This is a genomic window from Streptomyces sp. NPDC058457 (assembly GCF_042720695.1).
Taxonomy (GTDB): Bacteria; Actinomycetota; Actinomycetes; order Streptomycetales; family Streptomycetaceae; genus Streptomyces.
In genome coordinates this window covers 1-53,358 of sequence record NZ_JBHXLU010000083.1, presented here as the reverse complement: position 1 = coordinate 53,358, position 53,358 = coordinate 1, and the positions used below count along the sequence as shown (strand labels likewise).

At 70.5% G+C, this 53,358-nt stretch carries 43 protein-coding genes, 1 tRNA gene and 1 pseudogene; 22 read left to right on the top strand and 23 right to left on the bottom strand.

Annotated features, from left to right (window positions below):
* Nucleotides 1-194 precede the first annotated feature (194 nt).
* From ACFWPS_RS41860 to ACFWPS_RS41845, 4 genes and pseudogenes are all read left to right on the top strand, one after another.
* On the top strand, nt 195-629 hold the full coding sequence (locus ACFWPS_RS41860; RefSeq protein ID WP_383715962.1) for a hypothetical protein: 435 nt from the start codon (nt 195-197) through the stop codon (nt 627-629).
* A complete protein-coding gene (locus ACFWPS_RS41855; protein ID WP_383715959.1) occupies nt 626-3,193 on the top strand; it encodes a tetratricopeptide repeat protein in 2,568 nt (855 codons plus the stop codon). The genes ACFWPS_RS41860 and ACFWPS_RS41855 overlap by 4 nt, the downstream gene beginning before the upstream one ends.
* Before the next feature lie 1,128 nt (nt 3,194-4,321).
* Nucleotides 4,322-4,681 (top strand): annotated as a pseudogene (locus tag ACFWPS_RS41850) (recombinase family protein); the annotation flags it as partial.
* Between the two features lie 76 nt (nt 4,682-4,757).
* Nucleotides 4,758-5,423 carry a recombinase family protein gene (locus ACFWPS_RS41845; protein WP_383715968.1) on the top strand — a complete coding sequence of 222 codons (666 nt, stop codon included), beginning with the start codon at nt 4,758-4,760 and terminating at the stop codon, nt 5,421-5,423.
* A gap of 152 nt (nt 5,424-5,575) precedes the next feature.
* Here the strand turns inward: ACFWPS_RS41845 and ACFWPS_RS41840 are convergent.
* Nucleotides 5,576-5,660, bottom strand: a tRNA-Leu gene (locus ACFWPS_RS41840).
* Between the two features lie 137 nt (nt 5,661-5,797).
* Entirely contained in the window at nt 5,798-6,223 is a 426-nt protein-coding gene (locus ACFWPS_RS41835; protein WP_383715956.1) for a MarR family winged helix-turn-helix transcriptional regulator, read from the bottom strand.
* Between the two features lie 61 nt (nt 6,224-6,284).
* Between ACFWPS_RS41835 and ACFWPS_RS41830 the strand changes: the two genes are divergently transcribed.
* Nucleotides 6,285-7,202 (top strand): LLM class flavin-dependent oxidoreductase, encoded by a 918-nt coding sequence (locus tag ACFWPS_RS41830; RefSeq protein WP_383715954.1) that lies wholly within the window; start codon nt 6,285-6,287, stop codon nt 7,200-7,202.
* On the opposite strand, the gene ACFWPS_RS41825 is transcribed toward ACFWPS_RS41830, so the two are convergent.
* The 3 genes from ACFWPS_RS41825 to sucC are packed head-to-tail and all read right to left on the bottom strand — an operon-like array spanning nt 7,192 to nt 10,769.
* A complete protein-coding gene (locus ACFWPS_RS41825) occupies nt 7,192-8,727 on the bottom strand; it encodes an aldehyde dehydrogenase family protein (protein WP_383715951.1) in 1,536 nt (511 codons plus the stop codon). The genes ACFWPS_RS41830 and ACFWPS_RS41825 overlap by 11 nt on opposite strands.
* A gap of 3 nt (nt 8,728-8,730) precedes the next feature.
* Entirely contained in the window at nt 8,731-9,627 is an 897-nt protein-coding gene (gene sucD / locus ACFWPS_RS41820; RefSeq protein ID WP_383715948.1) for a succinate--CoA ligase subunit alpha, read from the bottom strand.
* A gap of 11 nt (nt 9,628-9,638) precedes the next feature.
* Nucleotides 9,639-10,769 carry an ADP-forming succinate--CoA ligase subunit beta gene (gene sucC / locus ACFWPS_RS41815; protein ID WP_383715945.1) on the bottom strand — a complete coding sequence of 377 codons (1,131 nt, stop codon included), beginning with the start codon at nt 10,767-10,769 and terminating at the stop codon, nt 9,639-9,641.
* 143 nt (nt 10,770-10,912) lie between these two features.
* Here sucC and ACFWPS_RS41810 point away from each other — a divergent pair, with 143 nt between their 5' ends.
* From ACFWPS_RS41810 to ACFWPS_RS41790, 5 genes are all read left to right on the top strand, one after another.
* Nucleotides 10,913-12,610, top strand: coding sequence for a thiamine pyrophosphate-binding protein (locus tag ACFWPS_RS41810; protein WP_383715943.1), 1,698 nt, complete (start codon nt 10,913-10,915; stop codon nt 12,608-12,610).
* Between the two features lie 12 nt (nt 12,611-12,622).
* Nucleotides 12,623-13,855, top strand: a complete 1,233-nt coding sequence (gene frc / locus ACFWPS_RS41805) for a formyl-CoA transferase (protein WP_383715940.1) — start codon at nt 12,623-12,625, stop codon at nt 13,853-13,855.
* 4 nt (nt 13,856-13,859) lie between these two features.
* Nucleotides 13,860-16,034 carry an acetate--CoA ligase family protein gene (locus ACFWPS_RS41800; RefSeq protein WP_383715937.1) on the top strand — a complete coding sequence of 725 codons (2,175 nt, stop codon included), beginning with the start codon at nt 13,860-13,862 and terminating at the stop codon, nt 16,032-16,034.
* Between the two features lie 126 nt (nt 16,035-16,160).
* On the top strand, nt 16,161-17,549 hold the full coding sequence (locus ACFWPS_RS41795; RefSeq protein WP_383715934.1) for an OFA family MFS transporter: 1,389 nt from the start codon (nt 16,161-16,163) through the stop codon (nt 17,547-17,549).
* Between the two features lies 1 nt (nt 17,550).
* Entirely contained in the window at nt 17,551-18,948 is a 1,398-nt protein-coding gene (locus ACFWPS_RS41790) for an OFA family MFS transporter (protein WP_383715931.1), read from the top strand.
* Here the strand turns inward: ACFWPS_RS41790 and ACFWPS_RS41785 are convergent.
* Together ACFWPS_RS41785 and ACFWPS_RS41780 are read right to left on the bottom strand one after the other, a co-directional pair.
* Complete coding sequence (locus ACFWPS_RS41785) at nt 18,941-20,083, bottom strand: sensor histidine kinase (RefSeq protein ID WP_383715928.1); 1,143 nt, start codon at nt 20,081-20,083, stop codon at nt 18,941-18,943. The two genes, ACFWPS_RS41790 and ACFWPS_RS41785, sit on opposite strands and share 8 nt — an antisense overlap.
* A complete protein-coding gene (locus ACFWPS_RS41780) occupies nt 20,080-20,742 on the bottom strand; it encodes a response regulator transcription factor (RefSeq protein WP_383715926.1) in 663 nt (220 codons plus the stop codon). The genes ACFWPS_RS41785 and ACFWPS_RS41780 overlap by 4 nt, the downstream gene beginning before the upstream one ends.
* Before the next feature lie 177 nt (nt 20,743-20,919).
* Here ACFWPS_RS41780 and ACFWPS_RS41775 point away from each other — a divergent pair, with 177 nt between their 5' ends.
* Genes ACFWPS_RS41775 through ACFWPS_RS41765 form a run of 3 tightly spaced genes read left to right on the top strand, consistent with a single transcriptional unit; the run spans nt 20,920 to nt 24,169 of the window.
* The gene (locus ACFWPS_RS41775; RefSeq protein WP_383715924.1) at nt 20,920-21,861 is read left to right on the top strand and encodes an ATP-binding cassette domain-containing protein; all 942 of its coding nucleotides are present in this window, start codon (nt 20,920-20,922) and stop codon (nt 21,859-21,861) included.
* Nucleotides 21,858-23,423: an ABC transporter permease subunit gene (locus ACFWPS_RS41770; protein ID WP_383715921.1), complete on the top strand. Its 1,566-nt coding sequence runs from the start codon at nt 21,858-21,860 to the stop codon at nt 23,421-23,423. The genes ACFWPS_RS41775 and ACFWPS_RS41770 overlap by 4 nt, the downstream gene beginning before the upstream one ends.
* Nucleotides 23,420-24,169, top strand: a complete 750-nt coding sequence (locus ACFWPS_RS41765; RefSeq protein ID WP_383715918.1) for an ABC transporter permease — start codon at nt 23,420-23,422, stop codon at nt 24,167-24,169. The genes ACFWPS_RS41770 and ACFWPS_RS41765 overlap by 4 nt, the downstream gene beginning before the upstream one ends.
* Before the next feature lie 65 nt (nt 24,170-24,234).
* Here ACFWPS_RS41765 and ACFWPS_RS41760 read toward each other — a convergent pair whose 3' ends face one another.
* The 4 genes from ACFWPS_RS41760 to ACFWPS_RS41745 all read right to left on the bottom strand — a co-directional run bounded on the left by ACFWPS_RS41760 (nt 24,235) and on the right by ACFWPS_RS41745 (nt 27,573).
* A complete protein-coding gene (locus ACFWPS_RS41760) occupies nt 24,235-24,912 on the bottom strand; it encodes a GntR family transcriptional regulator (RefSeq protein ID WP_383715916.1) in 678 nt (225 codons plus the stop codon).
* Nucleotides 24,913-25,040: 128 nt separating this feature from the next.
* The gene (locus ACFWPS_RS41755; RefSeq protein ID WP_383715913.1) at nt 25,041-25,988 is read right to left on the bottom strand and encodes a beta-ketoacyl-ACP synthase III; all 948 of its coding nucleotides are present in this window, start codon (nt 25,986-25,988) and stop codon (nt 25,041-25,043) included.
* A 147-nt stretch (nt 25,989-26,135) separates the two neighbouring features.
* Entirely contained in the window at nt 26,136-26,270 is a 135-nt protein-coding gene (locus ACFWPS_RS41750) for a hypothetical protein (protein ID WP_302832638.1), read from the bottom strand.
* On the bottom strand, nt 26,245-27,573 hold the full coding sequence (locus tag ACFWPS_RS41745; RefSeq protein WP_383715910.1) for an OFA family MFS transporter: 1,329 nt from the start codon (nt 27,571-27,573) through the stop codon (nt 26,245-26,247). The genes ACFWPS_RS41750 and ACFWPS_RS41745 overlap by 26 nt, the downstream gene beginning before the upstream one ends.
* Before the next feature lie 250 nt (nt 27,574-27,823).
* Between ACFWPS_RS41745 and ACFWPS_RS41740 the strand changes: the two genes are divergently transcribed.
* Genes ACFWPS_RS41740 through fdhD form a run of 5 tightly spaced genes read left to right on the top strand, consistent with a single transcriptional unit; the run spans nt 27,824 to nt 34,247 of the window.
* The gene (locus tag ACFWPS_RS41740) at nt 27,824-28,795 is read left to right on the top strand and encodes a 2-dehydropantoate 2-reductase (RefSeq protein WP_383715907.1); all 972 of its coding nucleotides are present in this window, start codon (nt 27,824-27,826) and stop codon (nt 28,793-28,795) included.
* On the top strand, nt 28,792-30,711 hold the full coding sequence (locus ACFWPS_RS41735) for a molybdopterin oxidoreductase family protein (protein ID WP_383715904.1): 1,920 nt from the start codon (nt 28,792-28,794) through the stop codon (nt 30,709-30,711). The genes ACFWPS_RS41740 and ACFWPS_RS41735 overlap by 4 nt, the downstream gene beginning before the upstream one ends.
* Before the next feature lie 5 nt (nt 30,712-30,716).
* Nucleotides 30,717-32,534 carry an NADH-ubiquinone oxidoreductase-F iron-sulfur binding region domain-containing protein gene (locus tag ACFWPS_RS41730; protein ID WP_383715965.1) on the top strand — a complete coding sequence of 606 codons (1,818 nt, stop codon included), beginning with the start codon at nt 30,717-30,719 and terminating at the stop codon, nt 32,532-32,534.
* Entirely contained in the window at nt 32,531-33,391 is an 861-nt protein-coding gene (locus ACFWPS_RS41725) for a 2Fe-2S iron-sulfur cluster-binding protein (RefSeq protein WP_383715901.1), read from the top strand. The genes ACFWPS_RS41730 and ACFWPS_RS41725 overlap by 4 nt, the downstream gene beginning before the upstream one ends.
* Nucleotides 33,392-33,398: 7 nt before the next feature.
* A complete protein-coding gene (gene fdhD / locus ACFWPS_RS41720) occupies nt 33,399-34,247 on the top strand; it encodes a formate dehydrogenase accessory sulfurtransferase FdhD (protein ID WP_383715899.1) in 849 nt (282 codons plus the stop codon).
* 71 nt (nt 34,248-34,318) lie between these two features.
* Here the strand turns inward: fdhD and ACFWPS_RS41715 are convergent, their stop codons facing one another.
* Nucleotides 34,319-35,149: a LysR family transcriptional regulator gene (locus ACFWPS_RS41715; RefSeq protein ID WP_383715896.1), complete on the bottom strand. Its 831-nt coding sequence runs from the start codon at nt 35,147-35,149 to the stop codon at nt 34,319-34,321.
* 138 nt (nt 35,150-35,287) lie between these two features.
* Here ACFWPS_RS41715 and ACFWPS_RS41710 point away from each other — a divergent pair, with 138 nt between their 5' ends.
* Complete coding sequence (locus ACFWPS_RS41710) at nt 35,288-36,007, top strand: SDR family oxidoreductase (RefSeq protein WP_383715894.1); 720 nt, start codon at nt 35,288-35,290, stop codon at nt 36,005-36,007.
* Between the two features lie 4 nt (nt 36,008-36,011).
* Here ACFWPS_RS41710 and ACFWPS_RS41705 read toward each other — a convergent pair whose 3' ends face one another.
* Together ACFWPS_RS41705 and ACFWPS_RS41700 are read right to left on the bottom strand one after the other, a co-directional pair.
* Entirely contained in the window at nt 36,012-36,539 is a 528-nt protein-coding gene (locus ACFWPS_RS41705; RefSeq protein ID WP_383715891.1) for an isochorismatase family protein, read from the bottom strand.
* 125 nt (nt 36,540-36,664) lie between these two features.
* The gene (locus ACFWPS_RS41700) at nt 36,665-37,771 is read right to left on the bottom strand and encodes a bile acid:sodium symporter family protein (protein WP_383715888.1); all 1,107 of its coding nucleotides are present in this window, start codon (nt 37,769-37,771) and stop codon (nt 36,665-36,667) included.
* Between the two features lie 159 nt (nt 37,772-37,930).
* Between ACFWPS_RS41700 and ACFWPS_RS41695 the strand changes: the two genes are divergently transcribed.
* Nucleotides 37,931-38,794, top strand: a complete 864-nt coding sequence (locus tag ACFWPS_RS41695; protein WP_383715885.1) for a LysR substrate-binding domain-containing protein — start codon at nt 37,931-37,933, stop codon at nt 38,792-38,794.
* 29 nt (nt 38,795-38,823) lie between these two features.
* Here the strand turns inward: ACFWPS_RS41695 and ACFWPS_RS41690 are convergent, their stop codons facing one another.
* Nucleotides 38,824-39,804, bottom strand: coding sequence for an Lrp/AsnC family transcriptional regulator (locus ACFWPS_RS41690; RefSeq protein WP_383715882.1), 981 nt, complete (start codon nt 39,802-39,804; stop codon nt 38,824-38,826).
* Between the two features lie 390 nt (nt 39,805-40,194).
* Here ACFWPS_RS41690 and ACFWPS_RS41685 point away from each other — a divergent pair, with 390 nt between their 5' ends.
* Entirely contained in the window at nt 40,195-42,021 is a 1,827-nt protein-coding gene (locus ACFWPS_RS41685) for an AMP-dependent synthetase/ligase (protein WP_383715879.1), read from the top strand.
* Nucleotides 42,022-42,028: 7 nt separating this feature from the next.
* Here ACFWPS_RS41685 and ACFWPS_RS41680 read toward each other — a convergent pair whose 3' ends face one another.
* The 8 genes from ACFWPS_RS41680 to ACFWPS_RS41645 are packed head-to-tail and all read right to left on the bottom strand — an operon-like array spanning nt 42,029 to nt 52,128.
* Nucleotides 42,029-44,059, bottom strand: coding sequence for a PQQ-dependent sugar dehydrogenase (locus ACFWPS_RS41680; protein WP_383715876.1), 2,031 nt, complete (start codon nt 44,057-44,059; stop codon nt 42,029-42,031).
* Between the two features lie 11 nt (nt 44,060-44,070).
* Nucleotides 44,071-45,414 (bottom strand): glycoside hydrolase family 27 protein, encoded by a 1,344-nt coding sequence (locus ACFWPS_RS41675; protein WP_383715873.1) that lies wholly within the window; start codon nt 45,412-45,414, stop codon nt 44,071-44,073.
* Nucleotides 45,411-48,650 carry a glycosyl hydrolase family 28 protein gene (locus tag ACFWPS_RS41670; protein WP_383715870.1) on the bottom strand — a complete coding sequence of 1,080 codons (3,240 nt, stop codon included), beginning with the start codon at nt 48,648-48,650 and terminating at the stop codon, nt 45,411-45,413. The genes ACFWPS_RS41675 and ACFWPS_RS41670 overlap by 4 nt, the downstream gene beginning before the upstream one ends.
* On the bottom strand, nt 48,647-49,846 hold the full coding sequence (locus ACFWPS_RS41665) for a glycoside hydrolase family 105 protein (protein WP_383715868.1): 1,200 nt from the start codon (nt 49,844-49,846) through the stop codon (nt 48,647-48,649). The genes ACFWPS_RS41670 and ACFWPS_RS41665 overlap by 4 nt, the downstream gene beginning before the upstream one ends.
* Complete coding sequence (pqqE, locus tag ACFWPS_RS41660; protein ID WP_383715865.1) at nt 49,843-50,946, bottom strand: pyrroloquinoline quinone biosynthesis protein PqqE; 1,104 nt, start codon at nt 50,944-50,946, stop codon at nt 49,843-49,845. Before pqqE ends, ACFWPS_RS41665 begins: the two co-directional genes overlap by 4 nt.
* Nucleotides 50,943-51,197 (bottom strand): pyrroloquinoline quinone biosynthesis peptide chaperone PqqD, encoded by a 255-nt coding sequence (pqqD, locus tag ACFWPS_RS41655; RefSeq protein WP_383715862.1) that lies wholly within the window; start codon nt 51,195-51,197, stop codon nt 50,943-50,945. Before pqqD ends, pqqE begins: the two co-directional genes overlap by 4 nt.
* Nucleotides 51,194-51,967: a pyrroloquinoline-quinone synthase PqqC gene (gene pqqC, locus ACFWPS_RS41650; RefSeq protein ID WP_383715859.1), complete on the bottom strand. Its 774-nt coding sequence runs from the start codon at nt 51,965-51,967 to the stop codon at nt 51,194-51,196. Before pqqC ends, pqqD begins: the two co-directional genes overlap by 4 nt.
* A gap of 20 nt (nt 51,968-51,987) precedes the next feature.
* The gene (locus ACFWPS_RS41645) at nt 51,988-52,128 is read right to left on the bottom strand and encodes a pyrroloquinoline quinone precursor peptide PqqA (RefSeq protein ID WP_383715856.1); all 141 of its coding nucleotides are present in this window, start codon (nt 52,126-52,128) and stop codon (nt 51,988-51,990) included.
* 333 nt (nt 52,129-52,461) lie between these two features.
* Between ACFWPS_RS41645 and ACFWPS_RS41640 the strand changes: the two genes are divergently transcribed.
* A complete protein-coding gene (locus ACFWPS_RS41640; protein ID WP_383715853.1) occupies nt 52,462-53,298 on the top strand; it encodes an aldo/keto reductase in 837 nt (278 codons plus the stop codon).
* Nucleotides 53,299-53,358: the final 60 nt, after the last annotated feature.

Sequence of the window (53,358 nt, the reverse complement as noted above, 5' to 3'; positions counted from 1 at the left end):
GGTGACAGGTTTGACCTGTCACCCAAACCTGCAGCAGACCCCGTTGTTGACCGTCGATGACGCCGTTGCAACCGTGAGCGTCGTGGGCGCCGTCATGGTAGGTGTCCGATCGCGGTATCCCGTCGTTACGACGTGTGTCCTGGCCTGAGTCGGCTATAGCGCGGCAACGGGGTGCGGAGTCCAGGGGGTGTGTGGTGGATCCGGTATCGGTAGGGCTGCTGGCGGCGTTGGCGGGCGGAGCGGGCGGGGAGATCGGCCGGCAGCTGTGGGCGGGGCTGAGCGCACTCGTACACCGGCCCTTCCGCCAACGGGACAGCGGGCAAGGCGACGCGATCAGTTCCGGAGAAACGGAGTTGGCGGCGCTGGTGCGCGCTCCGGGTGACGCGGCGCGCGCCCAGGCGCTGAGCACCGCGCTCGCTGTACGGGCAGCGCTGGATCCGGACTTCGGGACCGACCTGCAGGAGTGGCACGAGGAAGCGCAGTTGGTGCGCACCGGGGGCGAGGTCCACAACGAGATCAGCGGTGGCACCTTCCACGGCACCGTCCAGCAGGGCAGGGATTTCTCCGGCCTCACCCTCACCTCGCCCCCACCCGCGACCGGGCCGCGCACGCCGGAGCCACCGAGATGACCGGCATGGCCGACGCATCCGGACGGCACGGGGCACAGCAAGCGGTGCACAACGAGATCAGCGGCGGAGTCTTCTTCCATGAGGTGATCCAGGGCCAGGTCGTCAACGTCCACCTCCCAGAGAAGATCGTTCCTGCGCTGTCCGGGATGCCACCTGCCTCATCCACCTTCACCGGCCGCGAGAGAGAGGTTGCAGACCTGCTCCAGGCCCTGGACCCCGGCGCCCACCAGCAGCGGGGACTCGTCACCGCGGTGGCCGGCCTGGCCGGCATCGGCAAGACAGAACTCGTCGTACAGGCCGCCACGCGGGCACTGCAGGTCGACCGGTGGTTCCCCGGCGGGGTCCTGTTCGTCGACATGTTCGGGTACGACCCGGAACGCCGGCTCCCGCCCGAGCGAGCCCTCGACGGACTGTTACGGGCCTTGGGGATCCCGAGCGAACACATCCCCCCGGACCTGCAAGACCGCTCTCGCCTCTACCGCAGCGTACTCGCCGCCTTCGCCAAGGCGGGACGCCGGGTTCTGATGGTCATCGACAATGTGTCCACCGCCGAGCAGGCCCGTCCCCTACTGCCTTCCGACGGCATCACGGCATGCCTGATCACGTCCCGCCACACCCTCGACCTCGATGCACGCCTCCACGACCTCGGTGTCCTCGACGAGCACGCCTCTGTGGAACTACTCGGCCAAGCCCTCCAACACGCTCGCGGTCCCGACGACACCCGCGTGCAGGACACACCCGAGGACGCCGCCGCCGTCGCCGCGTTGTGCGCCGGCCTGCCGCTGGCCCTGCGCATCGCCGCCGCGCTGCTCGCGGACAGCCCCGCCCGGCCTTTGTCGTCCCTTCGCCAGGCCCTGGAAGCAGCCCACACGCGCCTGCAGCGCTTACGGCACGAGGACCGTGCCGTACGCGCCGCTTTCGACCTGTCCTACCAACGCCTGGACCACGAACACGCCCTCCTCCTGCGGCTGCTGCCGCTCAACCCCGGGCCCGACATCTCCACAGAGGCCACAGCCCGGCTGACGCAGGCTGACCTCCCCACGACGGAGGAACTCCTCCAGCATCTCGCCCGCGCTCACTTGATCGAACCCGGGAACACTTGGGGTCGCTGGCGTCTGCACGACCTGGTCCGGCTCTACGCCGACGAACTGGGGCGCGCCGATGGCGACGACGACCGGGATGCGGCGGTGAACCGGCTCCGCAGCCACTACCAGAACACGGCGGCTTCCGCCGACTCGCATCTGGACGCCGATGGCCGGGGCTCGCCGCGGTTCGCCGACGCCGTCCAGGCACTGGCCTGGTTGGATGCCGAACACCGCAACCTTGTCGCGATCGCCACCGACGCCGGCAGCGCAGGCGATCCTCTCCTCGGCATCGGCCTTGCGCTCAGCCTCGCCCGCTTCCTCGACCGACGCCGATACTTCGACGACTGGATCGGCGTCACGTGCTCCGCGCTCGAGCACGTGACACGGATCCAGCAGTTCATCGACAACCGTGCCCGCAGCGCCGACCACACACCCCAGCACGAAGCCGGTGCCATGTCTTCCGACGGTTTCGAGCACGCCCGGTCAATTGTGGAGCTCAATCGGGCAATGCTGCTCGGCAATCTGGGCACCGCGCTCAGCGGGGCCCGAAGATTCGAAGAAGCCGTCGAAACCTGCGGGCAGTGCCGAGCGGCCGCCCGACACCTTGGGGACCGGCGGCGTGAAGGCATGGCACTGGACACCCTCGGTACGGCGCTTGTGCAAACAGGCCGGTTCGATGAGGCCATCGACGCCCACACCAGCGCCCTCGACTGCTTCGAGCAAGCGGGTGCACCAGCAGGCCGAATACTCGCCTCCCTGGGCGCCGCGCTTGCTCAGGCAGGCCGGATCGAGGAGGCGCTCAACACCCTCCTCCGCGCCGGCGCGGCACTCCAGCAGGCTGGTGACCGCCAGGGCGAAGCCATGGCCCTCGGCCACGTGGGAGGGCTGTTCTCGGATCTTGGGATGTATGAGCAGGCAGTAGAAGCCCAGCAAGCAGACCTGGGGATCTGCCAGGAAATCGGTGACCGGTACGGCGAGTGCCAGGCCCTCGGCAACCTCGGTCGATCTCTGACCCGGCTCGGCAGGCCCGAACAGGCAATAGACGCGCATCGGCGAGAGCTGGCCCTCTCCCACGAGGTCGGCACCCCATATGACGAAGGCCAGGCCCTCTTCGGCCTCGGGGTCGCGCTGCTGGAGGCCGACCAGTTCGACGAAGCCGCCGATATCTACCGAACATGCATTCCTCTACTCGAAGAACACGGGAGCCGCGGCCAAGCGGGCGAGGCACTCAACAACCTTGGTGGAGCCCTCCAGGGCCTCAACAGCTTCGAGCCGGCCATCGACGCCCACACCCGGGCTGCCGAGATTCTGCGCGAGGTCGGCAACCAGGGCGAGGAGGGAAGAGCTCTGCACAACCTCGCTCGCGCGCTGGCCTGCGCTGGAAAGCAACAGCAGGCCCTTGGTGTCTACAGCAGAGCTGCTTCACTCCTGGCCAGCTCGGCAGGTTCTCGTACAGCTCGATGGTCCACACCGAAGTGACGGAGCTTCTCGAACACCCGGAAGTAAGGGCCACCCCAAGGAAATGACGCTGTCGGTGATCTTCACTCGGCGACGTGTGCGCCTTGGCGCGGTCTCAGCCCTGGAGAAACATGCCTTCGATGTGCCGACATGCCGCGGCTCGGTGCCGGTGCCGAGGGTGTGGCAGACGCCCTTGGGACGTAGCCGTGCGTGCTGCGGCGCTGGTCCATGGGCGCAACCCACACGTGCGCGGAACATCCTGCCTCCCGGGACAACAAGCGGCAGCGCGGCCCACCGGCCGATCCTTCGACCCCCGTACCCCAATCGGCTACTGAGTCTGCCCACAGCCGTGATTAACGACCGGACCCAAAACGGACGTGAGACCTGTCAGGATCGGGGAGTCCCGCCACTGCCAATCGCCGCATCGAAGACAGTCCCATTCACCCGTCGGTCCAAGGGCAGCGATAGGCGCCTGACGGGGTGTCACACACCGCCTGTCCCCAGGCCGTCCACCGACACGAGACCAAGTACGCAGGCCTGACCCGACACTCCCAGACGAGCAGAAGAGGGGGTGACAGTAGAGCAACAACGTCACGCTCCATCGATCCGAACCAGCTCAGAGGCGTCACCCGCCCTTCCGCTCCTGGGACTTTTCAGGGACTTTCAGCTCTGTCTGAGGGACATCCGAGGGACTTTCCGCCGCCTAACGCAGCAAGCCCTTGAAAGACCGGAAAGGGCCTCCGTCCCAGATCAGAAGCCCTTTCCCATGCAAAGCCGCAGGTAGCGGCAGACGAGTCGGGCTATACGCCGGGTTCTGTCCCCCACAGCTCCGACACGAAAGGTGCTTCCGCGGCGCCGACCGATGCGGCTCCTCCTGGACAGCGTGTTCCGACGCAGCTCTTGGCGCAGTCTGGGGCTCTCTCGCTCTATGCGCGGACCGCGTCGAAGCCTGAGCGCCTCGGGTCCATTCCGTGACTGCGGAGCGTCCCGATCTTCACTCCTTCGGGTCAACCGTCCCTAGCCCGACAGACGCCTGACCCGTCGGCGGGCCACGGGGTCCTGACCCGGTGGGCTCACGATTCCACCCTGCACGCTGTCCCCACCGTCCGTCCGAACTCGGTTGGCCTGCGGTTTGCGTTCTACGGACGGGTGTCCACCGAGGACCACCAGGACCCGGCCACATCACGAGCCTGGCAGCTGCTGGGCGCCCAGGCGCTGGCGTCCGGGCACGGGCGGATCGTCGCCGAGTACTTCGACGTCGGCCGCAGCCGGACCGTGCCCTGGGCCCGCCGTCCGCAAGCAGCCGCGCTGCTCGCCGCGATGGCCGATCCAGACCGGGACTTCGATGCGGTCATCGTCGGCGCCAGCGAACGCGCCTTCTACGGCAAACAGTTCGCCGCCATGGCCCCGCTCTTCGAGCATTACGGGGTTGAGGTGTGGGTGCCGGAACCGGGCGGCGCCATCGACCCGCAGATCGCCGGCCAGGAAGAACTCGTGATCCTCCTCGGCATCCTCTCCGAACGGGAGATCACCCGCGCCCGCATCCGGGTCCGCAGCGCGATGACGCGCCCTCAACGATGCCGGTATACCCAGCCCCTCCGCCGCCGACCCGGGCCGCAACCCCCACCCGACCAACCAGCGGTGGATCCTCACCACAGTGCGCACCATCCTGGCCAACCCCCGCTACACCGGCCACCAGGTCTGGAACCGGCAGCGCACCGACCACGACCTCATCGACCCCGCCAACACCAGCCTCGGCCACCGCGACGTGATGCGCTGGAACGCCCCCACCGACTGGATCATCTCAACGACACCAGCACACACGGCACTGGTCAGCGAGGCCGACTTCGTCACCGTCCAGCACACTCGCGCCGCCCGGCAGACGGCACCGGGACGGACGTACACCCTGGCGGGACTACTGCGCTGCGCAATGTGCGGGCGTCGCATGGATTCCCACTGGACCCACCGCCCCGCCTACCGCTGCCGGCACGGCCACTCCAGCGCCACCCCGCCGCTCCCCCACCGGACGCCCAACGCGTACATCCGCGAAGACCAGGTCCTGCCCCGCCTGCCCGCCCTGATCATCCGCCTCACCGACCACGCGGCCGAGCTGAACGAAACAGCAGCTCCACCGACACCGGCCGCCGCCGTCGAGTACCTCCGCGCCGAGTCGATATCCATGATCTTCGACCCGACCACCCGGACCCTGACAGCGGACACCCCACAAGGAGAAAGGATCGCCATCGACTGACCGGCACCGCAGCAGCACACGCAAGCGCCGCAAGCGCATAAAGGAGGAAGTCACAAGCCCGCCGAAACGACAGAACACCCGCGCCCGGCCGGAAGCCGGAGGCGGGTGCCGATCTGCCCTGCCCATGAAACGGGACCCAGGGGGCAATGGTGTGTCCGAGGGGGGACTTGAACCCCCACGCCCGATAAAGGGCACTAGCACCTCAAGCTAGCGCGTCTGCCATTCCGCCACCCGGACCAGGTGTCTGCCGCCTGGCCGGGGGTGTTCCCCGCGGCGACATGGACAACAATACCAAGCTTTCGGAGTGCCTTTCACCTGCGTTTCCGTCGGTATACCCGCAGGTCGGCGCCCCCTCACCGTGCGTATCCGGCGTGCTACCGCCCGGGCAGCAGCGCACGCAGGGCCCGGACCAGTGTCGCGGCCGTCGGATCGTCCAGCGGCGCCAGAAACCGCCGCTCGGCCGCCAGCCGCGCCTCCTCGGCCCGCCCCATCCGCTCACGCCCGGCATCGGTCAGCTCGACGATGTTGCGCCGCCGGTCCTGCGGGCTGCGCCGGCGCTCGACCAGCCCGCGCTGCTCCAGACCGTCGAGGAGCGCCACCATCGTCGTCCGGTCCACCCCCAGCCGCCCCGCCACCTCGATCTGCGACAGCCGCTCGGGCCCGGCGAGCACCACCAGCACCGCCAGTTCGTGCCCGTCCATGCCGTACGGCGCGAGCGCCTCGGCCGACGTCCGCGCCAGTTCGGCCTGGACGTGCTTGAGCAGGTAGCCCAGCCGGGCTTCAAGAGGATCACTGGTCACACCGTAGACGATATCCAAAACTGATCGTCATGATGACTGACGATCCCATATGCTGACGGTTATGACGACGACCGTTCGTTTCGGCATCAAGACCACGCCCATGCACGTCCCCTACGACGACATCCGCCGCGTCTGGCAGGAGGCCGACGCGATACCCGAGATCGCGGACGCCTGGCTCTGGGACCACCTGCTGCCCGTCGCCGGGCCGAAGAGCGGTGCCGTCCACGAGGGCTGGACGCTGCTCGCCGCGCTGGCCGCGCAGACCCGGCGGCTGCGGCTCGGTCTGCTGGTGACGAGCAACCGGATCCGGCCGCCCGCCCTGCTCGGCAAGATGGCCTCCACCGTGGACGTGATCTCCGGTGGGCGGCTGGTCCTGGGGCTGGGCGTCGGCGGGACGCATCAGCCGCCGGGGGCGGGCGGGATGGCCGGTGAGAATCCGGCGGTCGCGGAGTACGAGGCGTACGGCCTCACGCTCGTGTCGCCGGCCGAGGGCATCGCCCGGCTCGACGAGACCGTACGGATCCTGAAGCTGATGTGGACCCGGGAGGTCTTCGACTTCGAGGGGGCGTACTACCGGCTCAGCGGGACGCGCAACGAGCCCAGGCCCGTGCAGCGCCCGGGGCCCCCGCTGCTGATCGGCGGCTGGGGCACCCGGCTGCTGCGGCTGGCCGCCGAGCACGCGGACGTCTGGAACGTGCCGGGGCCGCCGCACAACACCGTGGAGTTCGTCGCCGAACGGGCCGGGGTGCTGGACGCGCACTGCGCCGAACTGGGCCGGGATCCGGCGGAGATCGTCCGCTCGGTCCAGGTCCTGGTGTCGTACGACGACCCGGCGGCGACCCGTGCCACGGTCACCGCCCTGGTGCGTGCCGGGATGAACCACGTCGTGCTGAGCCTGCCGCGCCCCTATCCGCAGGGGGTGGTCCACCGGCTCGCCGAGGAGGTCATCACCCCGGTGCTCACCGCCGTCACGGCATGAGCTGGTATTCCGGGAAGTTCCCGGGCAGCCGCTCCCCCGCCGGTCCCTGTGTCACCGCCCGCACCAGCAACTCCCCGCCGACGAAGGCCCCCCGCCAGGACGCGCCGAAGCCGCCGAACAGTTCGTCGCGGTCGCCGCGGGAGCGTGGCTTTCCGTGGCCGACCTTGAAGGCACGGATCTGCGGGGCCAGCCGCCCGAAGGTGGTCTCGTCGTCGGTGGAGAGCGTGGCGACCAGCGCGCCGTTGGACGCGTTCATGGCGGCGAGCAGTTCGGCCTCGGTGTCGACCAGGACGATCGTGTCGACCGGGCCGAAGGGTTCCGCGTGGTGGAGCGGGGAGGACGGGGGCGGGTTGAGGAGGGTGACCGGGTGGACGTACGACGCGGTGTCCTGGCCCGGCAGGAAGCGGGCGTCGGCCGGGCTGCCGCGGTGCAGCGGGACCGCGCCGCGGTCGACGGCCTCGGCGACCTGGTCGGTCAGGTCCTTGGCCTTGGCCGCGTTGATCACCGGCCCGAAGTCCAGTTCGGGGAGCGGGTCGTCGGGGTCGGCGACGGCGAGCGGGTGGCCGATCCGCAGGCCGCGGACCGCCGGGAGGTAGGCGGCGAGGAACTCGTCGAACAGCTCGCGCTGGACGACGAAGCGCGGGTAGGCGGTGCAGCGCTGTTTGCCGTAGTCGAAGAGCTTGGGGACGACGGCGGTGAACGCGGTCCAGTCGGTGAGGTTCCAGATGCCCCAGGTGTTGAGTCCCTCCTGTTCGAGTACGTGCCGCTTGCCGAGGTCGGTGACGGCCGTGGCCACCGCCGCCCCCGTGTCCCGGCCGCCGACGAAGGAGACGCAGCCGATCTCCGGCGCCCGCACCAGCGCCTCCGACAGCTCGCCCCCGCTGCCGCTGAGCAGTGTCACCGGCAGGCCCTCCCGGGCGGCCAGCGCGCAGGCCAGGGTGAGACAGGCGACCCCGCCGTCGGTCGGGGTCTTCGCCACCACCGCGTTGCCCGCCAGAGCCTGGACCAGTACCGCGTGAACGAGCACGCTCATCGGGTAGTTCCAGCTGGCGATGTTGGACACCGGCCCGTCCAGCGGGGCCCGCCCGGTGAGCATCGGCTCGATGCCGTCGACGTACCAGCGCACCCCGTCGATCGCCCGGTCGACGTCCGCCTGGGCGAGCCGCCAGGGCTTGCCGATCTCGCGGACGAGGAGGAGGGCGAGGAGTTCGCGGTGTTCGGTCAGGGCGTCCAGGGTGGCGGCCACCCTGGCCCGGCGCTCCGCCAGGGCCACGTGCCGCCAGGCGCGGTGCTGGTCGAGGCAGGCGCGGACGGCCCGGCGGGCGGTGTCCCGGTCCAGACGCGGAGCGCCTGCGATGGGGCTGCCGTCGACGGGGCTGGTCGCGGGCAGCGGGCGGCCGTCGGGCCGCCAGGCGGCGGCCCAGAGGTTGAGGACACGGTCGTCCCGGAAGGCCTCGGGGGCGACGGCGAGACAGCGCCGCCAGGCGTCGTCCCAGGCGGTGCCGGGTTTCTCGACAAGAGCCATGGTTCAGTTCCCTTCCGGCCGACGGGCGTCGAGCAGCTCCAGGACCAGCCGGGCGGTCTCGGTCGGCGTGCTCCCCACCCGCACCCCGACCGCCTGCAGCGCCTCCTGCTTGGCCCGCGCGGTGCCGGCCGAACCGGAGACGATGGCACCCGCGTGGCCCATGGTGCGGCCCTCGGGTGCGGTGAACCCGGCGATGTATCCGACGACGGGTTTGGTGACGTGCTCCCGGATGTAGGCGGCGGCCCGTTCCTCCGCGTCGCCGCCGATCTCCCCGATGAGGACGACGAGTTCGGTGTCCGGGTCGTCCTGGAAGGCGCCCAGGCAGTCGATGTGGCTCGTCCCGGCGACCGGGTCGCCGCCGATGCCCACGCAGGTGGAGAAGCCGATGTCCCGCAACTCGTACATGAGTTGATAGGTCAGCGTGCCCGACTTGGAGACGAGTCCGATCCGGCCGGGCTTGGTGATGTCGGCGGGGATGATGCCCGCGTTGGACTGGCCGGGGGTGATCAGCCCCGGGCAGTTGGGCCCGATGATCCGCGTGCCCCTGGCCCGGGCGTGCGAGGCGAAGGCCACCGAGTCGTGGACCGGTATGCCCTCGGTGATCACCACCGCCAGCCCGATGCCGGCGTCGGCCGCCTCCAGCACCGCCGCCTTGGCGAAGGCGGGCGGCACGAAGACGACGCTGACGTCGGCGCCGGTCGCCGCCATGCCCTCGGCGACGGTGCCGAAGACCGGGACGGCCCGGTGGTCGAAATCCACGGTCTGCCCGGCCTTGCGCGGGTTGACCCCGCCGACGACGTCCGTGCCGGCCGCGAGCATCCGCCGGGTGTGCTTCATGCCCTCGCCGCCGGTCATGCCCTGGACGAGGACCTTGCTCTCCTTGGTGAGGTAGATCGCCATGACAGAACTCCTCAGGCGGTGTGGGCGAGTTCGGCGGCGCGGCGGGCGGCGCCGTCCATGGTGGCGGCCTGTTCGACCAGCGGGTGCGCACGGCCGTCGAGGATCGCCCGGCCGCGTGCCGCGTTGTTGCCGTCGAGGCGGACCACCAGGGGCTTGGTCAGCCGGACGGTCTCCAGGGCCCGCACGATGCCGTCGGCGACCGCGTCGCATGCCGTGATCCCGCCGAAGACGTTGACGAAGACGGACTTCACGGCCGGGTCGGAGAGGATCACCGAGAGTCCGTCGGCCATGATCTGGGCGGACGCCCCGCCGCCGATGTCCAGGAAGTTGGCGGGCCGTGCGCCGCAGCCGGCCACCACGTCCAGGGTGGACATCACCAGGCCGGCGCCGTTGCCGATGATGCCGACCTCGCCGTCGAGCCTGACGTAGTTGAGCCCCTTCGCGGCGGCCGCCGCCTCCAGCGGGTCGGGGTGCCCGGCCTCGTCGGCGCCCCAACGGGCCTGCCGGAAGCGGGCGTTGTCGTCAAGGGTGACCTTGCCGTCGAGCGCCAGGATCCGGCCCTCTTGGGTGCGCACGAGCGGGTTCACCTCGACGAGAAGCGCGTCCTCGCGGACCAGCACCTGCCACAGCCGTACCAGGACGTCGACGGTCTGCGGCGGCAGTCCGGCGGCCGCGGCGATCTCCTGGGCCTTGGCGGAGGTGACGCCGAGCGCGGCGTCGACAGGGACCCGTGCCACCGCCTCCGGCCGGGTCGCGGCCACCTCCTCGATCTCCATGCCGCCCTCGGCGGAGGCGATCGCCAGGAAGCCGCCGGCCGCCCGGTCGAGGACGTAGGAGACGTAGAACTCGCTCTCGATGTCGACGGGTTGGGCCAGCATCACCTTGCCGACCCGGTGCCCCTTGATGTCCATGCCGAGAATCTGACGCGCCGTGAGTTCCGCCGCGGCCGGGTCGGCGGCGAGCTTCACACCGCCCGCCTTGCCTCGGCCACCGGTCTTGACCTGCGCCTTCACTACGACCCTGCCGCCGAGCCGGCGGGCGATCTCCCGGGCCTCCTTGGGCGAGTCGGTGACCTCCGCCCTCGGCACCACGATGCCGTGTTCCTCGAAGAGTTCCCTTGCCTGGTGTTCGTACAGGTCCATTTCGGCTCCTGTCTTAAAAGTGCCGCACGCCCCCTGGACACCACCCACCGGATGCGGGATAACAAGGTTCATACAGTATTCGTCGACTGTATGCAATATACGAAGACGACATCCCACCCCCTACGAAGGGACAGGACTTCGCCATGCCCGACGACACCCAGGACGTGATCTCCGGTGGTCATCTCGTTGCCAAGGCGCTGAAGGCAGAGGGGGTCGACCGCATCTACACCCTGTGCGGCGGCCACATCATCGACATCTACGACGGCTGCGTCGACGAGGGCATAGAAGTCGTCGACGTCCGCCACGAGCAGGTGGCCGCCCACGCCGCCGACGGCTACGCACGCATCACCGGCAGGCCCGGCTGCGCGGTCGTCACGGCCGGTCCCGGTACGACCGACGCCGTCACCGGGGTCGCCAACGCCTTCCGCGCGGAGTCCCCGATGCTGCTGATCGGCGGCCAGGGGGCGCTCAGCCAGCACAAGATGGGGTCCCTGCAGGACCTGCCGCACGTGGACATGATGACGCCGATCACCAAGTTCGCGGCGACCGTCCCGGACACCGCCCGCGCCGCCGACATGGTCTCCATGGCGTTCCGCGAGTGCTACCACGGCGCGCCCGGCCCGTCCTTCCTGGAGATACCCCGCGACGTCCTCGACGCCAAGGTCCCGGCGTCGAAGGCCCGTATCCCCAAGGCGGGCGCCTACCGGGCCGCCACCCGCTCGGCCGGCGACCCGGAGGCGATCGAGAAGCTCGCCGACCTCCTCGTGCACGCCGAGAAACCGGCCATCCTGCTCGGCAGCCAGGTCTGGACGACCCGCGGCACCGCAGACGCCATAGAACTGGTACGGACCCTCAACATCCCGGCGTACATGAACGGCGCGGGCCGCGGCACCCTGCCGCCCGGCGACCCGCACCACTTCCAGCTCTCCCGCCGGTACGCCTTCTCCAACGCCGACGTCATCGTGATCGTCGGCACCCCCTTCGACTTCCGCATGGGCTACGGCAAGCGCCTCTCCCCCACCGCGACCGTCGTCCAGATCGACCTCGACTACCGCACGGTCGGCAAGAACCGGGACATCGACCTCGGGATCGTCGGCGACGCGGGGCTGGTGCTGAAGTCGGTGACCGAGGCGGCCTCGGGGCACGCTTTTAACGGATACAGCAATGGCGGGGCCTCCAGGCGCAAGGAGTGGCTCGACGAGCTGCGCGCCGCCGAACAGACGGCGATCGAGAAGCGGTTGCCGCAGCTGAGGTCGGACGCCTCGCCCATCCACCCGTACCGCCTGGTCAGCGAGATCAACGACTTCCTCACCGAGGACTCGATCTACATCGGCGACGGCGGCGACATCGTCACCTTCTCGGGGCAAGTGGTACAGCCCAAGTCCCCTGGCCACTGGATGGACCCCGGCCCACTCGGCACCCTCGGCGTCGGCGTCCCCTTCGTGCTGGCCGCCAAGCAGGCCCGCCCCGACAAGGAGGTGGTCGCCCTCTTCGGCGACGGCGCCTTCTCCCTCACCGGCTGGGACTTCGAGACCCTGGTCCGCTACGACCTGCCCTTCGTCGGGATCGTCGGCAACAACTCCTCGATGAACCAGATCCGTTACGGCCAGGCCGCCAAGTACGGCAAGGAGCGCGAGCGGGTCGGCAACACCCTCGGGGACGTCCACTACGACAAGTTCGCCCAGATGCTTGGCGGTTACGGCGAGGAGGTCCGCGACCCCGCCGACATCGGCCCCGCCCTGCGCCGGGCCCGGGAGTCCGGCAAGCCGTCGCTGATCAACGTCTGGGTAGACCCGGACGCGTACGCCCCCGGAACCATGAACCAGACCATGTACAAGTGAGGTGGAACGCCCATGACCACCAAGGCACTTGAGGGCATACGCGTCCTCGACATGACCCACGTCCAGTCGGGCCCCTCCGCCACCCAGCTGCTCGCCTGGCTCGGTGCGGACGTGGTCAAGCTGGAGGCGCCGACCGGTGACATCACGCGCAAGCAGCTGCGCGACCTCCCGGACATCGACTCCCTCTACTTCACGATGCTCAACTGCAACAAGCGGAGCATCACCCTCAACACCAAGACCGAGCGCGGCAAGGAGATCCTCACCGAGCTGATCCGGCGCTCGGACGTCATGGTCGAGAACTTCGGCCCTGGCGCGGTCGACCGGATGGGGTTCACCTGGGACCGCATCAAGGAGATCAACCCCCGGATCGTGTACGCCTCCATCAAGGGGTTCGGGGACGGCCCGTACACCGACTTCAAGGCGTACGAGGTCGTCGCCCAGGCGATGGGCGGCTCGATGGCCACCACCGGCTTCGAGGACGGGCCGCCGCTGGCCACCGGCGCGCAGATCGGTGACTCGGGCACCGGGGTGCATGCAGTAGCCGGAATACTGGCGGCGCTCTTCCAGCGGGAGCGCACCGGCCGCGGCCAGCGCGTCAACGTCGCCATGCAGCACGCCGTACTGAACCTGTGCCGGGTCAAGCTCCGCGACCAGCAGCGGCTGACGCACGGCCGGCTCGCCGAGTACCCGAACGAGGACTTCGGCGACGAGGTGCCCCGCTCCGGCAACGCCTCCGGCGGCGGCCAGCCCGGCTGGGCGGTCAAGTGCGCGCCGGGCGGCCCGAACGACTACGTGTACGTCATCGTGCAGCCCGTCGGCTGGCAGCCGATCACCCGGCTGATCGGCCGGCCTGAGCTCGCGGACGACCCCGAGTGGGCCACCCCGGAGTCCCGTCTCCCCAAGCTCAACAAGATGTTCCAGCTGATCGAGGAGTGGTCCTCGACGCTCCCCAAGTGGGAGGTGCTGGAGCGGCTCAACGCCCACAACATCCCGTGCGGGCCGATCCTGTCCACCAAGGAGATCATCGAGGACGAGTCGCTGGTCGCCAACGAGATGGTGGTCACCGTCCCGCACCCCGAGCGCGGCGAGTTCGTCACCGTCGGCAGCCCGCTCAAGCTCTCCGACTCCCCTGTCGACGTCACCAGTTCGCCGCTGCTGGGCGAGCACAACGAGGCGGTCTACATCGGCGAACTCGGCCTCGGTGACGAGGAGTTGCGCCTGCTCAAGTCGAACGGAGTGATCTGACGTGATGGCAGAGGACCGGGAGCTGCGGGTCCGTGAACTCCTCGACTCGGTGCGGGCGGCGGGCCGTACCGCGCTCACCGCGCCGGAGGGCAAGGTGATCGCCGACGCGTACGGGATCGCCGTACCGGGCGAGGAACTGGCCACCGACGTCGACGAGGCGGTGGCGTACGCGGCACGCTTCGGCGGGCCGGTGGTGATGAAGATCGTCTCGCCGGACATCCTGCACAAGACCGACGCGGGCGGGGTCGTCGTCGGGGTGGAGGGCGCGGCGGACGTACGGGCGGCCTTCCACCGGATCGTCCAGAACGCGAAGGCCTACGACGCCGAGGCGAGGATCGAGGGCGTCCAGGTCCAGGAGCTGCTGCCGAAGGGCACGGAGGTCATCGTCGGCGCGGTCACCGACCCCACCTTCGGGAAGGTCGTCGCCTTCGGGCTGGGCGGGGTGCTGGTCGAGGTGCTGAAGGACGTGACCTTCCGGCTGGCGCCCGTCTCCGCCGACGAGGCGCTGTCGATGCTGGACTCCATCAAGGCGGCCGAGGTGCTGCGCGGGGTGCGCGGGCAGGCCGGCGTGGACCGGTGGGCGGTCGCCGAACAGATCCGCCGGGTCTCCCAACTGGTCGCGGACTTCCCGGAGATCGCCGAGGTGGACCTCAACCCGGTGATCGCCACGCCGGAAGGCGCGGTCGCCGCCGACATCCGGATCATCCTCGCGGAGAAGCAGCCGCCGGAGCGCAGGAAGTACACCCGCGACGAGATCCTCACCTCCATGCGCCGGCTGATGCAGCCCCGCTCCGTCGCCGTGATCGGCGCCTCCAACGAGCAGGGCAAGATCGGCAACTCGGTGATGCGCAACCTCGTGGACGGCGGCTTCGCCGGGGAGATCCATCCGGTGAACCCCAAGGCCGATGACATTCTGGGCCGCAAGGCGTACAAGAGTGTCACGGACGTTCCCGGAGAGGTGGACGTGGCAGTCTTCGCCATTCCCGCCAAGTTCGTGGCAGCGGCGCTGGAGGAGGTGGGCCGGAAGCGGATCCCCAACGCCGTCCTGATCCCCTCCGGCTTCGCGGAGACCGGCGAGCACGAGCTCCAGGAAGAGATCGTCGCCATCGGCGAGCGCTACGGCATCCGTCTCCTCGGCCCGAACATCTACGGCTACTACTCCACCTGGCAGGACCTGTGCGCCACGTTCTGCACGCCCTACGACGTGAAGGGCGGGGTGGCGCTGACGTCCCAGTCGGGCGGGATCGGCATGGCGATCCTGGGCTTCGCGCGCACCACCAAGACGGGTGTGTCGGCGATCGTCGGCCTCGGCAACAAGTCGGACCTGGACGAGGACGACCTGCTGACCTGGTTCGGCGAGGACCCGCACACCGAGTGCATCGCGATGCACCTGGAGGACCTGAAGGACGGCCGCGCCTTCGTGGAGGCGGCGCGGAACACCGTACCCAAGAAGCCTGTCGTGGTCCTCAAGGCGGGCCGTACGGCGGCCGGGGCCAAGGCGGCCGGTTCGCACACGGGCGCGCTCGCGGGCGACGACGCGGTGTACGACGACATCCTGCGGCAGGCGGGCGTCATCCGGGCACCGGGCCTGAACGACATGCTGGAGTACGCCCGCGGCCTGCCGGTGCTGCCGCCCCCGCAGGGCGACAACGTCGTGATCATCACCGGCGCGGGCGGCAGCGGTGTGCTGTTGTCCGACGCGGTGACCGACAACGGGCTCTCCCTGATGGAGATACCGCCCGACCTGGACGAGGCGTTCCGCCGCTTCATCCCGCCCTTCGGCGCCGCCGGCAACCCGGTGGACATCACGGGCGGCGAGCCGCCGTCGACGTACGAGGCGACGATCCGGCTCGGTCTTGAGGACCCGCGGATCCACGCGCTGGTCCTCGGCTACTGGCACACCATCGTCACCCCGCCGATGGTGTTCGCGGAGCTGACCGCGCGGGTGGTCGCGGAGTTCCGGGAGCGGGGCGTCGAGAAGCCGGTCGTCGCCTCGCTCGCGGGGGACGTCGAGGTCGAGGAGGCCTGCCAGTACCTGTACGAGCGGGGGGTCGTGGCGTACCCGTACACGACCGAACGGCCGGTGGCCGTGCTCGGCGCCAAGTACCGCTGGGCGCGGGCGGCCGGGCTGCTGGGGAGCGGACGGCCGGGGAGCGATCGGTTGGGGGGCGGGTCATGACGTAGCCGAGGAAGGGGCCGGCCGGCGGAGCGCGTCCCCGGCCGGCCCCGGGACCCGTGCGCGCACGAAAGGCATTGGACAGGGGGCGCTGGCCAGAGCTTTCGACGCAAGGGGTGCTGAGCGAACATGTCATCCATCGATCTAACGGCGTCCGTCCCCTTCAGGGAGGTGACGGACCGCAACGGCCGCAGGTACCGGATCGGCGAACGCGATGTCGATCTCATGGGCCGGACACGCAAATGGATGGTCATCCTGCCCTGGGTGGGCATGATGGGCATCAGCTCCGCCGAGTACGCGTTCACGTCGGCGGAGGACACGCTGCACGAGGCGTATCTGTGGAGCAGCGGGCACATCTTCTGGCTGATGGGCGTCTGGGTGTTCTTCCAGGCGGCCGTGGCCTTCCCGGCCGGACAGCTGCGGGAGGGCGGACGGCTCCCCGCCCGTACGGCCATGCTGATCGGCGCGGTGGGCACGCTGCTGGGCTATGTGTCGCTGGCGTTCGCGCCGAACGTGGTCGTCGCCTATCTCGGCTTCGGCATGTGCAGCGGCATCGGCGCCGGTCTCGTCTACGCGACCTGCGTGAACATGGTCGGCAAGTGGTATCCGGAGCGCAAGGGCGGCAAGACGGGCTTCGTGAACGGCGGTTTCGCCTACGGGTCGGTGCCGTTCGTGTTCCTGTTCACCTCGGTCCTCGACCTGGGCAACTACAAGGTCCTGCTGTCCTCGGTCGGCATCGGGCTGTGTCTGGTGGTGGCGTCGGCCGGCTGGTTCTTCAAGGACCCGCCGAAGAACTGGTGGCCTCCGCACGTGGATCCGCTGAAGGCCACTCAGGACCCGAAAATACGGCGGGCGTTGGAGAAGAACCCGCCGGCCGTCAAGCAGTACACCCCGAGGGAGGCGGCCCGTACACCCGTCCTGTGGATGATGTGGTTCTGTCTGCTCTGCACGGCCGGGATCAACATCTTCGGCATCGCCTTCCAGGTGCCGTTCGGCAAGGACATGGGGTTCGCGGGCGGGATCGTGGCCACCGCCATGTCCCTGAAGGCCATCGTCAACGGCACCGGGCGCGGTGTCATCGGCTGGATCTCCGACCGCTACGGCCGCCGCCACACCCTCATCATCGTCTGCATCGTGCTCGGTACGGCACAGTTCGGTGTCCTGGTCTCCGGCCAGATGCACAGCATGCCGTTCTTCCTCTTCTGCTCCATGGTCTCCGGGTTCGGCGGCGGGGCGATCTTCCCGCTCTTCGCGGCCATGACGGCGGACTACTTCGGTGAGAACAACAACGCCACCAACTACGGGATGGTCTACAGCTCCAAGCTGATCTCCGGCCTGGTGGGCTCCGGTCTGGGCGCGGTTGTCGTCGGTGAGTGGGACTACCACGGCGCGTTCGTGCTCGCGGGCTCCGTCGGCCTGGCCTCCGCAGTGCTGGCCCTCTTCCTCAAGGCACCGGGCAGGCCCAGCGCCCGGCGCATCGTCCCCAACCCGCAGCCGCTCGGCGAGGAGATGGCGTGACATGACGGCAGACCCTGTAGCCACGAACAGCACCGACGCCGGACGACGTCCGTACCGCGAGGTCACGGACGCGCGCGGCCGGGTGTACCGGATCGGGGAGACCGACCGGGACATCCTCGGCCACTCCCGCAACATCATGGTGTACCTGCCGTGGATCGCCATGATGGCCATCAGCGTCTTCGAGTACGCGTACGGCTCCGCGGAGGACACCCTGTCCCACGCGCACGGCTGGACGCAGTCCAACACCTTCTGGATCCTGAGTGTCTGGGTGTTCTTCCAGGCCGGCATCGCGTTCCCGGCGGGCTGGCTGCGCGAGAGGGGCATCCTCACGGCCCGCCGGGCGATGTACACCGGTTCCGGCATGTGCCTGATCGGCTTCCTGGCCCTCTCCCACATCAGCGAGATATGGCTGGCGATCCTAGGCTTCGGCGTGATCGGCGGGCTGGGCTCCGGCCTGGTCTACGCGACCTGCATCAACATGGTCGGCAAGTGGTTCCCCGAACGCCGGGGCGCCCGCACTGGTTTCGTGAACGGCGGCTTCGCGTACGGCTCGCTCCCGTTCATCTTCATCTTCAACTACGCCTTCGACACGGCGAACTACCACCGCGTCCTGGACCTCATCGGCGTCTACGTGATGGTCGTGGTCCTGGTCTCGGCGTTCTTCTTCAAGGACCCGCCGAAGAACTGGTGGCCGGCCGACGTCGACCCGCTCGCCCACGCGAGCGACACCAGGACCGCGACGGCCCTCGCCAAGAACCCGCCCGCGGTAAGGCAGTTCACGCCGAAGGAGGCGATCCGCACGGGCATGCTCCCCCTGATGTGGATCTCCATCGTCATGACGGCGGGCGTCTCGATCTTCGGTATCTCCTTCCAGGTGGACTTCGCGAAGGACGTCGGCTTCGGCCCCCTGGTCGCGGCCTCGTCCATGGGCGTGATGGCGGTCATCAACGGCGTCGGCCGCGGCGTGGTCGGCTGGCTCTCCGACCGCCTCGGCCGCAAACCGACCCTCGTCTTCGTCATCGTCGTCCTTGGCCTCGCCCAGTTCGGCGTGATCTGGGCCGGTGACGTCAAGAGCGAGTGGCTGTTCCTGTTCTTCGCCTTCCTCTCCGGCTTCGGCGGCGGCGCCTTCTACCCGCTCTTCGCCGCCCTCACCCCGGACTACTTCGGCGAGAACTACAACGCCACCAACTACGGCCTGGTCTACAGCGGCAAGCTCGTCAGCGGCCTCTTCGGCGGCGGCCTCGGCTCCATGGTGGTCGGCGCCTGGGGCTACAACGGCGCCTACGCCCTGGCCGGCGGTATCTCGATGCTGGCGGCGGGGGTGGCGCTGCTGCTGCGGCAGCCGGGGCGGGGGACGGCGGCGAAGGTGGGGGCGGTCCGGCCGCAGACGGCTACCTGACGGTTCCGCTTTCCACGGCCGGGTCCCGGATCGGCGTCCGGGACCCGGCCGTGAACCGTGCGGTGACCGCCAGGCCCCCTTCGGGGCGTGCGGTGGTCGTGACAGTGGCATGGTGGGCCTGTGCGACGGCCCTGACGATGGCGAGGCCGAGACCGTGGCCGTCGCCGCGGCCGCCCCGGTCCGCTGCCTTCTGGAAGGGCTGGAAGAGACGCTCGACCTGGTCCACCCGGATGACAGGCCCGCTGTTGGCGATCGTCAGGGCCGCCTGGGTGCCGTCGGTCCGCGTGGTGATCTCCACGTGCCCGCCGGGGTGGTTGTGCCGGATGGCGTTGTCGACGAGGTTGGCGACGAGGCTTTCGACGAGCCTCGGGTCCCCGGCCGTCGCCGCGGGCGCCAGGTGTTCGGCGAGGTCGATGCCGCTCCCCGTCGCTCGGTCACGGCGGGTGGCGAGCACCCCCTCGACGACCTGGACGAGGTCGATGCTGTCCCGGCGGGAGATTCCGCGCTCGCTGGTGGCGAGCACGAGCAGTGCCGTGACCAGCCGTTCCTGATGGCCGCCGAGGGCGAGGGCCTCCTGGCAGGCCGAGCGCAGCGCGTCGGCGTCGGCGTCGGGGTCTGCGAGGGCGACTTCGAGGAGGGTGCGCAGCCCCGCGAGGGGGGTGCGCAGCTCGTGGGAGGCGTTGGCGACGAAGTGGCGTTGGGCGTCGAAGGAGGCCTGGAGGCGGGCGAACAGGTCGTCGAGGGTGCGACCGAGCTCGGTCAGCTCGTCCGTGGGCTCACCGAGGTCGAGCCGCCGGTGCAGGTCGCCGGCGGAGATGATCCTGGCGGTGGCGGTGATGGCGCGCAGCGGTTGCAGGAACCGGCCGGCGACGAACCAGCCGAGAGCCAGCGCGACGGGAATCAGAACGACCAGGGCGACGGCGGCCCCCGTGAGGAGCTGGGGCAGGCTGATCCCGTTCCCGGTTCCGGTGATCGCATCCGATGAGGGGTGGCCCTTGGGTTTCGCCGACCGGACACCCGCGAGCGGGACGGCGACGCAGACGAGCACGAAGACCCCGGCGGCGTAGACGCCTGCCGCGTAGGCGAGCGCAAGCCGCGTCCGCAAGGACCTGCTGGCGGGCTGCGGGGCGGTCATGCCGGACCGAGTCGGTAGCCGCCCTCGCGGACGGTCTCGATCACGGGCGGGTCACCGAGCTTGGCCCGCAACCGGTGCATGGTGTGCTTGACGGCGCTGCTGAAGGGGTCGGCGGCCTCGTCCCAGACGCGTTCGAGCAGTTCCTCGGCGGAGACGACCAGACCGGGTGCGGCGAGCAGGCATTCGAGGAGGGCGAACTCCTTGGGGCTCAGACCGAGGCGCCGGCCGGCCCGGAACGCCGTGCGGCGGGCCGGATCGAGGGTGATGTCCCCGCAGGCCAGGGTGGGCGGCAACGGCGGAGTGGTGCGGCGGCCCAGCGCCCGGACGCGGGCGACCAGTTCGGCGAACGCGAACGGCTTGGGCAGGTAGTCGTCGGCGCCCAGACCGAGCCCGTGGACACGGTCCTCGATGGTGTCGGAGGCGGTGAGCATCAGAACGCGGGTCTCGCTGCGGCCGTAGGCGAGTTGCCGGCAGATCTCGTCCCCGTGGACGCCGGGCAGGTCCCGGTCGAGGATCACCACCTCGTAGCGGGTGCCGGCCAGCCGGTCGAGGGCGGCGGTTCCGTCCAGGACGACGTCGACGGCCATGCCCTCGCGGCGCAGTCCGGTCCCGAGGGAGCGGGCGAGGACTTCGAAGTCCTCCACCACGAGCACCCTCATCGCCGCTCACCGCGGGTCGTCGTGCGGGCAGGGCGGCCGCGCCTGCGGCCGGGTCGGGATGCCATGCCCCGACAATGCCAGATACCCGGTTGCAGCCGGGTCGCAGCCGCCGCGACCGGGCCGGAACCGGGTACTGCGTAAAACCCTCGGCATGAGTACACATCGCACCGTGAGCCCGTGCCTGTGAGCACCCCGGGAATCGTCGTCGCCGGACTGTGCAAGCGGTACGGGCGGACCGTGGCCCTCGACGGCATGTCCTTCACCGTCCGTCCGGGTGTGGTGACCGGCTTCGTGGGGCCGAACGGGGCCGGGAAGTCCACCACCATGCGAGTGATCCTCGGCCTCGACGCGGTCGAGGAGGGCACCGCGCTCATCGGGGGGAAGCCGTACCGGAGCCTTCGGCATCCGATGACCCATGTCGGTTCGCTGCTGGACGCGGCGGCACTGCATCCCGGCCGCAGCGGGCGAGGCCACCTGCTGTGGCTGGCGCACTCTCAGGGCCTGGCCGTGCGCCGGGTGGACCAGGTGATCGAGCAGGTGGGCCTGGCTCCGGCGGCCCGGCGCAAGGCTGGCGGTTACTCGCTCGGCATGCGGCAACGGCTCGGGATCGCCGCGGCCCTGCTGGGTGACCCACCGGTCGTCATGCTGGACGAGCCGTTCAACGGCATGGACCCCGACGGCATCATCTGGATGCGCGGCTTCCTGCGGTCGCTCGCCACCGAGGGCCGCGCGGTGCTGGTCTCCAGCCATCTGATGAGCGAGGTACAGGACACGGCGGACCGGTTGGTGGTGGTCGGGGGCGGCAGGGCCGTCGCCGACGCGGCCGTGGCCGACCTGATCGCGGCCGCGTCCGGGAACCGGGTGACCCTGCGGACCACGGCCGGGACGGACACGATCAGGGCGCTCACCCGGGCCGGTGCGACCGTGGTGGCCACCGGCCGCGACACCGTCACCTTCGCCGGTCTGCCCGCGGACCGGATCGTCCGGCTGCTCGGCGAGAGCGCCGTGCCGTTCTCCGAGGTGTCGGCACACCGCGCCACCCTTGAGGAGGTCTACCTGGAACTCACCCGCGACGCCGTCGAGTTCCGCGCCGCGACGCCCACGGAGGCCGCACGGTGACCGGCACCGTCACGATGTCCCGTTCCGGCCGGTGGGCCGGGCGACGGCTTGGACGGCCGGGCAAGGGGATCGGCTTCGCCCACGTGCTGCGCGCGGAGTGGACCAAGTTCCGAACGGTCCGTGGCTGGGTGTTCGCCATGGTGGTGGCGGCGCTGCTGCCGGTGCTGGTCGCCGTGCTCGCCGGGGTCAGCAGCGATCAGCTCGGCTCACCGCCCGTTCCGGTCGGACCGGGCGGTGAGCCGGTCACCGACAGCTTCTACTTCGTGCACCGGCCGCTGGCCGGAGACGGCGGCATCACCGTCTCCGTCTCCGCGCTCAGGAGCAGCATCCCGAGGAGCCCCGGGCACCTGCGGTCCGGCACCGTGCCATGGGCGAAGGCGGGGCTCGTCATCAAGGCGAGCACCCGACCGGGATCGCCGTACGCCGCGATCATGGTCACCGGCAGCCACGGCGTGCGGATGCAGAACGACTACGTCAACGACACGGCCGGTCACCCCGGTTCAGACGCCCACTCCGACTCCGCCGCGGCTGTGCACTGGCTGCGGCTGGACCGCTCGGGCGACGCGATCACCGGCTACGCCTCCGCCGACGGCACGCGCTGGACCAAGGTGGGCACCGTGCACATGCGTGAACTCGGACGGACCGCGCAGGGCGGGCTGTTCGTCGCGTCTCCACCCGCCGTGGACGGCCTGGGCACGCGCGGCAGTGTGTCCACTGCCGTCTTCGGCGATCTCCGGGTCCGGGGCGGATGGGCCGGTGGCAGCTGGGCGGGCGACCAGGTGGGCCCGGAATCCCCCACCTTCGCCGGCTACCCGCGCACCACGTCGGGTTCGTTCTCGGGATCCGGCGGCCGTTTCACGGTGACCGGCGCCGGCGACATGGCACCGGCGGTTCGCGAGACCCTGCCCACCGGCGGCACCCTCGGGGACATCCTCACCGGGACGTTCGCCGCGCTGGTCACGGTGGTCGTCGTGGGGACGCTGTTCATCACCACGGAGTACCGGGAGAACCTGATCCAGGTGACGCTTGCCGCCTGCCCGGGACGAAGCCGGGTGCTGGTGACCAAGGCGGCGGTGCTGGGGGGCGTCACCTTCGTCGCCGGGCTGGCGGGAGCGGTCCTCGCGGTCCCGCTCGGCGTACGGCTCGCCCGGGCCCACGGCGGGTACGTCTTCCCGGTGACGTCCTCGACCGAACTGCGGGTGGAGCTGGGGATCGCGGCGCTGCTCGCGGCCGCCTCGGTCCTGGCCCTCTCCGTCGGCACCGTCCTCCGGCGCAGTGCCGGCGCGGTGACCACCGCCGTCGTGGCCGTCGTGGTGCCCTACCTTCTGATCGCCAACCCGTTCATGCCCGCGAGAGTGTCGAACTGGCTGGCCCGGGTGACCCCGGCCGCGGGCTTCGCCGTCCAGCAGACACTCGTCCCGTATCACCAGGTGACGAGCATCTACACGCCGTACGACGGCTATTACCCGCTCACGCCGTGGGCCGGGTTCGCCGTCCTGGCCTGCTACGCGCTGGTGAGCCTGGCCGTGGCCGCCGTCCTGCTCCGCAGGAGGGACGCATGAGGCCGGCCCTGCACGCGGAGTGGACGAAGCTGCGGACCGTCCCCGGCCCTCGGTGGCTGCTGCTCGGCACGGTCGCGGCCACCGTGGCCCTGAGCGCCGGCGTGGCCTCGGTGGTGACCTGCGGGTCCGCCGGCTGCGGCGACCCGACCCGGCTCAGCCTCACCGGCATTCAGCTCGGCCAGGCGTTGGTCGTCGTCCTGGGGGTCCTGGTCGTCGCGGGCGAGTACGGCACGGGCATGATCCGCACCACCTTGGCGGCGGTGCCGTGCCCGGCCGCCGTCCTCGCGGCCAAAGCCGTCACACTCACCGGGGTCGTGGCCGCGGGCGGGACCGCCGCGGTTCTCGGATCGCTGGTTGCCGGGCGGCTCCTCCTGCCCGGCCACCCGGCCCTGTCCCCGGCCGACGGCCCCACGCTGCGTGCGGCCCTCGGATCGGTCCTCTACCTGGCCCTGATCGCCCTGCTCAGTCTCGGCGTCGGCACCGTCGTACGGGACTCCGCGGCCGGGACCGGGATCGTCCTCGGCCTGCTGTACCTGGTCCCCGCCCTCTCCCAGGCGACCGGGACCCCGCACTGGCAGCGTCTGCTCCAGCGGATCGCGCCGATGAGCGCCGGGCTCGCCGTCCAGGCCACCACGGACCTCGGGAGCCTGCCCATCGGCCCCTGGGCCGGTCTCGGCGTGACCGCCGGGTGGGCCGCCGCGGCGCTCCTGGCCGGCGGTCTGCTGCTGCGTATGCGCGACACCTAGCGGCTTCGCCGCCCGGCTTCTGACGGGGCGTCACCGGCGCCGGGGCGCCCCCCGGGACTGCGTGGTCAGGCCTTCGGCCGCTCGTGGTACGACCGCCGGGTGTGCTCCGTGTGTTCGCGCATCAGGCGGGTCGCCAGCTGCTCGTCCCGGACTGTGATCGCCGCGATGAGTCCGCGGTGCTCGATCCAGGACTGGTGGCCGCGCTGGCGGGCCACCGGGGTGTAGTACCAGCGGACCCGGCGGTCGACCTGGGCGGCGAGTTCGGCGAGGACCGCGTTGCCCGCCAGGTCCATGATCTTGGCGTGGAACACGGCGTTCAGGGCGACGGCCCCGTCCACGTCGTCCGCGGCGACCGCCTTCTCACCCTCGGCGCAGAGGGATTCGAGGGCGGCCACTCCCGCACTGCCCGCGTTGGCCGCCGCCAGCCGGGCCGCCTCCGCCTCCAACAGGGTGCGGACCGTGAGGAGTTGGTCGGCCTCGTCCTCCGTGGGCTCGTGGACGAACGCGCCCTGGGCGGGCCGGAGGTCGACCCAGCCCTCGGTGTTCAGCCGCTGCAGCGCCTCGCGCACCGGCTGCCGCGAGACACCGAGGTGGCCGGCGAGTTCGCTCTCCACGAGATGCTGGCCGGGCCGGAGGGAGCGGGTGGTGATGAGTTCCAGCAGCGCCTCGTAGACACGGTCGCGGAGCGGTCCGGGGCGTTCGAGCTTGGGCACCGCACCCTGCGGCAGTCCGGCTGACAACATCGGGTCCCCCTTCGGCAGACACCCGTTACGAGCGAACACTCAGTATCGATTGTCTTTCGTCTACAGTCTACGGCGCACAACTGCCAGGGGAAGCGGGAGTTGACCACGTCACACCGCAGAACGCGCTCTCACGGACAGCGCACGACCTGGCCCGCGTACGACAGGTTGCCGCCGAAGCCGAACAGCAGGACCGGGTCGCCGCCGGAGACGCGTCCCTGTTCGACCAGCTTGGAGAGGGCGAGGGGGATGCTGGCGGCGGAGGTGTTGCCCGATTCGGTGACGTCGCGGGCGACGACCGCGTTGACCGCGCCGATCTTCGCGGCAAGGGGTTCGATGATCCGCAGGTTGGCCTGGTGCAGGACGACCGCCGCGAGGTCCACGGGGTCCACCCCGGCCTTCTCGCAGGCGCGCCGGGCGATGGGCGGCAGCTGGGTGGTGGCCCAGCGGTAGACGCTCTGCCCCTCCTGCGCGAACCGGGGCGGGGTGCCCTCGATCCGTACGGCGTGGCCCATCTCGGGGACGGAGCCCCACAGCACCGGCCCGATCCCGGGCTCCTCGCCCGGCCCGCAGGCCTCGACCACGGCCGCGCCCGCCCCGTCGCCGACCAGGACACACGTCGTGCGGTCGGTCCAGTCCGTGACCTCGGACATCTTGTCGGCGCCGATGACGAGCGCGCGGGTGGCGGCGCCCGCCCGGACGGTGTGGTCGGCGGTGGCGAGCGCGTGGGTGAAGCCGGCGCACACGACGTTGACGTCTATGGCGGCGGGCTGCGGGATACCCAGCCGGGCGGCGACGCGCGCGGCGGTGTTCGGGGAGCGGTCGATCGCCGTGGAGGTGGCGACCAGGACCAGGTCGATGTCCGCGGGGGTGAGGCCGGCCGCGGCCAGGGCCTTCGCCGCGGCGTTCGCGGCCAGCTCGTCGACGGGTTCGTCGGGTCCGGCGATGTGCCGGGTGCTGATGCCCACCCGGCTGCGGATCCACTCGTCACTGGTGTCGACCATGCCCGCCAGGTCCTCGTTGGTGAGTACCCTGGCGGGCTGGTAGTGGCCGACGGCGGCGATGCGCGAGCCGTTCATGGGTGGTGGGTCCCCCTCGTTGCCTCGGTGTGGGCCCACCAGTCTGTTCAGTGACTCACGGGTACGAGGGCACGTAAGGCCACAGGAAACAGGCGGCCGAGTTGTCGGCTTCTTGCAGACCCCCGGACGCCCGAGCATTTCCCCGGCTCACCCGTTGAACAGCTGTGTCGCCTTCTGTACGAGTTCGTACACCCCGTAGGCGAACGGCGCGCCCACCCACAGCCAGGCGACGGCGATCAGCCAGCGGCGGTCCGGCTCAGGCCGGCTGCTCTCGTTCGACATCGACGGCCTCCCTCGGGGCGGGGATGTGGTGGCGGACATGGACGGGCCGGACCAGCTCGTTGGCGATGAATCCGACGACGAGCAGACCGATCATGATGCCGAAGGACAGGGTGTACAGGTCGGAGCCGTGCTTGCCCGCGTCCTTCTGGTGGTCGGCGATCCAGTTGACGATCAGCGGCCCGAGCACCCCGGCGAGGGACCAGGCGGTGAGCAGCCGGCCATGGATGGCGCCGACCTGGTAGGTGCCGAAGAGGTCCTTCAGATAGGCGGGGACGGTCGCGAAGCCGCCGCCGTAGAACGAGAGGATCACCAGCGCGCAGAGGATGAACAGCGGCTTGGACGAGTCGCCGAAGAGCGCGATGAGCAGGTACATCAGGGCGCCCACGCCGAGGTAGACGCGGTAGATGTTCTTGCGGCCGATCAGGTCGGAGGTGGACGACCAGCCGATGCGGCCCGCCATGTTGGCGGCGGACAGCAGAGCGACGAACCCGGCCGCCGCGGACACCGACACCGGGGTGGAACTGTCGGCGAAGAAGTCCGTGATCATCGGGGCGGCCTTCTCCAGGATGCCGATGCCGGCGGTCACGTTCATGCAGAGCACGACCCACAGGCACCAGAACTGCGGGGTGCGGATCGCGCTGTTCGCGGAGACCTGCACCCCCGCGAAGGCGCTGGGCGCGTCCACGACCGGCTTCTCCGTGCGCGGGACGCGGATCAGCAGCACGCCGAGGGTCATGAAGACGGCGTACGACAGCCCGTGCACCAGGAAGGCGAGCGCGATGCCATCGTTGTCACTGCCGAAGGAGGAGAGCATCTGCGCCGACCAGGGCGAGGCGATCAGCGCGCCGCCGCCGAAGCCCATGATGGCGATGCCGGTGGCCATGCCGGGCCGGTCCGGGAACCACTTGATCAGCGTGGAGACCGGCGAGATGTAACCGATACCGAGGCCGATGCCGCCGACGAAGCCGTAGCCGAGGACGATCAGCCAGAACTGCTTGGTCTCGGCGCCCAGTGCGGAGATCAGGAAGCCGGTGGAGAAGCAGACCAGGGCGACGGTCATGGCCCAGCGCGGTCCGTTGCGCTCGACGAGGGTGCCGCCGAACGCGGCCGACAGACCGAGCATCACGATCGCGAGCTGGAAGGGCAGCGCGCTCTGGGTGCCGCTCAGGTTCAGCGCGGATTCGAGCGGCGGCTTGAACACGCTCCAGGCGTAGGCCTGGCCGATGGAGAGATGGACGGAGAGGGCGGCGGGCGGGACGAGCCAGCGGCTCCAGCCCGGCGGTGCTACAGGGGGGCTGCTCATGAGTCCCGAACGGTAGGGCCACGTCAGGGTGGTTGAGAACCCGACGACTCGATCGTGTGCGTTGAGCGGTATCCAGAATGCGCCGAACGGTCGCTGTCCGAACCCTTGTCGCCCTCGACTCCATACTGTAGACAATATTTCGTCGACATGATTCGGCCGATGCTTCACACGATCCGGACCCGACCCGGACACGACCCGGTCTCCCCCGAGGCCACCTCCGCGGTATCCCTCAAACCGAACGGAGTGTTCCGTGAAAGTCGCAGTCCTCGGCGCCGGTGCGATCGGCGCCTACGTCGGTGCCGCGCTCCACCGCGCGGGCGCCGATGTGCATCTCATCGCCCGTGGACCCCATCTGGCGGCCATGAGGCAGTACGGAGTACGGGTGCTGAGCCCGCGCGGCGACTTCACCGCGCACGCCCACGCCACCGACGACCCGGCCGAGGTCGGCCCGGTCGACTATGTCTTCCTGGGTCTGAAGGCGAACTCGTACGCGGCGTGCGGGCCGCTGGTCGAGCCGCTGCTGCACGAGCGGACGGCGGTGGTCGCCGCCCAGAACGGCATCCCCTGGTGGTACTTCCACCGGCACGGCGGCCCCTACGACGGCCACCGCGTCGAGAGCGTCGACCCGGGCGGTGCCGTCAGCGCCGTACTCGCCCCCGAACGGGCCCTCGGCTGCGTGGTCTACGCGGCCACCGAACTCGAAGCCCCGGGCGTGGTACGGCATTTGGAGGGCACCAGGTTCTCGATCGGCGAGCCCGACCGCAGCGTGTCCAAGCGCTGCCTGCGGTTCAGCGAGGCCATGCAGACCGGCGGACTGAAGTGCCCGGTGGAGCAGGACCTGCGCAACGACATCTGGCTCAAGCTGCTCGGCAACATCTCCTTCAACCCGATCAGCGCGCTGGCCCGCGCCACCATGCGGCAGATGTGCCTGCACGGCGGTACCCGCCGGGTCATCGAGATCATGATGCGCGAGACGCTCGACGTCGCCGAGGCGCTCGGCTGCGAGGTCGGGATCTCCATAGAACGCCGGCTCGCGGGCGCCGAGAAGGTCGGCGACCACCGCACCTCCACGCTCCAGGACCTGGAACGCGGCAAGCCGCTGGAACTCGACGTGCTGCTCGCGGCCGTCGTCGAGCTGGCGGGGATCACCGGTGTGGAGGTACCCACCCTGCGCACCGTGCACGCCATCTCGGACCTGCTCGCGCTGAGGAGCGCCGCATGAGGAAGCGCGAACCGAAGACCTACACCCGCCTCACCCACCCGCTGGTCAGGGACTCACGCAACGAGCCCTTCCGGCAGGCGAGTTGGCAGGAGGCCCTGAACCGCGCGGCCCGCGGTCTGGAACGCAACCGGGACGCGTTCGGGATGTTCTCCTGCGCCCGCGCCACCAACGAGATGAACTACGTCGCCCAGAAGTTCGCCCGGGTGGTGATGGGCACCAACAACGTCGACTCCTGCAACCGGACTTGTCACGCGCCGAGCGTGGCCGGCCTGAGCGCCGCCTTCGGCTCCGGCGGCGGCACGTCGTCGTACGAGGAGATCGAGCACACCGACGTGATCGTGATGTGGGGCTCCAACGCCCGCTTCGCGCACCCGATCTTCTTCCAGCACGTGCTGAAGGGGATCAGGAGCGGCGCCCGGATGTACGCCGTGGACCCGCGCCGCACCTCCACCGCCGAGTGGGCGGAGAGCTGGCTCGGGCTGAACGTCGGCACGGACATCCCGATGGCGCACGCGATCGGCCGGGAGATCATCCACGCGGGGCTGGCCAACGAGGCGTTCATCCAGCGGGCGACCACCGGCTTCGCGGAGTACAAGGCGCTCGTGGAGCCCTGGACGCTCTCCCTCGCCGAGAAGGTGACCGGCGTACCGGCGCGTGCGATACGGGAGTTGGCACACGCCTACGCCCGCGCCGAGCGCGCCCAGCTGTGCTGGACCCTCGGCATCACCGAGCACCACAACGGCACCGACAACGTCCGCGCCCTGATCAACCTCTCCCTGCTCACCGGTCAGGTCGGCCGGTGGGGCGCCGGGCTGCAGCCGCTGCGCGGCCAGAACAACGTGCAGGGCGGCGGCGACATGGGCGCGATCCCCAACCGCCTGCCCGGCTTCCAGGACATCCTCGACCCGGACGCCCGGCTGAAGTTCGAGTCGGCCTGGGACACGGAGATCCAGCCGCACTACGGGCTGAACCTCACCGAGATGTTCGAGGCGATGGAGGAGGGCACGCTCAAGGCGGTCTACTGCATCGGCGAGAACCCGGCCCAGTCGGAGGCCGACAGCGAGCAGGCGGTACGGCGCCTGAGCGCCCTCGACTTCCTCGTCGTCCAGGACATCTTCCTCACGAAGACGGCGGAGCTGGCCGACGTGGTGCTGCCCGCGACCGCCGGCTGGGCGGAGACCGAGGGCACCACCACCAACAGCGAGCGCCGGGTCCAGCGGGTACGCCGTGCGGTCACCCCGCCCGGCGAGGCCCGTGCGGACATCGACATCCTCTGCGCGCTGGCGGCCCTGCTCGGCCACGACTGGAAGTACGCGGACGCGGAGGCCGTCTGGAACGAGCTCAGGTCGGTCTCCCCGGACCACTACGGGATGACGTACGACCGTCTCGTCGAGCACCAGGGCATCCAGTGGCCGTGCCCGAGCACCGAGCGCCTCGAACCGACGTACCTGCACGGCCGGTTGTGGGAGACGGACCCGGACAGGCGCGGGACGCCGGCGCCGTTCGGGCTGGTGCGGCACGATCCGCCGGTCGACCTCACCGACGAGGAGTATCCCGTCCGGCTCACCACCGGGCGCCGACTCGACTCCTACAACACCGGGGTGCAGAGCGGCGGTTACGCCTCCCCGCTGCGGCGCGGCGAGTACATCGAGCTGTGCCCGGAGGACGCCGAGCGGTACGGGGTGGTCGTCGGCGAGGAGGTCCGGGTGTCCTCGCGGCGGGGCGCGGTGGTGGCCCCGGTCTGGATCGACACGGCGCTGCGCCCCGGTCTCGCCTTCATGACCATGCACTTTCCCGACGAGGTGGACACCAACCAGCTGACGATCGAGGCCAACTGCCCGATCGCGGGGACGGCGGAGTTCAAGGCGTCGGCGATCCGTATCGAGAAGCTCCCGGTCGCGACCATCGTGAGGTGACGCAAGTGGACCTGCACTTCGGCGACAGCAAGCCGACGGACGACGAACGGGACGCCGTCGACGCCCTGTTGGGCCCTCCGGAGTCCTCCTGGGAGGGCGCCGACCGTTCCGACGCGGATCTGAGGTGGGCGCGCGGCGGCCGGGAGGCCCGGGACCGCCGCGACCTGCTGCTGCCGGGGCTGCACGCGATCAACGACCGGATCGGCTGGATCAGCGAGGGCGCCCTCGGCTACCTGTGCCGCCGCCTGACGGTCCCCCCGGCGGAGGCCTACGGGGTCGCCACCTTCTACGCGATGTTCTCCGTCAGGCCCCGCCCGGCGAGCGTCCTGCACGTCTGCACGGACCTGGCGTGCACGGCGGCCGGGGCGTCCGGACTGGCCGCCGCCGTGGAGGAGAGTGCCGGTCCCGGGGTGCACGTCGAGCGCAGCCCCTGTCTGGGTCTGTGCGAGCGGGCCCCGGCCGCCCTCGCGATCCGGGCCGGGGATCCGGTGCGTACGGCGGTGGCGGCGCCGGCGACCGTGCAGGCGGCCGTCCTCGCGGCCACCGCGCCCGACTCGGCGCCGCAGGAACCGCCGGCGGCGCTGGCCGTGCCCCAGGCCGGACAGGAAGGTCTGACCCTGTTGAGGCGGGTGGGCGTGGTCGACCCGTCCTCGCTCGACGACTACCGGGCGAACGGCGGCTACACGGCCCTGCGGCACGCCTTCGGGCTCGGCCCCGCCGGGGTCATCCGCGAGGTCACCGACGCGGGCCTGGTCGGGCGCGGTGGCGCCGCCTTCCCCACCGGCCGCAAGTGGCAGGCCACGGCGTCCCAGCCCGGCCATCCGCACTACCTGGTCTGCAATGCCGACGAGTCGGAGCCGGGCACCTTCAAGGACCGCGTGCTCATGGAGGGCGATCCGTACTCCCTCGTGGAGGCGATGACGATCGCGGCGTACGCGATCGGTGCGCACCGGGGCTTCGTCTACCTCCGCGGCGAGTATCCGCGGGCGATCCGCCGTGTCCGGCACGCGGTCGACCGGGCCCGTGCCCGCGGCCTGCTCGGCGACGACATCCTCGGCCAGGGCTTCGCCTTCGACATCGAGATCCGGCGCGGCGCCGGGGCGTACATCTGCGGCGAGGAGACCGCCCTGTTCAACTCCATCGAGGGGTACCGGGGCGAACCGCGCTCGAAGCCGCCGTTCCCGGTGGAGAAGGGGCTGTTCGGCAGGCCGACGGTCGAGAACAACGTGGAGACACTGGTCAACGTCCTGCCGATCCTGACCATGGGCGCCCCGGCGTACGCGGCGATCGGGACGGCGAAGTCCACCGGCCCGAAGCTGTTCTGCGTGTCGGGGAGCGTGGCCCGCCCCGGCGTCTACGAACTCCCCTTCGGCGCCACCCTCGGCGAGCTGCTCCAACTGGCAGGGGTGCGTGAGAACTTGCGCGCGGTCCTGCTCGGCGGCGCGGCCGGGGGTTTCGTACGGCCGGACGAACTCGGCATCCCGCTCACCTTCGAGGGCACCCGGGAGGCGGGTACCACGCTCGGCTCAGGTGTGGTCATGGCCTTCGACGACACCGTGCCCCTCCCGCAACTCCTGCTCCGGATAGCCCGGTTCTTCCGGGACGAGTCCTGCGGGCAGTGCGTGCCCTGCCGGGTCGGGACGGTCCGGCAGGAGGAGGCACTGCACCGGATCGTCGCACGCACCGGTGCCGACGCGGCCGGGGACGTCGCGCTGCTGCGCGACGTCGGCCGGGCGATGCGGGACGCCTCGATCTGCGGTCTCGGCCAGACCGCCTGGAACGCCGTGGAATCCGCGATCGACCGTCTGGGGGCGTACGAATGACCGTGACACCGCTGGGGATCCCGCGCCGGCTGCTGGAGTTCACGATCGACGGCCAGGAGGTACGGGTCCCGGAGGGCTCGACCGTCCTGGACGCCTGCCGGGCGGCCGGGAAGGACGTGCCGACCCTGTGCGAGGGCGACACCCTGCGCCCGAAGAACGCCTGCCGAGTGTGCGTGGTGGAGGTGGAGGGGTCGCGGACCCTGGTGCCCGCCTGCTCCCGGAAGGCCGAGCCGGGGATGGTGGTGCGGACCGGCGGCGAACGCGTCCGGCACAGCCGCAGGATCGTCCTGGAGCTGCTGGCCTCCTCGGTGGACCTGTCCACGACCCCGCGCGCCACCGAGTGGATCAAGGAGTACGCGGCGAAGCCGGACCGCTTCGGCCCCGACGCGGCCCGCGTCGACGAGGAACCCCGGGTCGACAACGACCTGTACGTACGCGACTACGGAAAGTGCATCCTCTGCTACAAGTGCGTGGACGCCTGTGGCGACCAGTGGCAGAACAGCTTCGCGATCTCCGTCTCCGGGCGCGGCTTCGACGCCCGGATCGCCGTCGAGCACGACGCCCCGCTGACCGACTCGGCATGCGTGTACTGCGGGAACTGTGTGGAGGTGTGTCCCACCGGGGCGCTGTCGTTCAAGTCGGAGTTCGACATGCGGGCCGCGGGCACCTGGGACGAGTCACGGCAGACGGAGACGACCACCGTGTGCGCGTACTGCGGTGTGGGCTGCAACCTCACGCTCCACGTGCAGGACAATGAGATAGTCAGGGTCACCTCGCCGCACGACAACCCGGTGACCCACGGCAATCTCTGCATCAAGGGCCGTTTCGGCTACCAGCACGTACAGAACCGGGGCTGATCAGACCATGGGACGAGTCACGGAACGACGCAAGGTCATCCGCATCCGCGACGGAGCGGTCTCCGCCCGGCCGGACACGCTCGTCGCCGAGGAACCGCTGGAGATCAGACTCAACGGGAAACCCCTCGCGATCACGATGCGCACCCCCGGCGACGACTTCGCGCTGGCGGCCGGGTTCCTGGTGAGCGAGGGCGTCCTGGCGGCCGCCGGCGACCTGCAGAACATCGTCTACTGCGCGGGCGCCACGGTCGACGGCTCCAACACATACAACGTGGTCGACGTGCGGACCTCGCCGGGCGTGAAGCTCCCCGACTTCACCCTGGAGCGGAACGTCTACACGTCCTCCTCCTGCGGGCTGTGCGGCAAGGCGAGTCTCGACGCGGTGCGTACGACGGCCCGCTGGCCGATAGCCGACACTCCCCCGGTCCGGGTCGGACCCGAGCTGCTCGCGAGCCTCCCCGACCGGCTCCGCGCGGCCCAGCGGGTGTTCGACCGGACCGGGGGGCTGCACGCGGCGGCCCTGTTCACGGAGGACGGCGAGCTGCTGGACATCCGCGAGGACGTGGGCCGGCACAACGCGGTGGACAAGCTGGTCGGCCGGGCCCTGCAGAACGGCGACCTGCCGCTGTCCCGGACGATCCTGCTGGTCTCCGGGCGGGCCTCTTTCGAGCTGGCGCAGAAGGCCGTGATGGCGGGCATCCCGGTGCTCGCGGCGGTCTCCGCGCCGTCCTCGCTGGCGGTGGACCTGGCGGCGGAGACCGGGCTGACCCTGGTCGGTTTCCTGCGGGGCAGCAACATGAACGTGTACGCGGGCGAGGACCGCATCGCTCTGCGGGCCGCGGCCGCCCAGGGCTGACCGGTTCCCCGCGTCACGGCGGCGGGGCCCCGACCGGCGGGGAGCGCCCCCTGCGCCGCAGGGGCCCCGCCTCAGTCGGAGCCGGGCGCCCCGATGTCCGCCGCGGCCTCGGCGAACGCGGCGACCAGCGGTGAGCGGCGGCCGGCCGCCCAGGCCAGCAGCACCCGGTCGGGTTCGGCGTCGACGACCGGGACGTAGACGATGTCCGGGCGGGAGTACTGCTCGGCGGCCGAGCGGGGCACCATCGTGATGGCGGTGCCGGCGGCCACGCACTCGAACTTCTCCTCGATGGTGCGCAGCGGCAGGTCGCCGGGCCGGGGGTCGTTGTAGCGCAGCCACGTCTCGCCGTCGAGGTCGGCGAGGGAGATCTCCTGCTTCCCGGCGAGCCGGTGCCGGTCAGGGAGCATGGCCACGCGGGGCTCGCTGTACAGGGGCCGCAGTTCGAGCCCCTCCTCACGGATCGGGAGCCGTACGTAGGCGATGTCGACGGTGCCGTCGAGGATCAGCTGCTCCTGGTCGTCCCACTCGACGCGGCGGGCGTTGGCCTCGATGTCCGGGTGTGCCGCGGTGAAGGCGCGCAGCGCCCGGGTGACGACGACACCGGCGCGGAAGCCGACGACCAGCCGCCGCCGACCGCGTGCGGCCTGTACGACGCGGCGCCGGGTTCCGTCGGCGGCGGCCAGCAACTGACGGGCGTCTTCGAGGAGTTGGTGCCCGGCGTCGGTCAGGGTTACGCCGTGGCTGTCCCGTACGAACAGCTCGGCGCCCAGGTCCTTCTCCAGCGCGCGGATCTGGCGGCTCAGCACGGGCTGGGCGATGTGCAGCCGCTCCGCCGCCCGGCCGAAGTGGAGGAGTTCGGCGACCGCCGTGAAGTAGCGGACCTTGCGCAGGTCCAGGTCCATGACCGCGGCTCCTTCCCGGGTGGCGATGTCTACAGGGTATCGCCGCAGCCGAAAGAGGTCTTGGACGGCCGACGCCCCGCGACCGCAGGGTGGAGATGTCCGAACGGGACGGAACATCGGCTTGGAGAGGGATCTGCCATGGGTCTGCAGGGACAGCGTGTCGTCGTCATCGGTGGCACGTCGGGTATCGGGCTCGCGGTCGCCGAGGGCGCGGCACGGGAGGGCGCGCGGGTGGTCGTGGCCTCGCGCCGGCAGGAGAGTGTCGACGCGGCGCTGAAGGTGCTGCCGGAGGGCGTCGAGGGGCAGGTCCTGGACGCCACGGACGAGGACGCGGTGCGCGGCTTCTTCACGCGGGTCGGGGCCTACGACCACCTGGTGTACACGGCCGGTGACTCGATCCTCCTTGAGACGGTGGCCGGGACGGAGATCGCGGCGGCCCGGAGCTTTCTGGACACCCGGCTGTGGGGTGCGTACGCGGCGGTGAAGTACGGCGCCGGGTCGATCCGCCCGGGCGGGTCGGTGGTGCTGACCACGGGGACGGCGGGGCACCGGCCGCTGCCCGGTTCCAGCGTCGCGTCGGCGCTGTGCGGGGCGATGGAGTCGCTGACCCGGGCGCTGGCCCTGGAGCTGGCACCGCTTCGGGTCAACGTGGTCTCGCCCGGGGTGGTGCGCACCGAACTGTGGCGGGAGCTGCCGGAGGCGGACCGGGAGGGGCTGTTCCGGTCGTCCGCCGAGTCACTGCCGGTGGGGCGGGTCGGCGAGCCGACGGATGTGGCGGAGGCGTATCTGTACCTGATGCGCGGGGGGTACAGCACCGGGTCGGTGGTGGTCGTGGACGGCGGCGGGACGCTGGTCTGAGCGGTCAGGCGGGGGTGAGGCGGACGTCGGCGGCGGTCACGACCGTGCCGAGGCGCGGGAAGTCGAGCCGCACGGACGCCTCGTGCTCGGGGCCGGTGAGGGCGGCCATGGCGTCCTCGACGAAGACCAGGTCGTAGCCGAGGTCGGCGGCGGCGCGGGCGGTGGACTCGACGCCGAGGTTGGTGGCGATGCCGCCGAACACCAGCCGGGTGACACCGAGCCGGCGCAGCCGGGCGTCGAGTTCCGTGCCCTGGAAGCCGCCGATCGTCCGCTTGACGATCTCCACGTCCCCTTCCTTCCTGAGTCCGGCCACCAGTCCGCTGCCCGGCGGCTGCTCCGCCTGGGAGGGTCGTTCGACGCGGACGAGCACCACGGGCGCGCCGGCGGCGCGGAAGGAGTGGGCCAGTTCCTCGGCCGCGTGCAGGACCTCGGTGCCCATGCGGGGCTCCAGGGGCAGCGCGACGATGCGGTCCATCAGGTCGACGAGGACGAGGGCGGTACGCGCCGGATCGAGCGCCAGGGGTACGGTCATGACGGAACGTTAGCCGTCATGAGCCGTCCGTACCGGAAATCCGGATCAACAGGCCCGTGAACTGGCCGCGTTCGGCAGCCGCCGACGGGCGGGCGGCGCCCGTGAGCCACGGCCGCGGCCACAACTCAGCGGCGAAGTGTCCCGGTGCCGACCGCGGGCCGTGACTCCGCCGCGGGGGCGGCCGGGGTTTCCTCGGCCGTCTCCTGGGCCTCGGGGTCGTGGGCGCGGCGCTTGGCGATGACCGCGCACACCATGAGCTGCATCTGGTGGAAGAGCATCAGCGGCAGCACGGCCAGCGAGGCGTGGGCGCCGAACAGGACGCTGGCCATGGGCAGCCCGGAGGCGAGGGACTTCTTCGACCCGGCGAACTGGATGGCGATGCGGTCCCCGCGGCCGAAGCCGAGCGCCCTGGCGCCGTACCAGGTCAGCACGAGCATCACGGCGAGCAGTACGGCCTCGACGGCGAGGAGCCCGGCCAGCCGGACCGCGCTGACCTGGTGCCAGATGCCCCGGACCATGCCCTCGCTGAACGCGGTGTAGACGACGAGCAGGATGGAGCCGCGGTCGACCAGGCCGAGGATCTTCTTGTGCCGGGCGACGAAGCTGCCCACCCGTCGCCCACCACCACCCTGCTCGACGCGCTGCGCGCGGTCCCATTTGATTCTGCACGGCCGCAGCAGCTGCCCGGCGACGAACGGCACCAGCAGCTGGAGCACGATCTTGACGATCGAGTCGGCGGAGAAGCCGCCCCCGCTGTTGCCGAGCAGCACGGCGGCGAGTAGCGGGGTGAGGACGATGCCGACCAGCGAGGAGAAGGAACCGGCGCAGATCGCGGCGGGCACGTTGCCGCGCGCGATCGAGGTGAAGGCGATCGACGACTGGATGGTGGAGGGAACCAGGGTCAGGAAGAGGAGGCCCTGGTAGAGCGGATGGGTGAGCAGGACCGGCACCAGCCCGCGGGCCGCCACGCCGAGCACCGGGAAGATCACGAAGGTGCAGACCAGGACCGTGGCATGGAGCCGCCAGTGCCGCAGCCCGTCGACGGCCTCACGGGTGGACAGACGAGCGCCGTAGAGGAAGAAGAGGAAGGCGATCGCGGCCGTGGAGGCGCCGGAGGCCACGTCGGCGGCCGTGCCCCGGGCCGGGAGGAGCGCGGCGAGGCATACCGTCCCGAGCAGGAGCAGGACGTACGGGTCGATCGGCATCCGACTGGGCCAGGTCAGGCGTTTCACGGTGCTCCACTTGCGGGTCGGTCAGGGTGTCGTGCCGGCGCATACGGCCGGGTTCTCGCCGGAGCCGGAAGGCCCCTCTCCATCGTCCTCCTCCGACACTTGATCGGGAATCCCGTATACCACTCTCACTGTCATCGTGTTCCGCGATAACATGTTCGAGTGTACGACCCTTCGCAGCTGCGCACCTTCCTGGCGGTGGCCCAGACGCTCAGCTTCACCCAGGCCGCCCGGCGGCTCGGGCTGCGCCAGTCCACGGTGAGCCAGCATGTGCGCCGTCTGGAGGACGCGGCCGGCCGTCAGCTGTTCTCCCGGGACACCCACTCCGTGGAACTGACCGAGGACGGCGAGGCGATGCTCGGGTTCGCCCGCCGGATCCTGGAGGTGCACGAGCAGGCGGCGGCCTTCTTCACCGGCACCCGGCTGCGCGGCCGGCTCCGCTTCGGCGCGTCGGAGGACTTCGTCCTCACCCGGCTGCCGGAGATCCTGGAGGGCTTCCGCCACGACCACCCCGAGGTCGACCTCGAACTGACGGTGGAGCTCTCGGGCACCCTGCACGAGCAGCTGGCCGCCGGGAAGCTGGACCTGGTCCTGGCCAAGAGGCGCGCCGAGGATCCGCTGGGCGAGCTGGTCTGGCACGACGACCTGGTGTGGATCGGCGCGGAGCGGCTCCGCCTGGACCCCGCCCGTCCGGTCCCGCTGATCGTCTATCCCCCGCCGGGCATCACCCGCGCCCTGGCCCTGGAGGCACTGGAGCGCGAGGGCCGCGACTGGCGCATCGTCTGCACGAGCGGCAGCCTCAACGGCCTGATCGCGGCGGCGAGAGCGGGCCTGGGCGTGATGGCCCACTCAAAGGGCCTGATCCCCCCGGGCCTGTTCCGGGTCCCGGACCGGGCAGGCCTACCGGAACTGGGCAAGGTCGACTTCGTACTCGTACACGGCCCGAGACGCACACCGGCACAGACAGCGGCAGATGCCTTGGCGGCAGCAATCCTGACCAGCGGAGCCCGCTTGAGACGCCCCTAGCTGCAGGCGCCCCCGAAGGGGCGCCAGACTCACCACAACCCCTGATACGTCAACTGCTTCACCCTCCGCAAAAACGGCATCGCCTCCACATGCTGCACCCCCTCCAGCCGCCCCACCGGCCCGCTCAGGTACGCGTAGAGATGAGCCGTGTCCCGCAGCACCGCCGTCACCACGACATGCGACGGACCGGCGGTAGCCGCAGCAAACGCCACCTCGTCATGGACCGCCAGCGCCTGACCCACGGAGTGCATCGCGGCCGGCGTCGTGGTGATCCACAACAGCGCGGACTTGGAGAATCCCAGCACCTCGGACCGGTACTCGACATCGATGTACACCGCCCCGGAGCCGATCAGCGCGGCCAGCCGCCGCTTCACCGACGACTCGGACCGACCCGTTGCCCGCTGCAACTCCGGATACGTCGCCCGCCCGTCCCGCTCCAGCGCGGCGAGCAGCGGCGCGTCCTCGGGCTCCAGCCGCGCAGGCCCGTCGGCCTCCGGCAGCGCCGGCCGCAGCGCCGCCGCCTGCTCCTCGGACAGCGCCCGGAACTTCCGCACCCACCCGGTCGGCCCCCCGTAGAACCGGTGCAGCAGTTGCTGCGCACGGATCTCCACCACGCTCGGGGTGCGCGGCAGCTTGCCGAGGAGCAGGTCGTCGTGGTCGCCGGGGTGGCGCGGCCGGGTCATACAGGCGATCTCCGTGCCGCCGGAGGCCAGCCCGATCCAGGCGGTGTCGGGGCGTTTGGCGAGCGCGTCGGCGATGACGGTGGCGCCGTCGGGCGCGCAGCGCAGCCGGAGCATCCACTGGTCCTGGCCGAGCCGCTCGGCGTCGCGGACCGCCACGACCCGCAGCCCGGCCTCGGCGCACAGCCGCCGGTAGCGGCGGGCGATCGTCTGGTCGGACACGCCGAGCACGGCCGCGATCCGGCTGAAGGAGGCACGGCCGTCGACCTCCAGCGCGCTGAGCAGTTGCACGTCCAGCGGGTCCAGCGTGTCGGATTCCAGCTCCAGCATGGCCACTCCCGTCGGGTTCCGCCGCAAGGCCGTTTCTCACCGCCCAGAACCGTACGCACGGCGGGACGCGTGGAGTGACGGAATCGGCCACGTCGGCGCTGTCTTCAGAGAGTGCTGCGGCACGCCGCCCTGACCGACGGGTAACCGGCCGGGGGCCGTAACCGGGTCGTACAGATTCCGTGGAGATTACGGAGCCGGAACTTACTGAACCGTAAGGATTCTGTCCGACCCCTCCCCATGTGAGCGTATTTTCCGTACGTGAGCGCGGTCATACGAGAGCAATGCTCGTTTTCGCACCCCCTCCCGAACGGTCTTCCGGTGGGGTAGCTTTCACGGCGCTGTGCGGAGCGTCACTGTCGTCACTGTGGAGCGAGGAGCGGGGAGCGGGGTTTGCGCGAGTTCACCAACCCGCCGTTGGCGTCGGCACCGCCGGTCGGCGGTCTGGCCGACTGCGTGTTCGAGCATGCCCGGACGGACCCGCTGCATGTCGCACTGGGCCGCAAGGACGAGCTCGGCCAGTGGCGTGACGTGACCTCCGCCGAGTTCCGCGACGAGGTCCTCGCCCTCGCCAAGGGGCTCCTCGCCCGTGGCATCCGGTTCGGCGACCGGGTCGCGATCATGTCCCGTACCCGCTACGAGTGGACGCTGTTCGACTTCGCGCTGTGGACGATCGGCGCCCAGGTGGTGCCGGTCTACCCGACCTCGTCGGCGGAGCAGTGCTTCTGGATGCTGTACGACGCCGAGTGCACGGCCGCCGTCGTGGAGCACGAGGACCACGCGATGACGATCGCCACCGTCATCGACCGGCTGCCGCAGCTGCGCCAGCTGTGGCAGCTGGACGAGGGCGCGGTGCAGGAGCTGTACGACGCGGGCGCGCACCTCGAGGACGAGGTCGTGCACCGGCACCGGCAGGCGGTCACCCCCGAGTCGACCGCCACGATCATCTACACCTCGGGCACCACGGGCCGCCCCAAGGGCTGTGTCCTGTCGCACGGGAACTTCATGTACGAGGCGGACACGGTCGTGGCCCGCTGGGAGTCGGTGTTCCGCGCCAAGAAGGGCGAGGAGGTCTCCACCCTGCTCTTCCTGCCGCTGGCGCATGTCTTCGGCCGCATGGTGGAGGTGGCGGCGATCCGGCACGGGGTCCGCTTCGGGCACCAGCCGCAGCTGCACGCGGCGGCGCTGCTGCCCGACCTGGCCGCGTTCCGGCCGACGTTCATCCTGGCCGTGCCGTACATCTTCGAGAAGGTGTTCAACGCGGCGCGGCGCAAGGCGGAGAAGGACGGCAAGGGCGGGCCGTTCGAGAAGGCGGTCGAGATCGCGGTGAAGTACGCGGACGCCGTCGAGGCGAAGGCGTGGGGCACCGGGCCCGGTCCGTCGGCGTCGCTGCGCATGCAGCACCAGCTCTTCGACAAGCTCGTCTACGCCAAGGTGCGGACGGCGATGGGCGGCAGGATCCGCAACGCCATGTCCGGCGGCTCGGCCATGGACCGCCGGCTCGGCCTGTTCTTCGCCGGCGCGGGCGTGCAGATCTACGAGGGCTACGGCCTGACCGAGTCGACGGCGGCGGCGACCGCCAACCCGCCCGAGCACACCCGGTACGGCACCGTCGGCCAGGCCATCCCCGGCACCACCGTGCACATCGCGGACGACGGGGAGATCTGGCTGCACGGCGGAAACGTCTTCCAGGGCTACCTGAACAACCAGAAGGCCACCGACGCCACCCTGCACGACGGCTGGCTGGCCACCGGCGACCTGGGCTCCCTGGACGAGGACGGCTATCTGACCATCACCGGCCGCAAGAAGGAGATCCTGGTGACCTCCGGCGGCAAGAGCGTCTCCCCCGGCGTCCTGGAGGAGCGGGTTCGCGACCATCCGCTGGTCAACCAGTGCATCGTCGTCGGCAACGACCGCCCCTACATCGCCGCCCTGGTCACCCTCGACACCGAGGCCGTCGAGCACTGGCTGCAGATGCGCGGCAAGCCCCAGATGTCCGCGGCCCAGCTGGTGCGGGACGCCGACCTGGAGACCGAGGTGCGGCGCGCGGTGGTGGCCGCCAACACCCTGGTCTCGCAGGCCGAGTCGATCCGTACGTTCCGTATCCTCGCCCAGCCGTTCACCGAGGAACACGGCCTGCTGACCCCGTCGTTGAAGCTGAAGCGCAAGGCGATCGAGAACGCCTACGCCAACGAGGTCGAGGCCCTGTACCGGGCCTGATGCTCCGTCAACTGATGCTGACCCGGAAGATCTTGTCGGATCCGTCCGGCTCGTTGCCGTTGTTGTCGCAGTTGGTGGTGGACAGCCACAGCTGGTCGGCGCCCGGCACCTTGGTCACGGTCCGCAGCCGGCCGTAGGTTCCGACGTAGTACGCCGTCGGGGTGCCCACGCTCTCGTTGTCGCCGTTGATCGGGATGCGCCACAGCCGTTCGCCGCGCAGCGAGGCCATGTAGACGACGTTGCGGACGATGGCGATACCGCTCGGGGACGCCTCGGAGACGTTCCAGGTGGCCTTGGGGTTGGTCATCCCGGCGACCGAGCAGGTGCCCTCGCAGGTCGGCCAGCCGTAGTTGGCGCCCGGCTTGACGAGGTTGAGCTCGTCCTTGGAGCTGTTGCCGAACTCGGCCTCCCAGAGCCGCCCGCCCCGGTCGAAGGCGAGGCCCTGCGGGTTGCGGTGGCCGAGGCTGTAGACGTAGTTGCCGAACGGGTTGCCGGGGGCCGGCTTGCCGTCGGTCGTCATGCGCAGGATCTTGCCGTTGAGGGAGTTCTTGTCCTGGGCGAGGTCGGGTGTCTGGGCCTCCCCGGTGGAGACGTAGAGGTAGCCGTCGGGGCCGAAGAGGAGCCGGCCGCCGTTGTGGTAGCGGTTCTTCTTGATGCCCTGGAGCAGGATCCTGTAGTCGCTGAGCCCGGTGCCGTCGTAGGTCATGCGCACGACCCGGTTGCCCTCGTCCGCGGTGTGCATGAAGTAGACGTAGTGGTTCGTCTCCCACTTGGGGTCGACGGCGACACCGAGCAGTCCGCCTTCCCCGTTGGTGGTGACGGCGTTCGGGACGGTCCCGACCTGGGTCCGCGTGCCGTCCTTGGTCACCTTCCAGACCCGGAAGTCGTCCCGCTCGGTGACCAGCGCGGTCTTGCCGTCGGGCATCCAGTAGGTGCCCCAGGGGATGGTCCAGCCGCTGGAGAGCGTGGCGACGGAGGAGGGCACCCCGCCGTCGGTGGCACACGCCTTGGTGGTGAAGGTGACGGCGTTGCTCGGCGGGGAGACGTTCCCGGCCGCGTCCCGGGCGACGACGTCCAGGGTGTAGGGGCTGTCGCAGGCGAGACCGGTGAGCGTGGCGGTCGTGCCGCCGGTGACCGTCTTGTAGACGGTGGTCCCGCTGCGGATGTCGTACGCGGTCACCGCCCGGTCGTCGGTGGACGCGCCCCAGCCGAGGTCGGCGGTGTTGGCGGTGATGCCGGCCACGGACAGGGTGCCGGGGGCGGTGGGCGGTGTGCTGTCGCTGCTCGGCCTGGTCGTGCAGTCGACGACAGGACTGGCCGGCGAGGTGTTGCCGGCCGCGTCGCGGGCGATGACGGTGAGGTCGTAGGTGGTGTTCGGGGCGAGCCCGGTGAGGGTCTTCGAGGTCGAACTCCCGGGCGCCTCACCGATCTTGTTGCCGTGCTCGTAGAGGTCGTACGCCGTCACGCCCACGTCGTCGGTGGCTGCGCCCCACGCGAGGGTGAGCGTGTCCTCGCCGATGTCGGAGCAGGAGGGCTGGCCGGGGCGGGTGGGGGCCTGGGTGTCGGCAGCCGTACCGATGCCGACCTTGTCCAGGTTGGGGCCGCCGTTCGCGGTGGTGGCGGTGGCGCGGATCTTGTTGCTGCCCGCGGTCAGCGGGACGTTCACCGACTTCGTCGCCCAGGTGTTCCAGTCGGCGGTGGCCGGGAAGGAGACTCCGGCGGCGACGACCGTACCGTTGACGGAGATGTCCAACGGCCGGTCGGTGGCGGTGCCGTTGGCGAAGCGCAGGGCGAGCGCGGAGGTGCCGGCGGTGGCCGCGCTCACCGTGAACTCCACGTACGAGCCCTTGATGTTCGTGTAGTCGACGAAGCCGGTGCCGGTGTAGCCGGTGTGGTTGGTGGCGACGGTGCCCTGGGAGATGGCCGCGTCCTCGGCCTGGTAGTCGGTGGCCGCCCGCGCGCTCCCCGGCAGCAGGGCGACGAGGGGTAGGGCCAGGGCCAGCGGCAGGGCGCGGGCGAGCAGGGTTCTGGGGGTCATGACGGTCCTCCTCAGCCGAGCGGCCGGACGCGGATCAGCCGGGTCTCGCCCGGGCGCAGGGTCGCGCTGTAGGTGGTGGCGACGGTGCCCTTGTGGGAGCCGGACCACAGGTCGGTGACGTCCCCGGAGCCGGTGAAGCCGACCTGGGACCAGTCCACGCTCACCGTGGAGCTGCCGGAGGTGCCGGTGTTGAAGAGAGCCACGACGTACTGGCCGTCGCTCTCCTTCTTGCTCCAGACCTGCCTGACCCCGCTGTTCACGATGCGCTTCGCGGCCACCCCGTCCTGGTCGACGCCGATCAGCCGGTCGTTGGTGAGCATGGCCTTGTCGACGGTGTCGAGGTGGGTGAGGTCGGTACCGAGGAGCAGTGGGGCGGCGGCCATCGCCCAGAGGGTGAAGTGGGAGCGCCGCTGGTCGGCGGTGAGGCCCACCTGGTCGCCGTTGCCGATCTCCAGCGAGTCCAGGTCGTTCCAGCCGCCGGGTCCTGCGTACTGCTGCCAGTTCGCCGCCGTGTTGAAGCGGGCGGAGACGTGCGACCAGTCGGTGAGCGGATAGCCGCTGCCGTTGTCGCCGGGCCCGCAGTAGCACTCGACGTCGCCCTGGGTGCGCCAGCTGTTGGCCAGGGACCTCCAGGTCGGGGCGTCGGCGATCGCGAGGTTGTTGGAGAGCGCGAAGGTGATGGGGCGGCCGGTGACGCGCAGGGCCTTCGACCAGGCCTGGACATCGGGGATGTCCTGGCTGCCCACCCCGTCGATCTTCAGGTAGTCGACTCCCCAGGAGGCGAACTGCTTCGCCCAGGAGTTCACGAACTCCTGCGCGCCCGGCTTGGAGTAGTCGATGTAGTACATGTTCTTGCAGTTGTAGTTCTTCTCGGTCTTCGAGGTGTCCGCGATGTCCTTCGCGTGGTACGAGGTGCCCTCGATCGGGGTGTTGCGGGTGACGGCGTCCTTGGCGATGCCGGGGGTGACGTAGAAGCCGAACTTCAGGCCCCTGGCGTGGATGTGGTCCGCGAGGGCCTTGATGCCGTCGGGGAACTTGGCGGTGTCGACGGCCCAGCGGCCGTAGGAGTCGACGGTGAAGCCGTTCGCGTCGCACTTCTGCCAGAAGTCGTCGAGGTTGACCTGGACGAAGCCGTGGTCCTTCAGGCCGCTCGCGGCGAGCGCGTCGGCCTGGGCCTCGATCTTGGCCTGGGTGGGCCACCGGCGCACATAGCTCCAGCTGCTCCAGCCCATCGCGGGCCGCACCGCCTGGCCGTTGTCGGAGGCGGGGGCCGGGCGACCGGGGCTCAGGAGCGGCACCGCCGCCGCGGCCAGCAGTGCGGCGGCCGCCACGGTGAGGGTTCTGGTCCTGGTCACGGGCGTCCTCCGGTCACGGGTGTCGCGTAGGCCGTGCCGATCCAGGCCTCGTCGATCCGCAGTCGCTGGTAGCGGGTGGTGTCGGTGGCGGCAGCCCAGGTGGAGTCCACCTCCAGGCGGACGTACCGGGCCGTGGCGGCGGTGAGGTCGATGCCCTGGATGCCGCGCCGGCTGGGCAGCTGCCCGGACTTGACCGCGCTCCCCCAGCTGGTGCCGTCGTTGCTGACGTACACCTTGTAGTCCTTGATCCGCGCCGACTGCTCGGTGTCCGAGCGGGCGTAGGAGACCGAGTCCTCGCGCTGGTTGAGCCCGAGGTACTGCACCTTCTTGGCCGAGCCGAGGTCGAAGGTGAGGCTGACGGGCAGGGTCTTGTTGTTGTCCCAGTAGGTGAGGTAGTCGCCGTCACCGGCGGCCGGGCCCGCGTGACCGCTCGCCGACGCGCTCGCGCTCACCCTGACGCCGGTGAGGATGCCCTGGCGACCGGCTGTGACGACCTTGAAGACGGTGTCGTACGGGTCCCAGTCGCCGAGCCCGGTCAGGGTCAGCACGCCGCCGGACTGCGACCACGAAACCGCCTTGCCGGTGCGGAGGTTCGTCACGGAGGCGATGCGGTAGCCGTTGTCTCGGATCCGCAGGGTGCTGGTCGACGGCGGGGTAAGGACGTGGACGTACTGGCGGTCCGGGTCGTCCTTGGCGATCGTCGTCACGCCGTGCGCGCCGTCGTTCCAGAAGCCGGGCTTGAGGCCGCCGTACAGGTAGCCGCCGCCCTCGGTGCCGTGCAGGGACTCCCAGACGGGGTCCAGGTAGGAGTTCGCGAAGTTGTTGAAGGCGGCCTGGTTCGCCGGGAACTTGCCGTTGACCTGGGCGGTTTCGGCCATCAGGGCCTTCACCGAGGAGCCCGCGTTGGTGACGAGGCGGCCGAGGGTGAGCTTCCGGTCGACGGTGGGGTCGGAGCCGTCGTACCACCAGGCTCCGGTCGAGGGCAGTTTGAAGTCGGCCTCGGTCAGGCGGGGCTGGGCGGTGTAGACGGCCTGCGGGTAGTCGTAGGCCGGGGTCATCCCCGTCTTCTGCTCGTTGCTGATCATGTCCATGATCGGCGTGTCCTCGTTGTTGTTGCTGAGCGTGTATCCCGGGCGCTTCTGGTAGATCTGCTGGTAGAGGTCGTGGCTCTCCCAGTACGCGTTGTCGTTGTCGATCCAGAAGCCGCCGAGGTCGGGATAGCGGTCCATGACCTCGAAGAAGTTGTCGTAACTGAACTGCCCGAAGCCGTCGTTGGTGGTCAGGTCGATGTTCTTGCCCTTGTAGGCGGAGTAGGCGGCGGAGTCGAGCCACTCGTGGCCGCCCTCGTCGTGCCACTGGGGGTCGTTGGTCATGTAGAGGATGACCTTCATGCCCTTGGCCTTGGCGGCGGTGATCAGCTCGCCGAGGAAGTCCCGTTGGGTGGAGCAGGAGCCGGGGATCTTCGACGGCCAGGGGCGAGCGTAGCCGAGGCGGCTGTGGAAGGTGGCGAGGACCAGGTACTGGGTGTGCAGCTTCTGGGCCTCGTTCACCCAGTAGCCGGGGGTCCAGCCGCCGGCCGTGACGTCGTTCTCCCAGGCGGTGCAGCTGGTGTGGGCGGGGGCGGTGCGCAGGCCCCAGTGCAGGAAGAGGCCGCCGACGGAGTCGCGGAGGAAGTCCTGGCGGGGGTTCTCCAGGTCGAGCGGCCGCGCGGCCGTACCGCAGTCCTGGCCGCCGGAGACGCGGAGCGCGCCGCCCGAGGAGTTGTGGCTGTCCGTCAGGCAGGCACCCGTGACGTCCTGGAGGCCGATGTCGTACGGGGAGTCGCTGCCCTTCTGGGCGGTGAAACGGGTGAGGCGGAGGTCGCTCGCCGCGTTGGCGATGACCGCCGGACGGCCGTCGTTCCCGGCGAACTTCACGCTGCTGTCGGTGAACTGGACGTGGTCGGCGTTGTGCAGGTACCAGCCGTAGGCGGGCCGGGTGCCGATCGCCTTGGGGTTGTAGTCGTTCGGGTCGTTGCTCGGCACGCCGGTGGACATGGTGCCGTTGCCGCCGGGGACCGTGATGTCGACGTTGTCGAAGGTCACTCCGCTGATGCGGTGGCCGCTCTCGCCCCACAGGGTCGGGCTGAAGGAGGGGCTGCTGCCGGTGGCGGTGATGTCGTCGTAGGTGACGTCGCTGATCGATCCGACGCCGGGGCTGTTCCCGCAGCGCTTCCGGGTGCCGATCTTCTCCATGATCGGCGAGTGGACGTTCGTCATCGTGATGTCGCGGTAGTGGACGTCGGAGATCTTCGCGCCGTCCATGGAGACCATGCCGAGGCCGGACTTGCCGGCGCCGTCGATGCGGATGTTCTCGAACTGGTAGTCCGCGAAGTCACCGCAGGTCTCGGAGCCGAACATCAGGGCGTTGCAGCACTTGGCGCCCAGTGTCGAACCGCTCACCCGGACATGCCCGTTGGGCAGCTTGGCGCCGAGCGCGTAGTCGCTCTTGAAGACCAGGGCGTCGTCGTTGGCGTGGATGGTGGCGTCGGTGATCGTGACGTCGGTCGTGGAGATGACGTTCCAGCCGTCGCGGTCGCTCGCGGTGTCGATGGTCAGGTGGTCGGACATCACGTTCTTGCAGCCGTTGATCAGCGCCGCGAAGTGGCCGCCGCGGCGGAGGGTGAGGCCGTCGCCGATCCGGAGGCCGTCGCACCGGGTCAGCGAGATGATCTTGTCGGCCTCGCCGGTCTTCGGGTTGCCGGTGATGAGGTTGCCCGCGCCGTCGATGACACCCTGGCCGACGAAGCCGATGTCGGTGAGCCGGTCGCCGTAGATCATCGCGTCGTGGAAGTGGCTGTGGCCGTAGTCCTGGTAGGCGTCGTACGGGTTGGACTCGGCCTTGTCGTAGGTGTCCGCGCTGGAGCCCTGGAGGGTGGCGCCTCTGTCGAGCTGGAGCGTCACGTGGCTCTTCATGTGGATGGTGTTCTTGGACTTGTAGGTGCCGGCGGTGAAGCGGACGGTGCCGCCGCCCGCCGCGTTCGCGGCCGTGACGGCCTTGTCGATGGCGGGGGTGTCGTTGGCGGAGCCGTCGCCCTTGGCGCCGTAGTCGCGGACGTCGTAGACGGCGCCGGCACGTGGTGCGGTGGATTGCGGGACGGCGAGGGCCGCGGGGTGGGAGAGCCCGAGGACGACGGCGAGGACGAAGAGGACGGTCGCGACAGCGCTGTGCCGTGCGGTGGTGGATGTCGCGTTCATGACACTGAAGCACCTCGCAGTTGCTCGTTCATGATCAGGAAGGCCCCGAGGCCGTGGAAGTCGTTGGTGGCCCGGGTGCGGGCGACGTAGTACGCGTAGTCGCCGACGTTGGTGCCGACGGAGATGCCCGCGAGGTCGGTACGGCCGTCGGCGCCGACCGACAGCTCGGCGAGCACGCCCTGGTAGCCGCGGCGGGCGACGTCCGCGTAGTGCGGGTCGAGGTAGTGCTGCTGAGCGCCGCGCGAGAGGGCGTAGGTGAACATGCTGGAGCAGGAGGTCTCGGTCCAGTCGTCGCTCCGGCCGCCCTTGTCGATCACCTGGAACCAGCGTCCGGTCGCCGGGTCCTGGTACCGCTCCAGGGCGGCCGCCAACCTGCCGAAGATGGTGATGAGTTGCGGGCGCCGGGGCTGGTTCGCCGGGATCGCGTCCAGCACGTTGACGATCGCCATCGCGTACCAGCCGACGGCCCGGCACCAGTGCTCGGGTGCGAGCCCGGTCGCCGGATCCGCCCAACTCGCGCTCTTCGACTCGTCGTAGGCGTGCCTGAGCAGGCCGCCGGCGACCTGGAGGTGGCCGCCGTAGACGGCGAGCTGCCTGGCCGCCTCGTCGTCGGTGTACGTGCCGTCGCCGAACTCCTTGCCGTACTCGACGAGGAACGGGTTCACCATGTAGACGCCGTCCGCCCAGAGTTGATGGGCGCGGCTGCTGGTGTCGGCGTGCCAGAAGCCGCCGTCGCCGGTGCGCGGGTAGGTGTTCAGGCGGTCGCGGATCTTCTGTGCCGCCTTGCGGTAGCGGTCCTGGCCCGTCTCGTGGTGCAGGATCACCAGGAGACGGCCCGCCTGCATGCTGTCCAGGCTGTTGAAGGACTGGTCGATCGAACCGTCGCTCTTCACGAACCGGTCGACGTAGTTCTTGATGTAGGTGAGACAGCGGGCGTCGTGGGTGCGCCGGTAGGTGAGGTACTGGCCGTAGAGGTAGAGGCCGACGGGGTAGGACCAGCCGCCGATGGTGGTCGGGGTGTAGCGGGCCATGGTGGAGTCGACGACCGCGGTGGACCAGTCGGTGGCGGCGGCCGGCCTGGCCGGGGCGGCGGCCGCGGCGAGGGCGACGGCGGGCGGGGGTACGGCCGCGGGGAGTGCGGCCAGGGTGGCGGTGGTGAGCGCGACGGCCGCGAGGGCGGCTCGCAGGCGTTTCATGGTCCTCCTTCTGCTGGAGCTTCTCTGGGGACGGCGGCAGCGGAGGTCCGCCGCAGAGGGACAAGGTGGTGGTCGGGGGCGTGGTGGCAGGCCGGGTCGGTGTTGCGGGCGTCTCCGGTGAGTGCGTACGCCTGGCAGCGGCAGCCGCCGAAGTCGGTGGTGCGCAGGGCGCAGCCGCGGCAGGGCTCGCGCATCCAGGACTCGCCCCGGTAGGCGCTGAAGGCCCTGGACTCACGCCAGATCCAGGCGAGTCGACGGTCCTTGACATTGGGCGGGTCGAGGCCGGGCAGGGCGGCGGCGGCCGGGCAGGGCAGAACGGTGCCGTCGGGGGTCACGGTGAGCGAGATGCGGCCCCAGCCGCCCATGCAGGGTTTCGCCGTGCCAGTGAGCAGGTCGGCCGCGACCCAGACCAACTCCGGTTCCCCACCCAGGCGTTCGCGCCAGCCGAGCACCGTGTCGCGGGCCCGCTCGACCTGTCCTGGCAGGGGTAGCAGGGCAGCGCGGTTGCGGGCCGCCCAGCCGTGGTACTGGGTGTTCGCCAGCTCGATCCGGTCCGCGCCCCAGGCCACGCCGAGCGCGATCAGGTCCTCGACGGCGTCCAGGTTGCCCCGGTGCAGGACGACGTTCAGCCCGAAGGGCAGGCCCGCCGCCCGGATCAGCCGGGCCGCGCGTTCCTTGGCCGCGAACGAGCGGGCACCGGCGATGCGTTCGGCGGCCGTGGGCTCCGCGTGCTGCACGGACAGCTGCACCCCGCGCAGCCCGGCGCCGGCCAGTCCGGCCAGCCGCCGCTCGGTCAGCCCGACTCCGCTGGTGACGAGCTGGGTGTACAGGCCGGCGGTGTCGGCGGCGGCGACCAGTTCGGGCAGATCGCGTCTGAGCAGCGGCTCGCCACCGGACAGATGGGTCTGGACGACGCCCAGCTCACCGGCCTGCCGGAACACCTCCGCCCACTGTCCGGACGTCAACTCCACTGACCGACTGATCAGTCGGACCGGGTTCGAGCAATACCCGCAGCGCAGCGGGCAGGCATGGGTGAGCTCCGCGAGCAGCGCCCAGGGCGGTTCGACGGTGGCCGGCGGGGCCGGTCCCGTGGTGGTCATCGCAGCCACCCCTCCTTCCGTAACGCGGTCAGGAACTCCGGGACCTCAGCCGCGACCGGGGCCCCCGGGAACGCCGCGGAGAGTTCGGCGACGATCTCGGGGACCGCCCGGCTGCCGTCGCACAGCCGGAGCACGCCGCCCGCCCGGCCGTGCAGCACGACCACGCGCTCGGGCAGCAGCAACAGATCGGTGCCGCGGACCCGGTCGTGGCGCAGTACCGCCGTGCGGGCGAGCACGGGCCGCCAGGTCATGGCCCGCCTCCGTCCGGGACGTCGGCGCAGCCTGCGGTGTCCCCCCGGTCCACGGCGTCGAGCAGCGCCCACAGCGCCTCGCACTTGTAGGTGAGCGCGGCGACGGCGCGTTGCTGCTCCTCGCGGGTGCGGGCCCAGGCCAGGACCAGCGCGAGGGCCTCCGCGCCGTCCCGGGCGCCCTGGTCGACGCGGGTGCGGAAGTAGCCGAGGCCGGCCGGGTCGATCCACGGGTAGTGGTGTTCGAAGGCGGTGATGCGGGTGCGCATCAGACCGGGTGCGGACAGTTCGGTGAGGGAGGCGGCGACGGCGTCCAGTGCGGGGCGCAGGCGGCAGAAGGTGACGTACCCCTCGACCGCGAAGCGCACCCCGGGCAGGACCCGGGCGCTGTCCCAGAGCTGTTCGCGGGGGAGGCCGGCCGCTTCGCCGAGGCGAAGCCAGCGCTCGATGCCGCCCTCGCCGTCGGCGGTTCCGTCGTGGTCGCGGATGCGGCGCAGCCACGGACGGCGCAGCTCGGGCCGGTCGAGTTTGGCGAGGATCAGGGCGTCCTTGACGGGGATGTGCCGCTGGTAGTGGAAGCGGTTGGCGATCCAGCGGCGCAGTTCGGCCGGGGTCAACTCACCCCGGTGCATGCGCTGGTTGAAGGGGTGCCGGTCGTGGTAGCGGTCGGCGGTGACGGCGCGCAGCCGTTCGGTGAACTCCGGGACCGGCCAGGGGTCGGCGGCCGTCCCGGAGTCGACGACGGTGACGGCGGTGGCAGCGGTGACGGTCATGGCGGCCCGTCCGGGGCGGATCAGCGGTCGCCGAGGGCGTAGCCGGTCACTTCCAGGGCGGTCTCCACGACCTGATAACCAGGGCTTCGCCAGACCTTTTCATCCGATGTCTGCGCGGCGGCGGGTTCCGGCCGGCGGTCCTCGGAGGTGATCTCGTTCATGGGTGGGTACCTGCTTTCCTGAGGTTGGGGGGTCTCAGAGCGCAGAGAGAGGTTCTTCTTTCACAGGGATCAGCCGGAAAACCCACAGGGATGTTCACATCCCTGCACCGGGTTCAGCGATACGTCCGACGATGCGCACCAGAGTCCCCGCAGAAACCGGCCGCGGTCAATGGTCCGGACCCATAACGTCGGATGCGTTTCCGGCCAATCTCCACATGCAGCGGCTGACCCACCGGTCAGTTCCGGCGGATTCCGCGGTCAGGAATGCATCGGGGCCGGTGATCGTTGACGATGGGTGTACCACCTGTCGACAACCTTAAGGATCGAGAGCTCGTGAGCAGCAAGGTCCCCCCGAAAATCCTCAACAACGGCGTCGAGATGCCCCAGCTGGGCTTCGGCGTGTGGCAGGTGCCGGACGACGAGGCCGAGCGGGCCGTCGCCACCGCGCTGGAGGCCGGGTACCGCAGCATCGACACAGCGGCGATCTACGGCAACGAGGCGGGCACCGGCAAGGCGATCGCCGCCTCCGGCGTACCGCGTGAGGACGTCTTCGTCACCACCAAGCTCTGGAACGCCGACCACGGGTACGACGCCACGCTGCGTGCCTTCGACGCGTCGCTGGCGAAACTGGGTCTGGACTACCTGGACCTGTACCTCATCCACTGGCCGCTGCCGGCCCGGGGCAAGTACATCGACTCGTACAAGGCGTTCGAGAAGCTGCACGCCGACGGCCGCGTCAAGGCGATCGGCGTCTCCAACTTCCTCCCGGAGCACCTGGAGCGACTGATCGCGGAGACCTCGGTCATCCCTGCGGTCAACCAGATCGAGCTGCACCCGCACCTGCAGCAGCACGCGTCCCGGGAGTTCCACGGCGAGCAGGGCATCGCCACCGAGGCCTGGTCGCCACTCGGCCAGGGCAAGGGGCTGCTGGAGGTGCCGGCGATCGTCGCGATCGCACAGAAGCACAACCGCACCCCGGCCCAGATCGTGCTCCGCTGGCACATCCAGCTGGGCAACGTGGTGATCCCGAAGTCCGTGACGCCGTCCCGGATCAAGGAGAACATCGCGGTGTTCGACTTCAGCCTGGACACCGAGGACCTCGCGGCGATCAGCGCGCTCAACGAGGACCGGCGCATCGGCCCGGACCCGGCGACCTTCGACATGGGCTGAGCGAGAGCCCGGTCCACTCCGGCCGTGCCCCCGGACCCACGCCCGGACGGCCCGGAGCGG

What these genes read in the sequence shown, in the direction of transcription:
- ACFWPS_RS41855 (WP_383715959.1), top strand. Translation starts at nt 626, where the DNA reads ATGACCGGCATGGCCGACGCATCCGGACGGCACGGGGCACAGCAAGCG.
- ACFWPS_RS41830 (WP_383715954.1), top strand. Translation starts at nt 6,285, where the DNA reads ATGACGACGACCGTTCGTTTCGGCATCAAGACCACGCCCATGCACGTC.
- ACFWPS_RS41825 (WP_383715951.1), bottom strand. Translation starts at nt 8,727, where the DNA reads ATGGCTCTTGTCGAGAAACCCGGCACCGCCTGGGACGACGCCTGGCGG.
- sucD (WP_383715948.1), bottom strand. Translation starts at nt 9,627, where the DNA reads ATGGCGATCTACCTCACCAAGGAGAGCAAGGTCCTCGTCCAGGGCATG.
- sucC (WP_383715945.1), bottom strand. Translation starts at nt 10,769, where the DNA reads ATGGACCTGTACGAACACCAGGCAAGGGAACTCTTCGAGGAACACGGC.
- ACFWPS_RS41810 (WP_383715943.1), top strand. Translation starts at nt 10,913, where the DNA reads ATGCCCGACGACACCCAGGACGTGATCTCCGGTGGTCATCTCGTTGCC.
- frc (WP_383715940.1), top strand. Translation starts at nt 12,623, where the DNA reads ATGACCACCAAGGCACTTGAGGGCATACGCGTCCTCGACATGACCCAC.
- ACFWPS_RS41800 (WP_383715937.1), top strand. Translation starts at nt 13,860, where the DNA reads ATGGCAGAGGACCGGGAGCTGCGGGTCCGTGAACTCCTCGACTCGGTG.
- ACFWPS_RS41795 (WP_383715934.1), top strand. Translation starts at nt 16,161, where the DNA reads ATGTCATCCATCGATCTAACGGCGTCCGTCCCCTTCAGGGAGGTGACG.
- ACFWPS_RS41790 (WP_383715931.1), top strand. Translation starts at nt 17,551, where the DNA reads ATGACGGCAGACCCTGTAGCCACGAACAGCACCGACGCCGGACGACGT.
- ACFWPS_RS41785 (WP_383715928.1), bottom strand. Translation starts at nt 20,083, where the DNA reads ATGACCGCCCCGCAGCCCGCCAGCAGGTCCTTGCGGACGCGGCTTGCG.
- ACFWPS_RS41780 (WP_383715926.1), bottom strand. Translation starts at nt 20,742, where the DNA reads ATGAGGGTGCTCGTGGTGGAGGACTTCGAAGTCCTCGCCCGCTCCCTC.
- ACFWPS_RS41765 (WP_383715918.1), top strand. Translation starts at nt 23,420, where the DNA reads ATGAGGCCGGCCCTGCACGCGGAGTGGACGAAGCTGCGGACCGTCCCC.
- ACFWPS_RS41760 (WP_383715916.1), bottom strand. Translation starts at nt 24,912, where the DNA reads ATGTTGTCAGCCGGACTGCCGCAGGGTGCGGTGCCCAAGCTCGAACGC.
- ACFWPS_RS41755 (WP_383715913.1), bottom strand. Translation starts at nt 25,988, where the DNA reads ATGAACGGCTCGCGCATCGCCGCCGTCGGCCACTACCAGCCCGCCAGG.
- ACFWPS_RS41750 (WP_302832638.1), bottom strand. Translation starts at nt 26,270, where the DNA reads ATGTCGAACGAGAGCAGCCGGCCTGAGCCGGACCGCCGCTGGCTGATC.
- ACFWPS_RS41745 (WP_383715910.1), bottom strand. Translation starts at nt 27,573, where the DNA reads ATGAGCAGCCCCCCTGTAGCACCGCCGGGCTGGAGCCGCTGGCTCGTC.
- ACFWPS_RS41735 (WP_383715904.1), top strand. Translation starts at nt 28,792, where the DNA reads ATGAGGAAGCGCGAACCGAAGACCTACACCCGCCTCACCCACCCGCTG.
- ACFWPS_RS41725 (WP_383715901.1), top strand. Translation starts at nt 32,531, where the DNA reads ATGACCGTGACACCGCTGGGGATCCCGCGCCGGCTGCTGGAGTTCACG.
- fdhD (WP_383715899.1), top strand. Translation starts at nt 33,399, where the DNA reads ATGGGACGAGTCACGGAACGACGCAAGGTCATCCGCATCCGCGACGGA.
- ACFWPS_RS41715 (WP_383715896.1), bottom strand. Translation starts at nt 35,149, where the DNA reads ATGGACCTGGACCTGCGCAAGGTCCGCTACTTCACGGCGGTCGCCGAA.
- ACFWPS_RS41710 (WP_383715894.1), top strand. Translation starts at nt 35,288, where the DNA reads ATGGGTCTGCAGGGACAGCGTGTCGTCGTCATCGGTGGCACGTCGGGT.
- ACFWPS_RS41705 (WP_383715891.1), bottom strand. Translation starts at nt 36,539, where the DNA reads ATGACCGTACCCCTGGCGCTCGATCCGGCGCGTACCGCCCTCGTCCTC.
- ACFWPS_RS41690 (WP_383715882.1), bottom strand. Translation starts at nt 39,804, where the DNA reads ATGCTGGAGCTGGAATCCGACACGCTGGACCCGCTGGACGTGCAACTG.
- ACFWPS_RS41680 (WP_383715876.1), bottom strand. Translation starts at nt 44,059, where the DNA reads ATGACCCCCAGAACCCTGCTCGCCCGCGCCCTGCCGCTGGCCCTGGCC.
- ACFWPS_RS41670 (WP_383715870.1), bottom strand. Translation starts at nt 48,650, where the DNA reads ATGAACGCGACATCCACCACCGCACGGCACAGCGCTGTCGCGACCGTC.
- ACFWPS_RS41665 (WP_383715868.1), bottom strand. Translation starts at nt 49,846, where the DNA reads ATGAAACGCCTGCGAGCCGCCCTCGCGGCCGTCGCGCTCACCACCGCC.
- pqqE (WP_383715865.1), bottom strand. Translation starts at nt 50,946, where the DNA reads ATGACCACCACGGGACCGGCCCCGCCGGCCACCGTCGAACCGCCCTGG.
- pqqD (WP_383715862.1), bottom strand. Translation starts at nt 51,197, where the DNA reads ATGACCTGGCGGCCCGTGCTCGCCCGCACGGCGGTACTGCGCCACGAC.
- pqqC (WP_383715859.1), bottom strand. Translation starts at nt 51,967, where the DNA reads ATGACCGTCACCGCTGCCACCGCCGTCACCGTCGTCGACTCCGGGACG.
- ACFWPS_RS41645 (WP_383715856.1), bottom strand. Translation starts at nt 52,128, where the DNA reads ATGAACGAGATCACCTCCGAGGACCGCCGGCCGGAACCCGCCGCCGCG.